The following is a 56,111-nucleotide window of genomic DNA, read 5'->3' on the forward strand; positions in this document are numbered from 1 at the left end:
CTCAAGAAAACCGACAAATTGCTCGCGCAGGCGATCGAGGAAGAAATGTTCATCTTCGAAAACCTCCGCGACCTCGACAAGAAGAGCCTCGGCACCGTGCTGCGTTCGGTCGACGCCGCCGAACTCGCGATCGCACTCAAGGGCACCGACGAGGAAATGGTCGACCTGTGCCTCGCCACCATGTCGAAGCGCGCATCGGAAACGATCCGCGACGAAATGGCCGAAATGACGATGGTCAAGCGCACCGACGTCGACGAAGCGCAGAAGGCGGTCATGCTCGTCGTGCGCCAGATGGCCGCGTCGGGCGAGATCATGATCGCAGGCGCAGGCGACGATTATGTCTGATCGCACCACCGAAACCGGCTTTGCGCCCGTCGCGCTTGCCGCCGCCATGGCGCGCGGCAGCGGCTTTCGCCCGCTGTCCTTCGCGCCGGCGGTGCGCGATGCCGATGTCGCGATTGCCGACGCACCCGTCGACGCCGAACTCGCCGATGACCCGTTCGCACGCGGCCTCGCCGAAGGCCAGCGCCTTGCCGAAAGCGCCTACACCGCCGAACGCCACCAGCTTCTCGCACTGATCGCCGGCGCCGAAGCGCTACAGGACGAACCCAGCGAGGAACTGGCACAGCTCATCGCCGAGACCGTCGAACGCCTCGTCCGCCAGATCGTCCTCGACGCGCCGATCGACGCCGCATGGCTGAAGGATCAGGCCGAAGCCGCCGCGGCGCTGGTCGCCGAAGCCGACAAGGCCCGCACGCTGTGGGTCCACCCGCTCGACGCCGCGCTGCTCGTCGACGCCGAGCTTCGCCTGCCGGTCGAGGCCGACGCCGCGATGGTCCGCGGCACCGTCCGCGTCGAAAGCTCCGCCGGCTGGATCGAGCATGGCCGCGCCGTCTACCTCAATGAACTCAGCGCCGCGCTCGGCCGCGCGGGGGAAGCCGCATGACGCGCCGCCTCGCCATCACCGCGCAGCAATTGCTCGCGCCCGTCGATCTCGCCAAGGCGAGCCCGCGCCGCATCGGCACGCTCGTCGCGCACGAAGGCATCATGCTCGAAGTGTCGGGCTTCCCGCAGCCGCTCGGCAGCAATGTCCGCATCAAGTCGGCCGACAACGACTATGTCTATGGCGAGGTCGTCGGCTTTCGCGGTCACCGCAGCCTTGTCCTGCCGTTCGACATGAACAAGCCGCTGGTCACCGGCGCGCCGGTCGAACCGCATGGCGCATCGTCGATGGTTCCCGTCGGCAAGGCGCTGCTCGGCCGCATCATGGACGCGCAGGGCAACCCGCTCGACGGCCGCCCGCCGATCAAGTCGCAATTCCAGTGGCCGCTCGCCGGCCGCAAGGTCAATCCGCTGCGCCGCGGCCGCGTCACCAAGCCGCTGGGCATGGGCGTGCGCGCGATCAACGGCCTGCTCACCGTCGGCGAAGGCCAACGCGTCGCGATCATCGCGGGCTCGGGCGTCGGCAAGTCGGTGCTGATGGGCCAGATGATCGCCGGTACCGAATGCGACGTCATCGTCGTCGGGCTGATCGGCGAACGCAGCCGCGAGGTCAGCGACTTCGTCGAGACCAAGCTGCCGCCCGAGGTTCGCAAGAAATCGGTCGTCGTCGCAGTCCCCGCCGACCACCCGCCGCTGCTCCGCCTGCGCGCCGCGATGCGCGCGACCGCGATCGCCGAAGCCTTTCGCGACGAAGGCAAGAAGGTGCTGCTGCTGATCGACAGCCTGACCCGCGTTGCGCATGCGCAGCGCGAAATCGGGCTGACGCTGGGCGAACCGCCGACGATGAAGGGCTATCCGCCCTCGGTCTTCGCACTCATTCCCTCGCTGTGCGAACGCGCCGGCATCGACAAGGCGACCGGCGGATCGGTCACCGCGCTTTACACCGTGCTCGCCGACGGCGGCGATATCGAAGACCCCGTCGTCGACAGCGCCCGCGCGATCGTCGACGGCCATATCATCCTGTCGCGCCAGCTCGCCGAACAGGGCGTCTACCCCGCGATCGACGTCGCCCGCTCGCTGTCGCGCACCATGGCCGATTCGGTCGACCCGGTGCACGCCGCCGCCGCCGCGCGCTTTCGCAAGCTGTGGTCGGCCTATGAAGAGAATCGCGACCTGATGCTGATGGGCGCTTACGTCGCCGGCAACGATCCGGTGCTCGACGAAGCCATTGCCGCGCGCGCCGACCAGCTTGCTTTCGTTTCCCAGCCTGCCGCCGCGCAGGTCGACTTTCCCACCTCGCGCCAGACGCTTATCGAAGGATTTTCTGCATGAATGCTCGCATCGCACGCCGCAAACGGATCATTCGCGTGCGCACCGTCGAACATCAGATGGCGGAGGCGAACCTTGCCCGCGCCAACGGCGAACTCGCGAGCCTCGTTGAACTGGCGAAGCGGCTCGAAACGCTGCGCACCGACCTTGCGATGGCAAAGGGTGCCGTCGCCGGGCGCGCGCTGAATACGATGGGCGAGCTCGCGATGCGGCTCGACATGGCGAAGGAAAACCTCGCCGCGCCGCTCGCGGGTGCCAGCGCCCGCCGCGACCAGATGGGCGCGCTCGCGCAGAGCGCGTTGATCAAGGAGGAATCGGCGGTGCGCCTTTACGAGCGCAGCCGCAAGTCGGCCGAGCAGGAAGCCGAGCGGCGCAACGACGCCAACCGCCCGCACCGCCGCCGCACGATGAGCCTGCGCCTGATCGAAGGCGGGATTTCATGATGGGCGCGCTGACGCAAAGTCCGGCGTCCGCCGGGATGCCGCCCGCGTTCGCCGCGCTCGCTCCGCTGGGATCGGTCGGCGGCGAAATGCCGGCGTTCGACCAGCTCGTTGCTGCGGCGCCGGTGGCCGCGGTGGGCGAAGCCCCGCTCGCCACGATCTTGCCGCCTGCGGCTGCGATGCCGTTTCAACCGACCGACAGCAAAGCCGTCGCCATATTGCCGGAAGCCAAATCTGAAACCGTGGCGGCGGCCGAAACCCCCGCAGCACCCGATGATGCCGCCGCGAAGGCCGTAACGCTGCTACTCGCCGCGACCGGCCGCATCGCCGCGCCGGTGACGGATCAGGTCGCGGCGCATCCCGCCACCCTGCCCAACACGGTCGTCGCCCCCAAGCCCGCCGCACCTATCCGTATTGACGGCGAAGGCGATAGCGAAACGGAAGCCGTCGAGACCGGCGACGCTGCACCCCCCGCCGCTGTGTGGATGCCGCCCGTTCCCACCAGCATGGCGCCGGCCGCCAAGCCGGAAAAAGCGGCGAACGCCGCGATTGCCGCCGACAAGGGCGATGCCCCCGCGCTTCCCGCCGCTGCCAAGCCGCGCGAAGCGGCCCAGCCCGCAGCGATGCCGGTCGATCCCTCGCTTCCCAAGGCAAAGATCGTCGATTCCGGTCCGGCGATGACCGTCGCCTTCACCCAGCCTGCCGCGTCGGCGGCCGGCGCGATCGCCGAGGCTGCCGCAGCCGCGCCGGTCGCCGAACGCGTGCTCGACCTGACCAGCGACGACGCATGGATCGAACAGCTCGCGCGCGACATCGCGGCGACCAAGTCGCAAAGCGGCGACATCAGTTTTCGCCTGATGCCGCGCCACCTCGGCCGCCTCGACGTTGCGATGCGCCAGGACGAGGGCGGCGTGTCGCTGAAGCTCGACACCCAGCACGAAGCGACCGCGACCGTCGTCCACGCCGCGCAGGGCCGCCTCGTCGAGGATCTCCGCCAGCAGGGCGTCCGCGTTGCCGGTGCCGAAGTGACCTGCACCCCGGGCGAAACCGGCCGCCAGTCGCTGTCCCAGCAAGGACAGGGCCGCGGCGGCGCCCATGATACCGCCCATCTCATCGAAACCGCCCCCGAGCGCGCCGAAGCGCGTGACGAAGAGCGCGCCGCGACACGCGGCGGCCGCTTTGCCTGATCAGGAGCCAAGCCATGTCCAAGGATAAAGTCGAAACCGAAGCCAAGCCGAAGGGCAAGCTCAAGAAGCTGCTTTTCATCGGCGTCGGCGCCCTTGCGCTGATCGGCGCGGGCGCGGGCGCGGGCATCTATTTCGGCGCGCTGTCGGCGCACGAGGCGAAGCCCGAGGATAATTTCCCGAAGCTCGTCCTGCGCAGCAAGGGTGAAGCCGAACCGGCCGCCGAAGGCGAAAGCGGCGAGGCGGCGCCCAAGGTCGGTACCGTGTCGGTGCCCAACGACCGCTACAAGGTCGACCCGCGCAAATATGAAATCACCTATTATCCGATCGGCGACGCGTTCACGACGAATCTCGCCGACGGATCGGGCTTCCTGCAGGTCGGTATCAGCCTTTCGACCTTCTACGACGGCAAGGTTATCAATAATATCAAACGACAGGCGGTGCCGATCCGCTCGGTGGTGCTTATGGTGCTTGCCGAACAGGACCCGGCGTTGCTCTCCACATCACAGGGCAAACAGCGGCTGCAACGTCAGTTGACGGCCGCGATCAACGATGTGCTGCGCGACAAGGAAGGGTTCGGGGGGATCGATAATGTCTATTTCACGAGCCTGGTGATCCAGTGACGCTCCAGGCCAAACCCGTAAAGGCGGCACCGAAAGCCGCAGCCGACGACGCTGCCGACAGCAAGGCGTCGCTGCTGCTGCGCCGCGCCGAGGGCAATTATGCCTTCCCGGCGCTCGACGCCGTTGCGACGCAGTTTGCACGCTCGCTGCGCGAACTCGTCCGCGCGCTCGGCGCGCCCCTGATCCAGGTCGAACGCGCCGGCACCGAACAGGTGGCGTTCGCCGACTGGAGCGCCGGCGCGGCGCCCGCGATCTTCTGGCGCTATCATGCCCAGCCGCTCAAGGGGCCGATGCTGCTCGCCGCACCGCGGCCGCTGATCCTCCAGCTCGTCGACATTTTCTATGGCGGCAAGGGCCAGCTCGCGGCCGAACGCGAAGAACTGACCGATGCCGAAGAGCGCTTCGCCGCGCGCCTCGGCCGCGACATGGGTTTGCAGCTCGCCGCGGCGTGGGGCGACAAGCTGCCGATCGCGCCCGAACTCGACTGCGTCACCACCGACCCCGCCCGCCTCGCCGCGGTGCGCGCCGACGACGAGCTGCTCGTCCAGCGCTTCACGCTGCGCGGCGCACCGTTCGAGGGTCAGACGATCGCCTGCGCCTATCCGCTCGCCGCGCTGCGCGGCATCGCCGGCGCCGAACCTGCCAACGACACGCGCGAGCCCGCCGCCGACCCCGCTTGGGCCGGCGCGCTCAACAAGGCGCTGCGCGACGTGCGCCTGCCCGTCCGCTCGGTGCTCGCGCGGCCCGAGATCAGCCTCGTCAAGCTGCTCGCGCTTGAGGTCGGCGACATCATCCCGCTCGCGATGCCGCGCCATGTGCCGGTGACCGTCGCGGGCCGCAATTTTGCCTATGGCAGCATCGGCGAGGCCAATGGCAACGCCGCCATCATGATCGAACAAATCGAGGAAGGACCGGACCATGACTGATGTGAGCGAAGCGCCCGCGCGCCGCGACCGCCGCGACAACAAGGATATCGCCGCCGCGCCCAATTTCGACCTGCTCGCCGGCGTTTCGTTGCGCGTCTCGGTCGAGGTCGGATCGACCTCGATGACACTCGCCGAACTGCTCGCCTTGTCGGAGGGCAGCGTGATCGAACTCGATCGCGCCGCGACCGACCTGCTCGACATCTATGCCAACGGCACCTTGATCGCGAAGGGCGAGATCGTCAGCGTCGATGGCCGCTATGGTATCCAGGTCGCCGAAGTCGTCGCCCCCGACCGGGGCATCGCGGGCTTCGAGCGGAGGGTCTGATGCTCGAATATATCCTCCGCCTCCTCATCCTGCTGCCGATGATCGGCGGCCTGGCATGGGGCAGCCTGTGGCTGTGGAAGCGCGTCCAGATGGGCGTGCCGCTCACCGGCGGAGCCAAGCAGCCGCGCCCGGTCGAACTCGTCGGCGTGCTGCCGCTCGGTCCCGGATCGAAGCTGGCGGTCGTCGAATTCGCGGGCCAGCAGATCCTCGTCGCGGTGTCGCGCAACGGCATCACCCGGCTGGCGGATAACAGCGAGGGCGACTTCCATGCCGACTGATCGCAAACGCTGGCTGCGCGGCGCCGCACTGATCGGCGGCCTCGCGCTGCTGGTTGCCGCGCCCGCCGCCTATGCGCAGGCGGCCGGCGGTCTCGATCGCGCGGTCGCCGAGATCGGCGGCGACGGCCGGCCGCTGAGCCTGTCGCTGCAGATCCTCGTCCTGATGAGCCTGCTGACGGTGCTGCCGTCGCTGCTGCTCATGATGACCAGCTTCACGCGCATCATCATCGTGCTGTCGATCCTCCGCCACGCGCTCGGCCTCCAGCAAACGCCGCCGAACCAGGTCCTCGTTGGCCTCAGCCTCTTCCTGTCGCTGTTCATCATGCAGCCGGTGATCAGCGAAGTGAACCGCGTCGCGATCGAACCCTATGGCCAGGAGCAAATCGACATCGGCGAAGCGGTTTCGCGCTCAGGCGTCGCGCTCCACGGTTTCATGATGAAGCAGACGCGCAAGACCGACCTGATGATGTTCGCCAAGATCGCCAAGGCGCCGACCTATGCGAGCCCGAAGGACGTTCCCTTCTCCATCCTGCTCCCCGCCTTCGTCACCAGCGAGCTCAAGACCGCGTTCCAGATCGGCTTCCTCATCTTCCTGCCCTTCCTCGTCATCGACCTGATCGTCGCGTCGGCGCTGATGTCGCTGGGTATGATGATGCTGTCGCCGACGATCATCTCGATGCCGTTCAAGCTCTTGCTCTTCGTCCTCGTCGACGGCTGGGCGCTGACGATGGGATCGCTCGCTTCCTCCTTTGTGGGTTAGGGAAATGGAAGCGGATTATTTCGTCGGCGTGGCGCAGCAAGCGCTGTGGATCCTCGCGCTCGCTTCGGCACCGCTGCTGATCCCGGTGCTGGTGATCGGCGTGCTGCTCGGCATGGTGCAGGCGGCGACCTCGATCAACGAACAGACGCTGACCTTCGTGCCGAAGCTGATCGTCGCGGCGATCTGCCTTGCGATCTTCGGCGGCAGCATCCTTGTGCTGCTCGCCGATTTCACGCGCGAAATCTTCGCGCAGATCCCGTCGCTCGTCCGTTAGGACATCGATGAACCCGACCGACGTCCCCAATATCGAGGCGATGCTCCAGCTCTGGATGCTCGGGATGATCCGGCCGGGCGCCGCGTTCATCGCGGCGCCGGTGTTCGGGGCGACGAACGTGCCGGTCCAGCTTCGCCTCGTCATCGCGCTCGCGGTCGGCGTGCCGGCGGTCGCCGCATCGGGCATGGTGCTGCCGCCCGAGGGCATCGTTTCCTTTCCCGGCTTCCTCCTCATCCTCGGCGAAGCGCTGATCGGCCTCTGCATCGGTTTCGTCCTCCAGATGGGCCTCGCCGCGGCGCTGCTCGCGGGCGAGGCGATCAGCAACGCGATGGGCCTCGGCTTCGCATCGATGGTCGACCCGATGAGCGGCGCGGCGAGTTCGGCGATCGGCCAGTTCCTGTCGATGCTGGCGACCGCGCTCTTCCTCGCCGCCGACGGGCATTTGATCCTGATCCAGATCATCGTCGACAGCTATAGCGCGCTGCCGCCGGGCAATGCCTTCCCCTCGTTCGGGGCGATCGGCGGCCTGCTGCGCTTCGGCAGCCTGATGTTCGCCGCCGGGCTGACGATCGCGCTGCCGGTCGGTTTCGTGCTGATCCTCGTCCAGATGATCATGGGCGTCATCGGCCGCTCGGCGCCCGCGCTCAACCTTTTCGCGGTCGGCATCCCCGCGACCCTGCTCGCGGGCGTCGTGCTGCTCGGTGTGGCGACGCCGGTGATGGCCGAAGCGGTCGCGCGCATCCTGTCCGACGCGCTCGACGCCGCGCGCATGCTCGCAGCGGGGGGCTGACGCGGTGGCCGGCGAAACCGAAAAGGACCAGAAGACCGAAGCCCCGACGCCGAAGAAGCGCGCCGATGCCGCGAAAGAGGGCGATGTGCTGATGTCGCGCGAACTGGCGACCGCGCTGATGATGCTCGCCGCCGCCGGCTGGCTGATTGCCGCGGGCGGCTGGTTCGTCCAGTCGGCGGGCGACCTTGTCCGCCGCGGGCTGACGCTGACCGCCGCCGACGTCGCCGATTTCGCGCCGGGCGAAGCGCTGCTCCGCAACGGGGTCGAAATATTGCTGCCGCTCGCCAGCCTGTTCGCGCTCGCGCTCGTCGCCGCGATCGCGGGGCCCGCGCTGCTCGGCTCGTTCGGCTGGCGCGGCAAGGCGCTGGGGTTCAAGGGCAACCGCATCAACCCGATGAACGGGCTGAAGCGCATGTTCGGGCTGCACGGCGCGCTCGAACTCGGCAAGACGATCGCCAAGGTCCTGCTGCTCGGCTCGATCGGTTACTGGCTCGTCGCGGTGAACCTGCCCGCGATCATGACGATGGCGGCAACCGACCTGGGCGCCGCGATCGGGCTCGCCGGGCAGGCGATCGGCCAGGCGATGGTGACGATGGCGGGTGGGCTGGTCGTTATCGCGCTGATCGACGTCCCATCGGTCTGGTTCCAGCGCAACAAGCGGCTGATGATGAGCAAGCAGGAGATCAAGGAAGAGATGCGCCAGTCCGACGGCGCCCCCGAGCTCAAGCAGGCGCAGCGCCAGCGCGCGCACGAGATGCTCAGCGGCTCGGCGCGCAAGGCGGTGTCGGAAGCGACGGTCGTGCTCACCAACCCGACCCATTTTTCGGTCGCGCTGCGTTACCGTCCCGGCATCGACGCCGCACCGGTGGTCGTCGCGCGCGGGCGCGGCGACGTCGCGCTGTCGATCCGCGAACTGGCGCGCGGCGCCAATGTCCCGCTGCTCGAATATCCGCAGCTCACCCGCGCCATCTATTTCACCGCGCGCGCCGGGCGGGTGATCCCCGAGGAGTTGTTCGTCGCCGTCGCAACGATCCTCGCCTTCGTCTTCCAGCTCGAACGCGCGATGGCCGAAGGCCGGGCGCAGCCGGCGGTCGACGTGCCCGAATCGCATCATTTCGATCCCGACGGACGGCGCGCGCAAGGAACGGCTTAAGCTTTCGTTCCGCCGGCCGTTAAGAGGTTCGAAGGATATCGAACATGGTCAGTTCCATCGCCAACAGCCTCGGTTTCGGATCGGGGATCGACACCAAACAATTGGTCACCGACCTTGCCGCGGCGTCGCGCGAACCGAAGATCGAGCGCGTCACCCAGTTGACGCAGCAGAACCAGACCCGGATCAGCGCGCTGGCACAGGCGCGGTCGGACCTCGACGGTTTTGCCGACTCGCTCAGCCAGATGGTGTCCGACGGCACGCTGCGCAGCACCCCGACGGTATCCGACGACAGCGTCCTCTCCGCCACCGCGCGCGCCGGCCTGTCGGCCGACAGCTTTGCCGCGACGGTCGAGGTGACGCAGCTCGCGCGCGCACAGACCGCCTATTCGGGGATCGTCGCCGACAAGGCCGCGGCGATCGGCACCGGGACGATGACGCTGACCGTCGGCGGCGTGAACAAGACGATCACCATCGGTGCCACGAACAACAGCCTCGACGGCCTCGCCAAGGCGATCAACGCCAGCGGTGCCGGCGTCACCGCCTCGATCGTCGCCGACGAGGGCGGCCACCGGATCATCCTGAAAGGACCGACCGGCGAAGCGGGGGCCTTCACCCTTACCGCCGACAGCGGCGCCGACCCCGGCCTTGCGACCTTTTCCTATGGTTCGGGCGGCGCGATGACGCTGGGCCAGAGCGCCGCGAATGCCGAGTTCAAGATCGACGGCGTCGCGTTCAGCCGCGCCTCGAACATCATCGACGACGTCGTTCCCGGCATGTCGCTGACGCTCAAGAAGGCATCGCCGGGCCAGCCGGTCGATATCGGCGCCAGCCGGCCGCTCGACATGATCAAGCAGACCGTCGGCGATTTCGTCGCCGTCTATAACCAGATGAAGAAGAGCCTGTCGTCGGCCGCCAATATGTCAGGTTCGACGACGGCATTGCGCGAGCTCGAACGCGAGCTCGCCAATCTGGTCGGCAAGGTCGTCACCAGTCACGGCAGCATCAACAAGCTGACCGATATCGGCATCTCGTCGACGCGCGACGGGCTGCTGTCGCTCGATTCGGCCAAGCTCGAAAAGGCCCTCGCCGCCGACGCCGGTGCGGTCGAAGCGCTGTTCAACCCGCGGCGCGACGCGACGCATACCGAGGCGACCGATCCGGGCATCGCCTTCGCGCTCGACGCGATCCGCGACAAGGCGGTCGCCACCGACGGCGTGATCGACCGCGTGACCAAGTCGCTCGACGCCCGGAGGGAGGCCCTCGCCGAACAGCTCGAGAAGATCGAGGAACGCGAAGACACCTACCGCGCGCGGCTCGAGAAGCAGTTCGGCGGGCTCGATGCCAAGCTCGCGGCCTTCAAGGCGACGCAGACCTATCTCGAACAGCAGATCGAGATGTGGAACAACCAGAATAACAACTAGAGTCCGACCCGATGACCGCCACCGCCTCGACCGTCCGCGCGACCGGGCTTTATCGCCGGTTGCAGCATGAAAGCCGCGCCGCCGCCGCCGATCCGGTCGAGCTGGTGACGATGCTCTACGACGAACTCGAGGTTGCGATCGGCGTGCTCGCCGCGATGGTGCGGCAGGGCCAGCGCGTGTCGGCGACCGAACCCGCGCACCGCGCCCGCGCGATCCTGATCGGCCTCGATGCCGGACTCGACCGTGAAGCGGGCGGCGACGTCGCCGAGGCGCTCTCGCGCGTTTACCGCAGCATGCGCCGCAAGCTCGACGAGGTCGTCGCGGCGAACGACGAGGCGGGGCTGAGGGATCTGCTCGACGGAATATTGACGGTCAGCAACGCCTGGCGGCAATTGCGCTAGTCGGCTTTGCTGCGCCGGAAAGGATACACCCGGCCGTCCAAGGTGGGGACGGACGGCCGGGTGCTTGACAAGGGCGGACCAGAGCCCCCGTTTTCAGCAATGTCGAAATTCTGTCCGGCGCGGCTCAGGCCGCCTGCTGGACGCCATATTTGCGCATCTTCTCGATCAGCGTCGTGCGCTTGAGCGTGAGCAGGCGCGCCGCTTCGGAAATGATGCCGTCGGCCAGGTCGAGCGCGACGTGGATCTGTTCGAGTTCGATCGTCTCGATCTCGCGCTTGAGATCGATCGGTCGCCCCGGCGCCGGCGTCTTGGCGTGCGGTGCGGCCGCCGTGATGAACTCCTCGCCGCCGGCTTGCACCGGAGCAGGGCTGCTGGGGACAGCCCGCGCCGGCGCAAGTGCTGCGGTGGGGTTCAAAAGCATCGCGACGTCATGGGCGCCGAGCGTCTCGCCGCCATGCAGAACGCTGGCGCGTTCGACGAAATTGCGGAGTTCGCGCACATTGCCCGGCCAGCGGTGCTGCATCAGCAACATCATCGCCTCGTCGTCGAAGCGGCATTTGGCTTCGCCGGGCATCTTGCGCTGGAAGTGGCGGATCAGCGCCGGAATATCCTCGACGCGGCTGGCGAGGCTGGGGACCTGCAACACAACCACGCCGAGCCGGAAGAACAGGTCTTCGCGGAACTTGCCTTCGGCGATCGCGGCATCGAGATCCTGATGCGTTGCCGAAATGACACGGACGTCGACATGGCGGACGTCGCTGCTGCCGACGCGGACGATCGTCCGGTCTTCGAGCACGCGGAGCAGCTTGACCTGCATGTCGAAACGCATGTCGCCGATTTCGTCGAGAAAGACGGTGCCGCCCTCGCTCGCCTCGAAATGACCGAGGCGACGCGCGGTGGCGCCGGTGAAGCTGCCCTTTTCATGGCCGAACAGTTCGGATTCGATAAGTTCGCCGGGAATGGCGCCGCAGTTGATCGCGGCAAAGGGCTTGCCCGAACGGACGCCTTCGTCATGGATCGCGCGGGCAACGAGTTCCTTGCCCGAACCCGACGGGCCGCAGAGCATGACCGATGCGTTCGACCGTGCCACGCGGCGGATCATTTCGCGCAGCCGCTGCGTCGCAGGGCTGGTCCCGATGATCAGCGTTTCCAGCGCGGCCTGGCCGCCTTCATTATGCCCCACGGTCATCATCGTCTCCACCGCGCCCCCCAAATCGGCGCCTTCGATGGATTCAGAGATTGAGGAAAATGGTAAACAAAAGATTATCCATCTTAACCTAACCCCTTCAAAACAAAGGATTATTGCCAAGTTGGCAGCAATGCCCACGCGATTGCGTCGGCAAGGATTCCAGATGCTGCCAGATTGGCACTAATTGTTGGAGGCACCGCCCCAGCCGAGCGTGATCGAGATGCGGCGGTTGCGCGGATCGAATCGGTCGGAGGGCAGATAGGGCTCGCGATCGGCGACCCCTTCGATGCGCGAGAAGCGCTCGGTGCCGATGCCGCGAAACTCGAGGAAGTGGCGCGTCACCTCGGCGCGGTCGACCGACAGGCGCCAGTTGTTCGTACCCGATTTCGCCGACCAGGGCGCCGCGTCGGTGTGGCCGCGGATCATCAGCCGGTTCGGAACCTGCGCGATCGGCTCCGCAATCTCGCGGAACAGCCGCGCGCCGTCGGGGGTGAGCTGGCTGGTGCCCATGACGAACATCGAGAAGTCGGCATCGTCGACCACGTCGATCCGCAGCCCCTCGGTCGTCTCGGTAAAGCGCAGGTTGCGCGCGAGGCGTTTCAGGTCGCCTTTCTTCTGGACGCGATCAACCAGCGACTTTGCGACCTGCTGGAACTTCATCCGCTCGCTTTCGCGGCCCGACGCTTCCTTGGGTCCGCCGACGGCGTCCTTGGGGATGGTGATCGAGCGCGTTCCGGTCTGGCCGGCAGCGTGCGGATAGTCGTCGGCCGAAACGATCGAATCGCCGCCGAACATGCCGTTCGACCCGGCGCTTTCCTGTTTGGTCTTGACGATCGTCGGCGCGAAATAGTCGGCAAGCGCCTTGCGCTGCTTCTCGGTCGTCGCCCCGAGCAGCCACATCAGGAGGAAGAAGGCCATCATCGCGGTAACGAAGTCGGCATAGGCGACCTTCCACGCCCCGCCATGATGCGCGGCGTGGCCGGCCTCGATCACCTTCTTGACGATGATCGGGCGAACCGGAGTGTTCGGACGCGCGGCCATCAGCGGCCCCGCATGCCGTCAAAGACTTCCGCAAAGCTCGGCTGGTTCGAATGATCGACGCCCGAGCGCGCCGCCTCGATCACCAGCGGCTGCGGGTGGCCGTGCAGCGAGGCGATGATGAGCTGCTTCACCGTGTGATAAATGGCGGCGTCGCTTTCGATCACCGTGCGCGCCCGCGTCGCGAACGGACCGACGAGGCCATAGGCGAGCAGCACGCCGAGGAAGGTTCCGACCAGCGCCGAACCGATCATCGCGCCGAGGATTTCGGGCGGCTTGTCGATCGATCCCATCGTTTTCACGACGCCGAGCACCGCCGCGACGATACCGAGCGCGGGGAGCGCGTCGGCGAGGCTCTGCAATCCGTCGGCGGGCTTGATCGCGTGATGGTGGTGGCTCTTCACCGCATTGTCCATCACCTCCTCGACCGCATGCGGGTCGAGCGTTCCCGACGACACGACGACAAGCCGCAGCGTGTCGCAGATCAGGTGGACGAGCGTCTCGTCCTTCAAAAGTTTCGGATATTGCTGGAACAGTGGCGAGTTCGCCGGGTCCTCGATATGCGGTTCGACCGCGACCGGGCCCTCGGTGCGCATCATCTTCATCAGCGTCGAGACGAGCAGGATGCAGTCGAGATAGTCGGCCTTTTGATAGGTCGGCCCCTTGAACACCTTCCCCAGCCCGCCGCCGAGCGCCTTCAGCTCCTTGCCCGAATTGCCGATGATCAGCGATCCGATGGCGGCGCCGCCGATGATCAGCATTTCGTGCGGCAGCGCGTGGAGCACGGGTTCGAGGTTGCCGCCGGTCAGCGCGAAGCCCCCGAACACCAGCAGGATCAAGACGATGATGCCGACAACGGGGAACATGCAAACCTACTCCAGTCGGGGGGCCGGGCCCCCCGCAAAACGGGACGTCTTGATGATTAACGGCAGCAGCGGCGAAACTTTGAGCGCGTCAGCTCAAAATATCGAACAGCGTCTGCCGGTTGATGCGCGCGAAGGCCGCCTGCGCCGCCTCGAGCGTCATATTCTGGGCGTTGAGCTGCGCGATCGCCACCGACAGGTCGGTATCCTCGAGCGACGAGCGCTCGTCGGAGAGCGAGATGCTGCGGCTCGCGAGGCTGTCGCCGATGCGTTCGAGGCGCCCGGCCGCCAGCCCCAGCGTCGCGCGCTGGTCGGCGACATGCGCGATGCCCGCGCCAAGCGTTTCGAGCGAGGCGCCGATCGCGGCGCTGTCGCCGCTGCCGACCGCCGCTGCCGCGTCGCGAAGCGCGGTCGAAATCGGGTTGCCGCCCACGACAAAGGCGCTCGCCGCCGACGGCACCGGGGCAAAGCTGGTGTCCGAATCGAAGCGCATCGTCCGGGCGTCGCCGGCCGCGAACAGCGGCTCGCCATTGACGTCGCGCGTCGCGGCGAGACTGTCGAGTTCTTCGGCGATCGCCGTCAGTTCGGCGGCGACGCTCGCGCGGTCGGCGGGGTTCATCGATGCGCTCGCCGCCGACAGCGTCAGTTCGCGGGCGCGCGACAGGAGGTTGCCGGCCGTCCCCAGCGCAGTGTCGGCCTGCGCGACCTGCGCCTCGGCCGCCTTGACGTTGCGCGCCCAGGTGGTGGTGCTCGCCTGCGCGGTGCCGATCGTCGCGATCCGCCGCGACGCGACGACATCGTCCGACGCCCGGAGCAGCTTTTTCTGGGTGGAGATTTGCGTCTGCGTCCGCTCGATCTGGTCAGCGACGCTGCGCTGGCGCGCGATTTCGCGCGTCATGCGATTGCCCACGGCGTTGATCATGAAACTGACCCTTCCTAGATCGCGCTCAGCAGCGCTTGCATCGTCTCGCGGGCGACCTGGATCGTGCGCGCCGCCGCCGAATAGGCCTGCTGGAAACGCATGAGGTCGGCCGCCTCGCGATCGAGATCGACTTCGCTGACCGTGCCGCGCGCCGCCGCAGCGGCATCGGCGCGCGTCGTCGCGGCGGCATCCTGCGCGCGCGCCGAAGCGGTCGCCTGCGACTGCGACGCCATATGCCCCGCCCATTTCGATTCGGGGTCGTTCGCCCCGCGCATCGCGCCGAACGCCAGCATATTGCCATTGGCACCGCTCGCGTCGGCGGCGGCGACCTGATCGGCGGTCAAGGGCACGGCGGTCAGCGTGGCGGCGCTGCCCGTCCCGGTGAACAGCGCGGCGCCGGGATTGCCATCGGCGTCGGTTCCGGCCTGATGCGCAGCGTTGAGCTGGCCGGCGAAATCGCTCGCCATCGTGTCGAGCGCCGCGCGCTGGTCGGCGACATGGTTCGATGCTTCGGCAAGGCCGGCGAGCGACCCGGTCGCGGTGGTGAAGGGGGCGCCGCCGGCAAGCGAGAAGGAGACGCGGCCGTCGGCGGCAGTGGTTGCAGTGACCGGCGTCACCACGCCCCCGCCGACGAGGATATCGCCGCTCGCCGTCGCGCGCAGCGTCGCCGCGCCGCGATCGTCGAAGCTGGCGGTCACCCCGCCCTGCGCCGAAAGCTGGTCGATCAGCCGGTCGCGCTCGTCGAGCAACGTCGCTTCGCCCGTCGAACCGGGCCGCGCCTTGCGCAGCCCGACATTGATCTGTTCGAGCGCATTCAGGTCGGCGTTGAACTGGTCGACCGCGCTGGTCGCGGCGTCCGAAATCCCGTCCGCCATGTCCGAAAGCTGCCCTGCGGCGGTGCGAAAGCCCGACGCGACATCGTCGACCGCCTGCAGGAACTGGCTGCGCAGCGTCCGGTTCGACGGATCGGCGGTCAGCTCGTCGGCGGTCGTGAAGACCTTCGTCAGCCCCGTCTTGATACCGTTCGTCTCGTCGCTGAGCGCGGTTTCGACGCGGTCCAGCCAGGCAAGCTTGGTCCCGGCGCGCTCGGCATCGCCCGAAGATATCCGGGCGTCGGCATTCAGCCAGGCATCGACCGAGCGGCTGAGTCCCTTGATGGTAACGCCGCCGGGGCTGACATTGGCGCGCACGAACGGCGTATCGCCCGCCCCCAGCGCCTCGCCGAGCTGGAGCGTCCGCCGCGCATAGCCCGGCGTCTGCGCATTGGCGATATTGTCGCCGACCGTCGCAAGCGCGCGCGAATAGGCGCGCAGCCCGCTCGCGCCGATGCCCAGAAGGTCGCTCATTGCACCACTCCGGCCTGGCTCGCGGCGCGGCCGCGGAACTGCGCCTCGACCATGTCGGCGATACCGAACTGGCGCATCGCGGCGATGCTGTCGGCGGTCTTGGCGTCGGCCATCTCGCGGAAATTGTCGGTGGCGCTCGACCCGAAGATATCGTCGCCGAGCTTCGCTTGGCGCATCGACGCGAGGAGCTGGCGCAGGATGACCGCTTCGAAGGCCTCGGCCGCCTTGCGCAGGCCGCCGTCGCCGCCGCCTCCCGCGGCCGCAGGGGCCGGGGTGGCACGAACCGAAGAAATGGGCGTCGTCATATGATCACCAGTTCTGCAGTGAGCGCGCCAGCCTGGCTCAGCGCCTCGAGGATGGCGACAAGGTCGCCGGGTGCGACACCGAGCCGGTTGATCGCATCGACCAGTTCGGCAAGCGACGCCGACGGTTTCATCAGATACACCGGACGGGCTTCTTCATTCACCGTGATGTCGCTCGATTCTTCGACCGCGGTCTGGCCGCGGCTGAACGGCGCCGGCTGGACGACCATCGGCGATTCCTTGATCGACACGGTCATCTTGCCCTGCGTTACCGCAGCGGTGCCGACGCGCACTGCGCCGTTGATCACGACCGTGCCGGTGCGCGCGTTGACGATCACCTTGGCAGGCGGATCGGCGCGCTCGACGCCCAAATTCTCGATCTGCGACATCAGCCGCATGCGGTCGTCGCCGTTGCCGGCGGCGCGGATCGCGATGCTGGCGCCGTCGATCATCGACGCGCTGCCCGGGATCGCCGCGTTGATCGCGTCGGCGACGCGCTTCGCATTGGTGGCGTCGAACTGGTGGAGGTTGAAGGTCAGCCAGTCGCCGGTCGCAAAGCCGGTGTCGACCGCGCGCTCGACCGTCGCGCCATTTGCGATGCGGCCGCTCGACGGGACATTGACCGTCAGCTTCGACCCGTCGGCGGCATCGACGCCGAGCCCGCCGATGACGAGGTTGCCCTGCACCATCGCATAGATCTGGCCGTCGGCGCCATAGAGCGGCGCGAGCACGAGCGTGCCGCCGCGCAGGCTCTTGGCCTTGCCGATCGCCGAGACGGTGACGTCAAGACGCTGGCCGGGCTTGGCGAAGGGCGGCAGTTCGGCGGTGACCATCACCGCCGCGGCATTCTTGAGCGCCGGGTTGAGCCCCGGCGGCAAGGTCAGCCCGAAGCGCGAGATCGCGCCCTTCATGCCGAGCGTCGAATAGTCGAGGCTGTCGTCGCCCGTCCCCGCAAGCCCGACGACGATGCCGTAGCCGGTGAGCTGGTTGGCGCGCAGGCCCTGGAACTGGCCCATATCCTTGATCCGCTGCGCCGACGCCGGTGCGGCGAAGGCAAAGCTGGCGAGGAGCAGCATCAGGAAGGCGATGAGGGCGGGACGCTGGGTCACTTCGATATTCCTTAGAAGGGGCTGATGATCGAGAAGAAGCGCTGCAGCCAGCCCTGCTGGCTGGCGCGGGCGATCTCGCCCTTGCCGACGTAACGGATGTTCGCATTGGCGACGCGGGTCGACAGGATGCGGTTGTCGGGGCTGATGTCGATCGCGCGGACGATGCCGGCAATCTGCACCCGCTCGTCGCCGCGGTTGAGGGTGAGCAATTTCTCGCCCTTCACCAGCATCGTGCCGTTCGGATAGACGGCGGCGACGGTCACGCTGACTTCGCCCGACAGCGCGTTCGACTGCGATGCGTCGCCCTTGCCCTTGAACTGCTGACCGCCGCCCATCGCGACGTCGCTCGGGTTGAACAGCGACAGCGGGCCGGTCGACGGCGGCGTCAGGCCGATATTGCCGTCGCGCTGCGTCCCCGCGGCGTTGCTCTTCGTCGCGGCGGTGCGCTCGACGAGCTGGATGGTGATGATGTCGCCGACCTGCCCCGCGCGTCCGCCCGAGGTGAGCGGTACATAGGCACCCTGAAAGATCGAACCGTTCGCCGGCGGCGCCGGCGGCGGCGCGGGCATGGTGACCGAAAAGGCGTCGGGCGCGACCTTGTCCTTCGCGTGGCCCGTCACCGGCGCCAGCGCGAGCAGGGTCAGCAGGCCCTTAGAGAGTCTGCGTCGCATTTTTCATCATCTCGTCGGTGGCCTGGATCATCTTCGAATTGACCTCATAGGCGCGCTGCGTCTCGATCATGTCGACGAGTTCCTCGACGACATTGACGTTCGATCCCTCGAGCATGCCGCCGCGCAGCGTGCCGCGGCCTTCTTCGCCCGCGGCACCGACCTGCGGCGCCCCCGAAGCGGCGGTCTCGATCAGCATATTGTCGCCGATCGCCTGCAGCCCCGCGGGGTTGGCGAAGCGCGCGATCTCGATCTTGCCGAGTTCGGTCGTTTCGGCATCGCCCTGAAGCTGCGCCGAGACGGTGCCGTCGGCGCCGATCGTGATGCCGGTCGCGCCGTCGGGGATCTGGATCGCCGGCTGGACGGGCTTGCCGTCCGAGGTGACGATCGTCCCTTCGGGCGAGGTGGTGAAATTGCCGGCGCGGGTATAGCCGGTGCGCCCGTCGGGCATCAGCACCTGAAAGAAGCCGGCGCCGTCGATCGCGACGTCGAGCCCGTTGCCGGTGGTCGCAAAGCTGCCCTGCGTGTCGATGCGCGCGGTGCCCGCGAGCGAGACGCCGGTGCCGAGGTTGAGCCCGATCGCATAGCGGTTCTCCGCCGACGACGGCGCGCCCGGCTGGGTCATCATCTGATAGCTCAGGGTTTCGAAATTGGCGCGGTCGCGCTTGAAACCCGTCGTGTTGACGTTGGCGAGGTTGTTCGCGATCACCTGCATCCGAAAGCCCTGGGCATCCAGACCGGTCCGCGCGACGTGCAAGGCACCGAAGCTCATTATCTTTCTCCTTAACGGGGTAGCTGCATCAGATTCGCCGTCGCGCTGTCCATTTCGCGCGCGTCGTCGATCAGCTTGAGTTGCGAATCCCAGGCCTTGCTGGCCTCGATCATGTCGACGAGGGCGACCGTCGCGGTGACGTTCGAGCCTTCGATCGAGCGGGTGATAACCCGCGCCTCGGGATCGTCGGGCAAGATGCCGCCGCCCTTGACGCGGAACAGATTGTCGAGCCCCTTGACGATCTCCGATCCCGTCGGGGTCGCGAGCCGCAGCCGGTCGACCTGCTGCGGATTTTGGGGATCGCCGCCGGCGGGGACGACAAAGACCCGGCCTTCGTCGTCGATCGTCACCGAATCGGCGGGCGGGATGGTGACCGGGCCCTGCGTTCCCTGCACCGGATGGCCGTCGCCGGTCGAGAGCAGCCCGCTCGGCGCGACCATCAGGTCGCCGCGCCGCGTATAGGCCTCTTCGCCATCGGGCGCCTGCACGACGAGCATCGCATCGCCCTGCATCGCGATGTCGAGGTCGCGCCCGGTGGCGGCGATCGTGCCGGCGCGCATGTCGGCGCCGATCACTTCCTCGGACGACATCGCCCGGCCGCCATTGCCGTTCAGCCACAGCGCCTGCGATTCGGCCATGTCGGCGCGAAAGCCCGGCGTCTGCGCGTTGGCGAGATTGTTCGCGGTCGCCGTCTGCCGGGCCATGCTGCCCCGCATCGCGGTGAGGCTGGTATAGATGACGCGGTCCATGATGGTCCTTTCGGCAGGCGGCGGTCAGCGGCGGATCAGCGGAGGCCGATGATCGTCTGGGTCAGCGCGGACGCGCCCTCGATCGCCTTGGCATTCGCCTGGAAATTGCGCTGCGCGGCGATCAGCATCACCAGTTCCTCGGTGATATCGACGTTCGAGCGTTCGAGCGCGCCCGACTGGATCGAGCCCATCGGACCGTTCGTCGCGGCGTCGATCGTCGGCGGGCCGCTGTCGCCGGTCGACTGCCAGTGCGAATCGCCGATCGGGCGCAGCCCTTCCATCGCGGGGAAGGTCGCCATCGCGATCTTGCCGAGCGTCTGGTCCGAACCGTCGGCGAAGGTCGCCGTGGCGAGGCCGTCGAGGCCGATCGAGATGTTGACGAGCGCCGCGTCGGGGTTGCCCGGCGCGTGCTGCGGCACGACGAAATCCTGCGTCGAGGCAAGGTCGCGGCTGGTGACGTTGCCGTCGGCGTCGACCGGCAGCAGTTGCAGCGTCGCGCCGGTCGAATCGACGACCCGGCCGTCCTCGAGCGGCGAGAAGGAGCCGTTGCGGGTATAGGTGACTTGGTTGCGCGGCGCTTCGCCCTTCACGACGAACATGCCATCGCCGATGACCGCCATGTCGAACGTCTTTTCGCTCGATTCATACGACCCTTGCGTGAACTGCTGGGTGATGCCGCTGAGGCGCGTGCCCTGCCCGGCCACCGTCTTCGTCGACTGGTTCGGCGAAGCGGCGAAGATGTCGCCGAACTCGGCCTTGCTACGCTTGAAGCCGATCGAGCCGGCGTTGGCGATATTGTTCGAGACGACCGACATTTCGGTCTGGGCGCCCTTGAGGCCCGAAAGCGAGGTGTAGAACGACATGAGCTTTTCCTTACTGCGTGCTGTTGGTGTCGGCGGTGGTGTCGGTCGCGGGCGCCGGGGTGGCGGCCTTGATGTCCTGCAGCAGCGCGGTCTGCGCCTTGAGCTGGTCGGAGATCTGCTGGAGCGTCGTGTTCGTCTCGGTAATCCCGGCGAGGCTCGAAAATTGCGCCATCTGCGCGACCATCGCCTGGTTATCGACCGGGTTGAACGGGTCCTGCTGGCTGAGCTGCGCGGTCATCAGGCGCAGGAAATCGCTCTGCCCCATCTGCTGCCCGCTGCCCTTCGGCTGGAGCACGACATTGCTGTTGTTGGTGACGCTGTTCACGGCCATCTTACTGTCCCATCCTCAAGGTTTCGTTGATCAGGCCCTTCGCGGTTTCGAGGACCTGGACATTGTTCTGATACTGGCGAGCGGTCTCGACCATCTCGACCAGCTCGGCGGCGCTATCGACCGCGGCTTCCCAGACGTTGCCGTCCTTGTCGGCCAAGGGGTTGCTGGGGTCGTGCCGTTTCGACGGCGCCATCTTGCCGACGGTGACCTGGTCGACCTGCACCGTTGCGCGGCCATGATCGTCCATCACGGTGCGGAACACCGGCTTCATCGAACGAAAGGCGCCCGCCTCGCTCCCCGCGACGGTCCCCGCATTGGCGAGGTTCGAGGCGGTCGTGTTGAGGCGGACGAGCTGCGCCGACATCGCGCGGCCGCTGATGTCGAAGACCGAGAAATTGTTCATCGTCATTCGCCCTTGATCGCGCGGGTCAGCGTGTTGACGCGGCCCGAGAGGAAAGCGAGGCTCGACCGGTAGGCGAGCGCATTTTCGGCAAACGCCGTCTGCTCGGTCGCCATCTCGACGGTGTTGCCGTCGAGCGAGGACTGGACCGGGACGCGATAGGCAATCGCACCCTGCATCGCGTCGGCGGCCGAACCGCCCTGCTGCGCAAGGTCGAGCGCTTTCGAGAAATCAAGGTCGCGCGCCTTGTAATTGGGCGTCGCGGCATTGGCGATGTTCGACGCGAGCAGCATCATGCGCTGGCTGCGGAGCTGGAGCGCCGTCGCGTGCAGGCCAAAAAGCTTTTCGGATGCCATCGTACCATTCCTTCTTTTGCCGCGGAGCCCTTGGTCGGCGGTCGCCGGCGCGGGTGCGCGGAAAAACGGAAGGAACGATGCAATCACCGTGCCAAAAGATATTTTTCCATATTTTTCATATATTTGAATGAGAGCCACGGCACTCCGGCGACGGCCATTCCGGCGTCAGTCAAAAGTTTGACGGCGCCCGCCGCGGCGCCACGCAAAGCCGCAGCAAAGCACGACTGGCACGTTTCCTGCTTTCATATCCGCGACCATTTTGGACCTGAAGGAGATGGATCATGGTTCGCAAGACAAGCACCTGGCGCGTTGCCGGCATCGCCGCCTGCATGGCCGCCGCACCCGTCGCCCATGCCCAGCAAGCCAGCGAGGACTGGCAGACGATCGACGTACTCACCGCGATGGTGGCGAATGCGATGGGCCGCTCGGCGACCCCGATCGACCGCCGCATCAAGCTGGCGCGCTGCCCCGAACAGGCATCGGTCACCGCGATCGACGCCCAGACGCTCGCGGTCCGCTGCCCTTCGCTCGGCTGGCGCCTCCGCGTCCCGATGACCGGTCCCGCCGGCGTCACCCCGACGCAGGCGAGCTACGCCCGCCCGGCGGCCGCCGCACCGGTGATCCGCCGCGGCGACAATGTCCGCGTGACGATCGACACCGAAAGCTTTTCGATCAGCTACGCCGCAACCGCGTCCGAAGACGGCCGCGTCGGCGAAACGATCGCCCTCAGGGGCGGCGACGCCAAGAGCACACTCAGCGCCACCGTCACCGGCCCCGGCCGGGCCCGCCTCGCCGACTAGAATTTCACCCCCTGCTGGTCGCATCGGCCCGGCGGCTGTCGATTTTCCGACGCCGCCGGGTTTTCGTCGTTGGCATTGGGAATTTGTGGCCGGTGGCGGCCTTGGGGTGGTGAGGGGACGCTGCTTAAGCCACCTTCGTCATCCCGGACTTGATCCGGGATCCATTGCGGCGCTGAAGTCATGGACCCCGGATCAAGTCCGGGGTGACGAAGGATTGAAAGTCGCGTTTCGGCCGTAATGCGCCGATAATCGCGTCCGTGTCATTTTTCCGGCACCACCCCTTAATCCTCCCCGTCACCGTCCGTTAAAGCCTTCGATACGGCGCCGTCACTTTTCTGACGGACGGCCAAGGAGGCGAAGATGTCGGGTGACAGCAAGATCGGGGTGCAAGCCGTCGGCGGCCTTGTCCGCACCGGCGCCACGCGCAGGATCGCAAGCGAAAGCGTTGCCGCGGCACGGCCGCCGGTCCGCGTGGCGGCGCAGGACGCCCTGCCCGTCGCCCGGCTGATCACGATGGCCGGCGAACTCGCCGCACAGGGACCGTCGGTCGACGTGTCGCGCGTCGCGGCGCTCCGCACCGCCATCGCCGGCGGCAGCTATGCCCCCGATGCGGCCGCCACCGCCAAAGCGATGCTGGCGTTCCAGAAAGGCAGCGGCGCCTGATGCTGGCCGAGATGGACGAGGTGCAGGCGCGGCTCGACGCGCTGGTCGGTGCGCTGGACGGGCAGGACGCGGGCGCCATCATCGCCGCGACCGAGGCGCTCGCCACGTCGGTGATCCTGTTTCGCGGCGCGCGCGTCGCCGAAGGCAGCGAAGGCCGCGCGCGGGCGCTGATCGAGGCGGTGCTAGGCCAGCTTGAAGCCGCCGCGATCCGGGTCAACATCCTGAAGAACTGGACGCGTCAGAGGATTGACAACACCCATCAGCTACGCGGCGGCGCGACCCGGGGACCTGCCCTAACCTACTGATAAAACTTGCTTCCGAGGCCATTTTCCCGAAATGGCACGATGATTGCTTTTGGTCTGCCGAACCAGCGGAACCAAAGCCATGAATGCGATCAATACCCCTCAAAGCCCGCGCATCGCCGCACCCGTCATCGACGCGGTGCAGAACGCATCGGCGCGGACGGGGATCGACTTCGACTATCTGTTCGACGTCGCGCGCGTCGAAAGCGGCTTCAATCCGACCGCCAAGGCCCCGACCTCGTCGGCGCGCGGGCTGTACCAGTTCACCAAACAGACCTGGCTCGCCACCCTGCAGCGCCATGGCGCCGAGCACGGCCTCGGCTGGGCGGCGAACGCGATCGGACGCGACGCGTCGGGGCGCTTGTCGGTGACCGACCCCGCGCTGCGCCAGCAGATCTTCGACCTACGCGACGATCCCGCCGCGGCGTCGAGCATGGCCGCCGAGCTGACCTCGGACAACCGCGACTATCTGGAAAGCCGCATCGGCCGCGACGCCGAACCGGTCGACCTCTATCTCGCTCACTTTCTCGGTAGCGGCGGCGCCGCCAAATTCCTCGCGGCTTGGGAGTCCAACCCTGACCTGCCGGGCGCCACGATGATGCCCGACGCGGCCGCCGCCAACCGCTCGATCTTCTACGCCTCCGACGGCAGCATGCGCAGCCTCGGCGAAATTCGCGAACGCTTCCGCCTCAAGCTCGAAGACGGCAGCGCGCCGGCGATGCTGCCCGGCGGCGGTTCCGGCCTCGCACCCGGATGGCGCATGCAGATGGCAAGCAGCAGCGGCGCCCCCGCCGGGCGGCCGCCGCTCCCGATGATGGATATCCAGCCGATGCCCAAGAAACTCTCGATGGGCTTCGCCGCCCAGGCCTATCAGCGGCTCGCGTCGCTCGGAGGCACGGCATGACGCCGGGCCTGAACCTGCGCAACGCCGGCCGCTTCGCCGGCGCCGCCGCGCTGCCGGCGGGGATGCTGATCCTCGTCGCGCTGATGGTGATCCCGGTTTCGCCGCTGATCCTCGACATCAGCTTCGTTGCCAACATCATGATCAGCCTGCTGATCCTGATGGTCGCGCTGCAGGCGTCGAAACCGCTCGATTTCTCGGCCTTCCCGACCGTCCTGCTGCTCGCGACCCTGTTCCGCCTCGCGCTCAACGTCGCCTCGACGCGCGTCGTGCTCGTCCACGGGCACGAAGGCACCGCATCGGCGGGCCATGTCATCGAGGCGTTCGGCCAGGTGCTGATCGGCGGCGACTATGTCGTCGGCCTGTTCGTCTTCGTCGTGTTGATGATCATCAACCTCGTCGTCATCACCAAGGGCGCCGGACGCGTCTCCGAAGTGTCGGCGCGCTTCACCCTCGACGCCTTGCCCGGCAAGCAGATGGCGATCGACGCCGATTTGAACGCCGGCCTGCTCACCCCCGACGAAGCGAAAGCGCGGCGTCAGGAAGTCGCGACCGAAGCCGATTTCTATGGCTCGATGGACGGTGCCTCGAAATTCGTGAAGGGCGACGCGGTCGCCGGCCTGCTGATCCTGTTCGTCAACATCGTCGGCGGCCTGATCCTCGGCATCTTCAGCCATGGCCTCAGCTTCTCCGAAGCCGGCAGCACCTATGTCACGCTGGCGATCGGCGACGCGCTCGTCGCGCAGATCCCGGCGCTGCTGCTCTCGATCGCCGCCGCCGCGATCGTCACCCGCGTCAATTCGCCGCTCGACCTTTCGGGCCAGATCGGCAGCCAGTTCGCGTCGCCGACGATCTGGATGGCGGTCAGCGGCATATTGTTCATCCTCGGCATGGTCCCGGCGATGCCGCAGATGCTGATCCTGCCCGCCAGCGCGATCGCCGGCGTCATCGGCTGGCAATTGCGGCGTGCCGCCGCCGATCAGGCCGCGGCGCCCGAACCCGCGGCGCCCGCTGCCGACCCGCATCATATCGACTGGGCCGACGTCAGCGACGCCAGCGCCTGCCAGCTCGAAATCGGCTATGCGCTCGTCGCGCTGGTCGACGACCGCAAGGGCGCGCCGCTGATGACGCGGGCCACCGGCATCCGCCGCCAGCTGTCGAAGGAACTCGGTTTCGTCGTCCCGCCGGTCAAGGTCAGCGACGACCTGTCGCTGCCCGGCAACGTCTATCGCATCTCGGTCGCCGGGGTGATCGTCGGCGAGGACGAGGTTTTCCCGAACGAGATGCTCGCCCTCGATTCGGGCGATCTGGTCGCCAAGGTGACCGGCCGCCCGTGCAAGGACCCGACTTTCGGGCTCGACGCGCTGTGGATCCCGAAGGCGGCACAGAATGACGCGATCGCGGCGGGCTATACCGTCGTCGATCCCGCCACGGTGGTCGCGACGCACCTCAACAACAGCATCATCGCCTCGGCGGCCGAACTGTTCGGCATCGACGACGCGCAGGCGCTGATCGACAATCTGAAGCTCCACTATCCGCAGCTCGCGCAGAATCTGAGCCCGCAGGGCTATGCGCTGCCGCGCGTCGCGGCGCTGTGCAAGGCGCTGCTGATCGAGCGCGTGCCCTTGCGCGATTTCCGCAAGATCGCCGAGGCGATGGTCGCACTGGCGGCACAGCAGCTCGGCGACGGCGACCTGATCGAGGCGGTGCGTCAGCGCATCGGCGCGCTGATCGTCCAGACGATCGTGCCGAGCCGCATGCCGCTCCCCGTCGTCACCTTCAGCCCCGAGATCGAGGTGCTGCTCAATCAGGCGGTGCGCGCCAATCCCGGCGCCGAATGGCCGTTCGAGCATGGCATGGCGATGAAGATCGTCGAGCAGATCGGGCAGGCGGTCGAACCGCTGCTGCTGTCGACGCGCAGCTTCGCGCTGGTCGCCTCGCCGATCTGCCGCCCGGCGCTGTCGCGGCTGGTCCGCGCGACCTTCCCCGACGTCGCCGTCATTTCCTACCTCGAGATCCCGGCGAACAAGCAGACCGAAATCGTCGCCACCATCGGCGCGGAAGTTCCGCGCCTCGGCGCCGCCGAAGACGCCCAGACCAAGGACGAATATCATGAGAATTGAGCCCGCGGGGCAGTTCGCCGGCGCCACCGGCCCGAGGGAATATGCCGCCGCCGCCGGCGGGACGCTGCGCCCGCGCGGCTATCCCGACAGCGTCGAACGGCTGGTCGACGAATATGCGCCGCTGGTGCGCAAGATCGCCTGGCAGGTGTTCTCGCGGGTGTCGCGGACGAGCGAACTCGACGACCTCATCCAGACGGGACTGATCGCGCTCATCGAGGCGAGTCGCCACTATGAGGAACGCGGCTTCGCCTTTGCCACCTATGCCTCGACCCGCATTCGCGGCGCGATGATCGACCAGCTCCGCCGCGAAGCCGACGTCGGCCGCTCGGCGATGGTGGCGAACAAGCGGTTGAAGACGGTCCGCGCGACGCTCGAACAGCATCTGATGCGCGCGCCGACGGCCGCCGAGATGGCCGAGGCGTTCGACATGTCGGCCGAAGAATATTTCGCGCTCGAACGCAGCGCGATGCAAGGCCGCTCGACCTCGCTCGACGAGCTGACCGAAAGCGGCAGCTTCCTGATCGCCGACGACCGGCCGGGCGCCGAAACATTATATGAGGAAGAGGATGTGCTGGATGCGCTGCGCCAGTGCATCGACCGGCTGTCGGAGCGCGAGCAAATGGTGCTCCAGCTCTATTTCTTCGAGGAACTGAATTTGCAGGAGATCGGCCTGACCCTCGACGTCAGCGCTGCCCGCATCTGCCAGATCAAGCGCGACGCAATGGCGAAGGTTAATGCGATGATGGTGGAAATGACCGAATAGGTAGCCGGGCGGCCCCACGCCGTCCCACATCAAGGCCGTCAGGCAGCAATCTGGCGGCTCTCCCAGGCGCTGCCGATCTTTTCGAAATAGCTTTCCATCCGCTCGCTGCCCTTTTCGGTCAGTTCGACGAGCGAACGGCGACGGTCGTGCTGGTCGATGAAACGCCGGACCAGCCCCTGCGCCTCGAGCGAGGCGATCATACGCAGGCCCGACGACAGTGGCACCCCCGCCCCCGCCGCAAGATCGCTCGCGCTCAGTTCGCGTCCGTTGGTATCGGCCAGCATCAGGTCGAGCATCATGTCCCACACCGGACCCGACAGCTGGGCGCCACCGAAATGGCTTTTGCGCAGCCGCCGCATCTGAATGTTGAACGCCACCTGGTCGACCAGCACCGCTTTCGGCGCCTCGCTTCGCGTCAGCGAAACGGGGATCGCCATGACCGCCTGCTCATCGCCCCCCCGGGTCGTCAGCAGGTCGTGGATTTGATCGATACGCGACTTGAGTTCGGCAATTTCTTCGTTCGAAAATTGCTGCATGTAACGGGACCCCCCGGGGCGTTCCATAAGTTACGCCCCAACTTCACCCCTCCGTCTGACCGAACCCGACGCGTAAAGAATTACGAAGAGGATCGGGTAGGAAATATACATCGAAAGCAGCGCATAGGGCCCTGCCAATATCTCCGAAAACATCATTTTCTGGATATGCCCGAAAATCGCGATCAACTGCCATCCGGTGATCCAGTATGGCCAGAAACGCTTTGTTTTCAGGGAAATAGACCAGAAACTCGCCAGTACTGCGATGTCTACGACGAAGATATTGATTTCAATGTCGGTCCATTCCGGATTGGGTGCCAATACCGTTGTGGAGACCGAGGCGATCAGGGCGGTGTACGCTGCCCACCGTTCCGGCGGCCCGCCGCGCAGCAGCGCGACGGTCACCGTGATGAGCAACACGCCATAATATAACGCCACGGTCCACAACATGTGGCTCGTCGACCTTTCCTGTCGGCTTACGACGCCTTGGCGAGCGACTGAGCGGCAGCCTGGGCTGCGAGCTGATCGTTGCTGCCTTGGTCGAGCGATGCGGCGGGCGGCTTGACGCCGGCACCGAACATCCGCGTGCCGAGCCCGACTTCCTTTTGCGTCACGGTCAGCGCCAGATGCGCGTCGGTGAGGAGCTGGCGAACTTCGCCGGCGGCGGCCAGAGCGTGCGCGACTTTCGACATCGCCTCCTGGCCGACGATCGCCGACATGTTGGTTTCGCGGCGCGCGGTCGGCAATGTCGCCGCAAGCTGGGCGATGCGGATCATCGCCTCGTCAATGGCGTCTTCGGCCTGGTGCAGCTCGCTAGCGATCTTTTTCGCTGCGGAAACGCGTTCGTTCAGCATATGGTGGTCCCTTGAATAGGAGAATGCCACCGGTCCCCCCCGCAGCATTCCGTTCGAACATCAGGTCATGACACGACCTAGTCCGACAAGGATCGAATAGAGGGCGGAAAAGGCCAAAATGGTCGCGAAGGCGATCAGGATCGGCCAGATTATCCTTTCCATCAACCCGTGCCGGTTGGACGGCTGGGACGCGGTAGGAAATGGCGAACCTATATCAAGAACCCGCCTCGTCGCACTACGCCCCGCATCGCCATCGTCGGCAGGCGGAGAGGCGCCTAGGTCGATCAGTTGATATGTCAAAGGCTGATAAGGAGTAACATGGTCGAAGACACCGTTACGGGCGAGGATACGCGCTGCCTCTATCCTGTTGGAAACATTAAGCTTTCTTAACGATCTTCGCACCCGTTCGTCGACCGTATGCGGCGACACCCCCATCAATCGCGCGATTTCCTTGGAATTTTTGTGCTCAAAAACATGCCGCAACGTCTCGATTTGCGCGGCCGAAAGGAGACTGATGTAATTGTCCGGGTCACCTTGCACGCGCCCCCGCATAGAGCATCAGGAGTCGAAATCAAGTTGGGCGGCCAGGTGATTCACCTATTCGTTACCCCCCTCGTTACGTTACATCGGCACGGAAAAGCGCCGCATTTCGAATTATGTGCGATCGTTCGCAGGGGTCATCCCGAAAATTTTTCGTCCGGGTCCGGCGCGCGCGGCGCGCCGGCCTCCAGCAAGGTGCGGTAGCGCGCGATCGATTTTTCGATGTGCCGCCGTGCGGCACGCCGCGCCGCGGCGGCATCGCCCGCCTCGATCGCGGCATGGATCGCGCGATGGTCGCGGTTGATCGTCCGGGCATAGCGTTGATGCTGCGCGGTGTCGCTGCCCTGAAGATATAATTGGCGCGACGGAACCAGCCGTACGCCGAGAAACTGGGTGAAGCGGATGAAATAGGGATTGCCGGTGGCGCGCGCGATCGCCGCATGAAACGCCGTGTCGGCGGCAACCGATCCGTCGACGTCGATGCTTTCGTCCATCGCCCGGAGCGCGGCGCCGATTTCGGCAAGGTTCGCGGCGGTTCGCCGCCGCGCCGCGAGCTCGGCCATTTCCGCCTCGAACCCCATGCGCATTTCCAGGAGCTGCAACACATCCTCGATCTTGCCGGTTTCGTCGGGCGTCACCTGAAAAGCGCGGTAATGCGCGCCATCGGCGACATAGGCGCCCGATCCGCGCCGCGACACGAGCAGGCCGCGCGCCGCGAGGCGCGAATAGGCCTCGCGCACGACGGTGCGGCTGACCCCGAATGCCTCGGTGATCGCCTTTTCGGTAGGAAAGCGCGATCCCGGCGGCATATCGCCCGTTTCGATCTGTTCCTCGAAGCGCTGGACGAGATCGTCCGCCAGCGACGCCGCCTTGGTTACCGCCATGCCGCAAGCCCTATCATCGCCCCCCGGCGCTGGCTAGGGCCCTGCACCGGGCGGCCGGAAGTCGGGGGGCGGGCGGAAGTCGGGGCGCTGGCGGTCGACATAGGCCTGCCACCACCCGTGCGTGGCGAAATCGCCGCCGCGATCCCACGCCGCGCCGGCATAATAGACGAACGGTCGCCCCGGCCGGACCCGGACGAGGATCAAAATATTGTCGGCATCCTCGGCAAAGCCCGCGAAGGCCGCGGGATCGACGATGACCGCCGCCGCCATCCGCCCCTTGTCGCCATCGGCAGGGCCCCACCAGCTCAGCCGCGAGGCGGCGGCATCCCTGGTCACCTCACCCGGCTGCCCGCCGCCTGTCGGCCGTTTCGAAATGCCGATGCCGACGACCAGCTCGGCATCATCATCCGAACCGATCGTCGAGACCATGCGGGTGAAACTGGTCCCCGCCGGCAAGGTGAAGCGCCGCGTCTCGCGCACCGTTCGCACCGTGTCGACCGGCCACGGGTCGTAATCGACCTTGAAGTCGGCAACCTCGGGCCCGGCGCTCAGGATCTCTGGCCGCACATAGTTGCGCGAGGTCCACAGCTTGTTGTCGTACCAGATGCCGAGCCCGCCGACCCCGCGCCCGGTGCCGACATTGTAGAAATCAAGCCCTTCGCCATGGTCGGCATGCTGGTCGCCGGTCCGTAGCTGGCGGTCCATATAGGGCCAGCGCACCCGCTTGCCCCACGCGTCGATCCCGGACGACGACGGCGGTTCTGCCGCCTCCAGCGCGCGGCCGTAAATGCGGTACGCGATGCGGTCGTTTTCCCACAAAAGATCGTCGTAGCGATAATCGGCGATAGTCACGGCAGCACGCGCGGCCCGTTCCTCCGCCGTCGCGGGGCGAAGCGGCTTGTGATCCTGCGCCGCCGCGGCGGCCGCGAACAGCGTCAGGGCAAGCAGCGGCGCGCGCATCACCAGCTCCACATCGTGCCGTCCTCGAGCCGGTTCACCGGCAGATAGGCGCGGGCATAGGGAAAGCTGTCGGCCAGCTCCTCGTCGATATCGACCCCCAGCCCCGGCGCATCGCCGGGGTGAAGCATGCCGTCGGCAAAGCGATACGCGTGCGGAAACACCGCGTCGGTCTCCGCCGTGTGGCGCATATATTCCTGGATACCGAAATTGGGAATCGCCAGCCCGAGGTGCAGCGCCGCCGCCATCGTCACCGGCGACAGGTCGGTCGCGCCGTGACAGCCGGTGCGGATCTGGTACAGATCGGCGAGCGAGGCGATCTGGCGCATATGCGTAATGCCCCCGGCATGGAGCACGGTAGCGCGGATATAGTCGATCAGCCGGTTCTCGATCAGCGTCTTGCAATCCCACACCGACGAAAAGATCTCGCCGACCGCCAGCGGCGTGGTGGTATGCTGGCGGATCAGCCGGAACGCCTCCTGATCCTCGGCGGGGGTCGCATCCTCGATCCAGAAGGGACGATATGGCTCGAGGTCCTTGCCGAGCCGCGCCGCCTCGATCGGCGTCAGCCGGTGGTGGACGTCGTGGAGCAGATGCACGTCCCACCCCAACGCCTCGCGCGCCGCGGCGAAGAGTTCGGGAACGACGCGGAGATATTTCGCGGTCGACCAGATATTCTCGGTCGGCAAATCATTGTCGGCAGGCTCGTAGAAATAGCGGTCCTTGCTGACGCCATAGGTCGAAGCCATGCCCGGCACGCCGCATTGCAGGCGGATCGCCTTATAGCCCTGCCGCCGGTAATCGAGCGCCGCCTCGATCGTCTCGGCGATCGTCGTGCCATTGGCATGGCCATAGACCATGCAACCGTCGCGCGATGCGCCGCCGAGCAGCTGATAGAGGGGCAGCCCCGCGACCTTGCCCTTGATGTCCCACAGCGCCATGTCGACCGCGGCGATCGCCGCCATCGTCACCGGGCCGCGCCGCCAATAGGCGCCCTTGTAGAGATATTGCCAGATATCCTCGATCCGGTGCGCGTCGCGCCCGATCAGGCACGGGACGACATGGTCGGCCAGATAGCTGGCCACCGCGAGCTCGCGGCCGTTCAGCGTCGCGTCGCCGACCCCGGTGGTGCCGTCGTCGCATGCAATCTTCAACGTCACGAAATTGCGCCCCGGGCTCGTCACGATGACGCGCGCTGACACGATCTTCGGCATGTTCTTCCTCTCGTCGATTCTCAAAGTTGTCTGACAACCTTATTGACAGGGCGCGGCGGAAAGGGAAAGAGATATGTCGACGCCATCGGCCGTCCCGGCCCCGCAAAGGATATGCCATGTCGCTGAGCCTGCTTGCCCCGCTCGTGATGATCAGCGCCCCCGCGGCGGCGGCCCCGGCCGAGCCCGTCATGCCCGAACCCGCCGAGATCCTCGCCGCGACGCGCCGCGTCGCCGACTGGCAGCTCGCGCACCGCGCGGCGTGGGACAGGATGCCCGCGGCGCGGCCGAGCGTGCGCAATCTGCGCGACTGGCAACAGGCGACCTTCTGGGTTGCGCTCACCGAGCTCGCCGAACGCGATGCCCGGTACCGCGATCCGGTCGTCGAACTGGGCCGCGCCGAACATTGGCAGCTTGGCCGGCTCGCCTTCCACGCCGACGACCAGTTGATCGCGCAGGCGTGGGAATGGGCGGCGCGGAACGGCGGCGGCGCCGAAGCGCTTGCCCCCGCGCGCGCCTATTTCGACAATGTGCTGACGAACCGCCGCACCAACGATCTCGCCTTCGTGCCCACCGAACCCGGCGGCGGCTATTCGCTGTGCACCGAACGCTGGTGCTGGTGCGACGCGCTGTTCATGGCGCCGCCGACGATGCTGCGCATCGGCCGCGCGACGGCGGACCCGCGCTACGCCGGCTTCGTCCATGCCGAATGGAAGGCGACGACCGACTATCTCTTCGACCCGGCCGAAGACCTCTATTTCCGCGACAGCCGTTTCTTCGACCAGCGGGACGCCAAGGGGCGCAAGCTGTTCTGGAGCCGCGGCAACGGCTGGGTGATGGGCGGGCTTGTCCGCGTGTTGCAAATGCTCGACGACAACGATCCACAGCGCCCCTATTATGAGGGCCTGTTCCGGAAAATGGCGGCAAAGCTGGTGACGCTGCAAAAGGCCGACGGCTATTGGCCCGCGTCGCTGCTCGACAGCGATCCCGGCACCCCGCCCGAATCGAGCGGCACCGCCTTTTTCACCTATGCCTTTGCCTGGGGCGTCGACAACGGGCTGCTCGACCGGCAGGTCTATGAGCCCGCGGCGATCCGCGGCTGGCACGCGCTTGGGCGCGCGATCCAGCCCGACGGCATGCTCGGCTGGGTCCAGCAGGTCGGCGACCGTCCCGACAGCGTTTCGGCAGAGGAAACGCAATTCTACGGCACCGGCGCGTTCATTCTGGCGGGCACCGCGCTCTACGATCTGGCGCAAGCGCGAGCGGAACGCTGAGCCCCCATTTCCGGCGCTCCCCGCCGGTCGCCGCCGGTCACGGAAGGGCCGCCGACCCACGCCGCCACCGACAGGCCGATTGACGACAAGGGCAAAGTTGTACTACATCTGAAATTGACACCGGTATCAATTTCCATGCATGCGAATGACACCGGTAGCATTTTGCCGCGTCGGCGCGTAGACCGGCGACACTGGGAGAGAGACAATGACATCACGATCGGTCCTGATCGCCCGCACCTCGCTGCTCGCATCGGCGACGCTGCTCGCCGCCGCCCCCGTCTGGGGCCAGGACGGCGCCGCCGCGCCGGCAGACGCTGCCGATACGGCGGCCGGCGACGAGATCATCGTCACCGGCGCGCGCGCGACGCAGCGCTCGTCGATCGAATATAAGCGCGCCGCCGACGTCGTCGTCGACGGCCTCGTCAGCGACGAGATCGGCGCGACCCCCGACAATTCGATCGGCGATACGCTCGAACGGATCGTCGGCGTCTCGGCCGACCGCTTCAAGGGCAACGCCAACGAGCTGTCGGTCCGCGGTCTCGGACCGACACTCAGCTTTTCGACCTTCAACGGGCGCGAGGTGTCGACCGCCGGGCCCGACCGGTCGGTCGCCTTCCAGCAATTCCCCTCCGAACTCGTCAATGGCGTCCTCGTCTACAAGACGCAGCGCGCCGACTTTCTCGAAGGCGGCGTCGGCGGGGTGATCGAACTCCGCTCGATGAAGCCGCTCGACTATGGCAAGCGCCGCATCCAGTTCGAACTGCGCGGCGACTTCCAGCCGCAGGACGACGATGTCTATCAGCACGACGGCCTCGGCTATCGCGGCAACATTTCCTATGTCGACCAGTTCTCGACCGGCATCGGCGATATCGGCATCTCGATCGGCTACCAGCGGCAGGACACCACCGCGCCGGAGGATTATTACAACGGCAATTCGACCTTCCAGCTCTGCAACACCGCGGCAACGAACGGCGCGACGAACAGCCTCAATTGCACCTTCGCCGAAGAGCCGCGCAACGCCAACGAGACGATCGTCGATCCCTATTTCGCCAATTCGTCGCGCAGCTTCCGCACCCAGAAGACGTCCGAAGTGCGCGACGCGATCATCGGCGCCATCCAGTGGCGCCCCGCCCCCGATTTCGAGATCGCCATCGACGGCCAATATTCGAAGCGCAATAGCCGCGAGGATCGCAACGTGCTCGGCATCACCGAGGGGCTGCGCGGCGTCGAACCGCTCGTCGTCGGCACCGGCAGCAACGGTTATTCTCCGCATTCGCTGATCAGCTATCGCGGCAATTCGAACCTCGAAAACCAGCTCGAAACGCGCCAGCGCAACGAGGAATATCTGGGCGGCGGGGTCAGCCTGATCTGGTCGCCCGAACGCTGGAATATCGCGCTCGACGCCTCCTATTCGAATAGCCACCGCACCGAGACGCAGAAACAGACGCGCATGCGTTCGAACCGCCGCGTCGGTTATACGCTGAGCTATGAGGGCGACAATGTCGTGCCGGTCGTCGAATTCGACGATTTCGACATCACCGACCCCGACCTGTTCGTCACCACCGCGCCCAATTCGGTCTATGCCCGCCGCCGCTTCGTCACCGATCGCGAAGACACGATCTGGGCCGCGAAGCTCGACATCGAACGCGAACTCGACGGCTTCCTGACCAGCGTGAAGTTCGGCGGCCGCTTTTCCGACCATCACCGCACCAACGACAATGCGCGCAACAACGACCTCAATACGTTGGTGCCGGTCGACGGCGTCAGCCCGGCCGAGCTCATCGCGCAGGCCAACCGGCAATGCCGCGCGCCCTACACCACCACCTCCTATATGCAGGGCATGGGGACCAACGTCACGCGCTGGGCGACCTTCGACAACGACTGCCTGTTCCGCACCTTCACCGGCAGCGACGATGCGCTGCCCACCCCGGCGGACGGCCGCGACCCCAGCGATATCGATGTCCGCGAACGCATCTATGCCGCCTATCCGATGGCCAATTTCGAAACCGAGATGGGCAGCGTGCCGGTCAGCGGCAATATCGGGCTGCGCTGGGTCAAGACCGACATCACCTCGAAAGGCTTTCGCCAGCCCTATATCCTGACCATCGAAAGCGCGGGCGACACCTACAGCGTCGACGTCGACCCGGACGGCGAACTCGTCTCGAATACCGCCAAGGGCAGCTATAATTATTTCCTGCCGAGCGCGAATATCGCCTTCGACCTGTCGCAGCAGGTCAAGCTGCGCCTCGCCGCCTATCGCGCGATCGCGCGTTCGGGGATCGAAAGCTTCGGCGCGGGGATCAGCCTCAACCCGTCGGAGGGGACCGGCACGGGCAATATCATCTTCGACGCGACGACGGGCAACCCGAACCTCAAGCCGCTGCGCGCGTGGAATGTCGACGCCAGCCTCGAACTTTACGCGTCGGAGGATACGCTGGTCTCGCTCGCCGGCTATTATAAATGGGCGAAGGGCACGGTGATCAGCGCCGAGGAATCGATCCCCACCGACATCACCGTGACGACGATCCGCGACAATGGCGCGCCGGTGACCGAAACGATCACCATCAACCCCGTCGCCCCCGCTAACGACGGCGAAACGCGCCACCTCTACGGGCTCGAAGCGACCGCCAGCCACGCCTTCACCTGGCTGCCCGATCCGCTCGACGGGCTCGGCATCCAGGGCTCGGTCAACCGTGCCTTCGCCAATTTCGAATATCCCGACACCTCGCCGATCGCCGACTATATCGACCCCGCGAACCTGATCGGGCTATCGAAATGGACCGCGAGCGGATCGGTGTGGTTCGAGAAATGGGGTCTCTCGCTGCGCGCCAACCTTCGCTACCGCTCGGGCTATTACAAGCCCAACGGCGGCACCAACCGCGAGATTCGCGGCGGCACCTATCTCAACCTCTCGGCGCAATATGATCTGACGAAGAATATCCAGCTCAAGCTGCAGGCGCTCAATGTCACCGGCACCAACGACATCATGGTCAAGGGCGGCTATGACAGCATCGCCGAGGTGTCGCGCAGCGGGCCGCAATATTTCTTCGGCGTCCGCGTCCGCCTGTGACGCCGCGCCGGTGATCGCGCGCCGCACCCTGCTCCTCGCCGCGCTCGCCGCGGGCCCGGCGGCGTTCGCGCGCGCCGGGGGCGATCAGGGTCCACCCGACATCCGGGCGATCGAGCGCCGCCGGCTGTTGCCGCGGGCGGCCGCCCTGCTCGGCGCCGCGCCGCGCACCATCGCCGCGATTCCTGCTGCGCGCAGCCCGGCGGGACCGCATGACTATTATTCGGAGGGCGATTATTGGTGGCCCGACCCGGCGAACCCGGGCGGGCCCTATGTGCGCCGCGACGGCCAGTCGAACCCCGGCAAGTTCGACGGCCACCGCGACGCGCTGATCGCCTTCGGGCGCGACGTCCCGACGCTCGCCGCGGCGTGGGAGCTGACCGGCGACCGCCGCTTTGCCGCGGCGGCGATGCGCCATCTCGCCGCCTGGTTCGTCGATCCGGCGACGCGGATGACCCCCGCGCTCGACCATGCGCAGGCGATCATCGGGGTGAACCAGGGCCGCGCGATCGGGGTGATCGACACGCTGCAGATCGTCGAAGTCGCGCGCGCGGCCGAGCTGTTCGCGCGCCAGGAGGCACCGGGCTATGCAGAGATCCGGAGCGGCGTCGAGCGCTGGTTCGCCGATTATCTCGACTGGCTCACCGCATCGCCCTTCGGCATCGAGGAGCGCGAGCAGCCGAACAACCATGGCAGTTGCTGGCTGTTGCAGGCGGCCGCCTTCGCGGCGCTGCTCGGCCGGGAAGAAACCCTCGCGGCCGCGCGCACGCGGCTCAAGACCGTGCTCATCCCGACCCAGATTGCGCCCGACGGCCGCCAGCCGCTCGAACTCGCGCGGACCAAGCCCTATGCCTATTCGCTGTTCAACCTCGATGTTCTCGCCGCGACGTCATGGCTGCTCGTGGGCGGCACCGGCGACCTCATCGCATGGCGGACGCCCGACGGCCGCTCGATCGGCGGCGCGATCGGCTGGATGGCGCCGTTCATCGCCGACAAGAGCGCGTGGCCGCTGGCGCCTGACATCGAATATCCGAACGGCTTTCCCATACGTCAGCCGAGCCTCCTGTTCGGCGGGCTGGCGCTGGACCGCGCCGACTGGCTCGCGCTCTGGCAGCGGCTCGATCCCGATCCCGTAATCGGCGAGGTCGTGCGTAACTTCCCGGTCCGCCAGCCCTTGCTGTGGCTGCGCGCTTGATCGCGCCGCTCAGCCTTCGAGGCGGCGGATGCTCTCAAGATCGGTGCGTTCGAGCGGTTCGGTGAGCCACAGCCCGCCGCGGCCGCCGCGCGACCAGCGGACGACCGCCTGACGGCGGATGCCGCCTTCGAGCGTCAGTTTGAGCACCATCCCCGCTTCGAAGCGGCCGTCATGGACAAAGCCGGCGCCCGACTGCGACAGGTCGACCAGCTCGATCGGCAGCGTCCAGTCGTCGGTCGCGGCCGTCGCCTTGACCCGCACCGGCAGGCGCGGCGCGCGATAGCCGCCCTCGCGCTGTTCGGCGGCAAGCTGCTTCAGCAGGCCGACGCCGTCGACCTCTTCGTCGAAGGCGACGCCGCAGCGGCCCTTTTCGGCCCAGACGACGCGCCCGGTCAGGATGATGTTTTCGGAGAGCGCGATCTCCAGCCGTTCGCCCTTTTCGACCGGGACGTCGGCCGACAGCATCATGCCGCGGTCGGAAATATTGCGCACCCGCCACAGGCCGGCGTCATCCTGACGTTCGATCTTGGCGATGCGGCAGACAGTGCAGAAGCGATCGGCGGCGCGGCGATCGGTTTCGGTTTCGATATCCTGTGTCGGATCTTCCATGGGGCTGGGAAAACTTCCCATATCCTTCATCCTCGCTTGCAGCACCCGAGGTCAGCGGGCGAGTGATTCCTTTGACGGCACGCGGCCCATTGTTATGAAGGATGTCCCCACAGCATCCGCTCGATTGCTGCGCATTATCCCTTAGCAATGGTTAGGGTTTCCCTAACGTCAATCAGGGGGCGCCCGATCGGCCGAGGAGATCGCCGCTTGAGTATCGCCAGCATCGCCCTGCCCCGCATCCTGCGCATCGGCGGCGGCGCGTCGCGTCAGTTGCCCGAGGTGCTGGCGACGCTCGGCCTGTCGCGGCCGCTGATCGTCACCGATAGCTGGCTGGAGGGCAGCGGCCGCGTGGCCGAGCTAGCCGACGCGCTGGCGGCGGCCGGGATCGCGGCGCGCGTCTTCGCCGATACTGTCCCCGACCCGACGGTCGCGTCGATCGACGCGGGCGTGGCGTTTCTCAAGGACGGCGACCACGACTGCGTCGTCGGCTTCGGCGGCGGCAGCCCGCTCGACAGCGCGAAGGCGATCGCGCTGCTCGGCCTGCACGGCGGCGCGATGGCCGATTACAAGGCGCCGCATGTGCAGGACATCCCCGGCCTGCCGGTGATCGCGATCCCGACCACCGCGGGCACGGGATCGGAAGCGACCCGCTTCACGATCGTCACCGACGAGGCGACCGACGAGAAGATGCTCTGCCCCGGGCTCGCCTATCTGCCGGTCGCGGCGCTCGTCGATTACGAGCTGACCTTCACCAAGCCCAGACGGCTGACCGCCGACACCGGGATCGATTCGCTGACCCACGCGATCGAGGCCTATGTGTCGAAGCGCGCCAACCCGTTCAGCGACGGCATGGCCTTGCTGGCGATGCGCGCGATCGCGCCGAACCTGCGCCGCGTATGCACCGACCCCTCAGATGCTGCGGCGCGCGAAGCGATGATGCTCGGCGCGACGCAGGCCGGTATCGCCTTCTCGAACAGCTCGGTCGCGCTCGTCCACGGCATGAGCCGGCCGATCGGCGCGCATTTCCACGTCCCGCACGGGCTGTCGAACGCGATGCTGCTGCCCGCGGTGACCGCCTGGTCGGCGCCCGCCGCGCTCCAGCGCTATGCGACATGCGCCCGCGCGATGGGTGTCGCCGACGACAGCGAGGGCGACCAGTCGGCGGTCGCGCGGCTGCTCGACGAACTGGCGGCGCTGAACCGCGAGCTCGAAGTACCGGGACCCGCGGCGTGGGGCATCGACGCGGCGCGCTGGGACACTTTGGTCCCGACGATGTGCGCGCAGGCGGCGGCGTCGGGATCGCCCGCGAACAATCCGCGCGTGCCCGATGCCGACGAGATGGCGATGCTCTATGCGCAGGTCTGGGCGGGATAGCCGGCGCCGTTCATCATCCCGCAACCAATATCCTGCTTAAGCGCGCTCGCCCCGTCTCCCTCTCTCCTACGTCTCATCGAGGAGGCGGGGCATCCCCATCATCATGATCCCGCCTTTTCCGGCAGCGCGCGACACATGCGAAGGGGCCGGAACGAGGGTTGTCGTTCCGGCCCCACTGCAGGATTCGCCCCTGATAGGGTCGCTTCTGGTCAGAAAGCGATTCGAGCAGTAACGCGCACCCCGTGGCTGTTGCGGTCCGACGCCAGCGTGCCGGTGTAGGCGGCGCCGATGTTGAACGCCCCGGCGCTGTAGTCGAAGCCGGCCTCGACCTCGGCCGAATTCTTCGGGATCGGCGTACCGATGATCCCGAACGGCGTGCCGCCGGCGGCGAAGCGCGAGATCATGATCGCGCCGCGGTCGTCGAACGCCCGGTTCCACGCCGCCGAAACATAGGGCTGGAAGCCCGCTTCGCCGGCATTGAAGCGCGCCCGCGCGCCGAGGCTGAGGAAGGTCGTTTTCTGGTCGACATCGGCGACCACCAGCGCCGCGTTGCCGCCCGCTTCGGTGAAGCCTTCGCTGTCGGTCTTGACGTGCGCGAGGCGGGCGAACGGCGTGATCGCCGCCTTGCCCATCGTCATGTCGTAACCGACCTCGCCGAAGATCTGCAGCGTGCTGGCATCATATTTCGACGTCAGCGTCTGCGCGAGCGGCGCGACGGTCACCGCCCGGCTGTTGTCGAGGTCATGCCACGCATAAGCGATACCGATCGTACCGCGGAAGCCGCCCTCGGGCGCGCCATAGGTGGCGTGCGCCGCCAGATATTTGCTTTCGACGTCAGCGCTGTCGCCCCGCCCCTTCGCCTTGAAGTCCGAGCCGCCGATTCCGGCCGAGAGCGCCGCCGCAAAGCCGTTGCCGCCATAGCCGATGCCGGCCACCAGACCCTTGTGGTCGGTGCTCATGCCGAGCCCGCCGGGCTGCGCGTCGAACTTGCCCCAGCCGCCGAAGGCCGAGCCCCAGACGAAGGCCCCGCTTTCCACCGGCGCGCGCATGCCGAACAAGGCGTTGCGGAGGTGGCGGCTGTCGTCGGTGAGGCCGCTCACCGCATTGGCGTGGATCTCGCCCGACAGGTCGCCGAAGCTCGCCTGTGCGGTCGCGGCATTCTGGACGAGCACCGCCTCGAACAGCGGATTGTCGATGCCGAGCGACTGGATCGCGGTCGCAACGCTCGCCTGGTTGAAGCCGATCGCGACATCGGCAAAGTCGATGTCGTTGCGATAGAGCGACAGGGTGACGCTGTTCGCGCCGTAACGGAGCAGCGGGTCGAGGAAGGCGAGATCGGTGGTCACCGATCCGAAGGTCCCGGTGACGCCGCCCGCGCCGGTCAGGATCACATAGTCGGTGCGCGGGTTGTAATCGCCCTCTTCGGCGAGCACCGCGACGCTCGCGGTGCTGGCGATCGTCACAGCACCCGTCGCGTCGAGCCGGTCGCCCTGCCCCGCCGCATTAACCTCGACCTCATAGACCGAGCCCGCCGCGAAGGCGAGGTCGCCGTTCACCGTGAGTCGGCCGATCGAGTTGCCCGGCGCGATCGTGCCGCCCGCCGCAACCGTCGTCGAACCGACGGTACCGTTACCGCCCAGCGTGCCGCCGTTGTTGACGGTAACGTCGGAAACGATCGAGCCGTTGACCGCCAGCTTGCCGCCATTGACCGCGGTCGGACCGGTATAGTCGCTGTCGCCGGTCAGGTTGAGCGTGCCGTCGCCTTCCTTGGTGAACGACCCGCTGCCCGAGATGGTGCCACCGAACTGGCTGTTGGCGTCCTGCGCGACGGTCAGGTTGTTTTCGCCCATCTGGACGTTCGAGCCTTGCTCGCCCGCCAGGCCGCCGATCGTCTGGTCCTTGCCGCTGATGTCGAGGCTGCCGCCCGCGCCGAGGTTGAAGTCGGTCGTCGGGTCGATCGTGCCGCCGATGCGGACCGAGCCGCCGAGGATATTGGTCACACCCTCGAAGCTGTAATCGCCCATGAAGGTCAGGATGCTGTCGCCCATCTTGTCGAGCGTCCCGTTGCCCGAGAAGGCACCGAGGAAGTCATAATCGTCCGAGCGGTTGAAGACGAAGCGGCCGTTGTTGACGATATCGCCCGAAAAATCGCCTTCGGTCCCGCCGGTGCCGAGCTGGAAGAAGCCGTCGCCTTCGGTCGTCACGTCGCCGAGCAGCGTGCCGGTCAGGATCAGCCCGCCGTTCGCGACGGTGGTGCCGCCGGTGTGCGCAAAGGACGCCGTATCGAGCGTGAAGACCCCCTCGCCGATCAGCTTGACGGCGCCGGTGCCGCTGACCGAGAGCTGGCCGAGACCCGACACGACGTCGTCATGATCGAAATTCGCGACGAGCAGGCCGTTATTGGCGATCGTCGGGGTGAAGATCGGGGTCGAGAACAGCCCCTCGTCATATTCGATTTCGTTGACCTGCAGCGCGCCGCCCTCGGCGATCGTCACCGCATTGAACTCGCCGACATAGCCCGTGGTAGACCAGTAACCCGCCGCAACGGTCAGCTCCTCGAAGTCGATGGCGGCGCCGACCTGCTGCGCTTCGGTCAGTTCGAGCACATCGCCGTCGAGGATCAGGCTGTCATGGCCCTCGCCCGCCAGCATCGCGCCGTTGACGACGCTGCCGGTGTGGAGGGTCACTGTGTCGTCGAAACGGTCGAGCGCGATCGCGGCGCCGCTGCCGCCGGCGAGCGTTCCCGCATTGACGACATTCGCCTGGACATGCGCGATGATCGCGACGCCGTCCGCGCTGGCAATCGTGCCGCTGTTGGTGAAATTGCCGACCTGGCCGGGCGTGTTGGCAAGGTCGCTCTGGATGAGCACGCCGGCGGCATTGCCGCTGATCGACCCCGCGTTGACGACATCGCCGCCACCCGAAACGATGACGCCGAAGCGATCGCCGGTGATCGCGCCGCCTTCGGCGTTCACGACGCTCGCGGCGAAGCTCGCGCTGTCCTGCCCTTCATAGGCATAGATCGAGATACCGTCGGCGAGCTGGCTGCCCGTGCCGCTGATCGTGCCGCTGTTGGCGACGGTCCCGCCGCCGATCAGCCGCACACCGTCGTTCGATTCGCCGGCGATCGTGCCGCTGTTCTCGATCTCGGTGCCGATCGCGAGGCCGACGAGCGTCTGGCTTTCCTCGTCATATTGATAGGCGGTGGTGATGCCCGCCCCGGCGCCCGAGATGGTGCCGCTGTTCGTCACCGCCGACGCCGCGGTGGTGATCGTGATGCCGGCGTCGGGCGCGGCGTCGAAGCCGTCATAGCTGCCTTCGCCGCGGATCGTGCCGGCATTGTTCACGACGAGCGAGCCGGTGGCGAAGGAATAGATGCCCGACGTTGCGCCGGTGATCGTGCCGCCTTCGGCATTGGTGATTGCCACGTCGGCGCGCGAGCCCTGCGACACGCCCGCGCCGAAATCGCTGACGATCGTGCCGCTGTTGTCGAGGCTGGCGCTCGACATGTCGCTGCCGAAACCGACGCCGAAGCCGTCGCCGCCGCTGCCGCCGAGGTTGCCGGTGCCGCGGATCGTTCCCGAATTGACGACGCTCGCGGTCAGGCCGCTGCGGTCCTCGCCGGCGTCGGTGTTGGTCGCCGTGCCCTGGATATAGACGCCGCCGTTGAAGCCGGTGATTTCGCCGGCATTGGCGACGTCGCCGCCCGCCGAAAGGATGATGCCGAAGCGCTGGCCGGCGATCGAACCGCCTTCCTCGTTGGTGACGCTGGCGCTGTAATCCTCGTTCGCCTGATCGGTGTGCGGATACATCGAAATGCCGTCGGCGAAGGGCGTACCGCGGCCTTCGATCGTACCGCTGTTGGTGACGCTGCCGCCGCCGATCAGCCGGACGCCGTCGTCGTTGTTGCCGATGATCGTGCCGCTGTTGGTGACGCTGGTATTGACCGCGCGGCCCTCGAAGACGCCCGGCGCGACCTGGAACGGGTTGGTGGTGATGCCGAACTGCCCGCCCTCGATCGTGCCGCTGTTGTTGATTACCGCGTCGGCGGTCAGGATGTTGATGCCATTCTGGCTCTGGCCGCGGATCGTGCCGGCATTTTCGACCGTCAGCGTGCTGGTGTTCGCCGCAATGCCGTTGCCACCGGCGATGATTTCCGCGCCCTCGGCGTTGGTGACGATCAGGTCGCCCGTCGACTGGCCGAGAATCGCTCCGGCCTGACCGACGATGATACCCGCGTTGTTGATCGTCGTCGTTTCGAGCGAGCCGCCGGCGAGCACGCCGAAAAAGCCCTGGATGACGCCATGGTCGTTGTTGAGCGTCGCGCTCCGCCCCTGCTGTTCCTCGCTCGCGCCCATGACGATCCCGAACGGCACAGCGCCCGGATTATTGGGATCGAACTGGCCGGTGCTGCGGATATGGCCGCCATTATTGTCGATCGTGCCGCCGCCCTGCAGGACGATGCCGAAGCGCTGGCCTTCGATCACGCCGTCTTCGTCGTTGACGATCGATCCGACCCCCGTCGCGTCGGGGTCGACCGCGCCCGCAAACTCGCTGATCGCGACGCCGATTCCCGGCGCACTGCCGTTGGCGCTCGTGAATCCCTGGATCAGGCCGTTGTTGGTCACCGAGCCGCCGCCCGCGAGCGAAACGCCCGCGCCGCCATTGCCGACGATCGTCCCGCTGTTGACGATGGTCGTGTTCGCGGCGATGGGCTCGGTCACGCCCGGGCTGACCTGCGCGAGGTTGGTGACGATACCCGATTGCGCGCCCTCGATCGTGCCGCTGTTCTCGATCACCGCATCGGCGGTCAGGATGTTGATCGCATTCTGATTCGCGCCGCGAATCGTCCCCGCATTGTTGACCGTCAGCGTGCTGGTGTTCGCGATGATCGCGGTGCCGCCCGAGGCGATTTCGGCGCCGTCGGCATTGTTGACGACGAGGTTGCCCGTCGACTGGCCCATGATGCCGGCGAACTGCCCGTTGATGATCCCGCCGTTATCGATCGTCGCATCGACCGGTCCGCCGGCGAGGACGCCGATGAAACCGAGAACGACGCCATCGTTATCGAGCGTCGCGACCCGGCCTTCCTGTTCCGGGGTCGCGCCCAGGACGATGCCGATCGGGGTAACGCCCGTCGCGGGGTTGAACGCGCCGGTGCTGCGGATCAGGCCGTCATTCTCGATCGTGCCGCCGCCCGAGAGGACGATGCCGAAGGTCTGCCCTTCGATCGTGCCGTCCTCGTCGTTGACGATCGAGCCGATGCCGGTCGCGTCGGGGTCGATCGCGCCGGGGAATTCGGTGATTGCGACGCCGATGCCGTTCGCGTTGGCGCCGCCGTTGACATTGTTATGGCCCTGGATCGTGCCGCTGTTGGTGAGGCTGCCGCCGCCGACCAGCCCGACGCCCGAGCCGCCTTCGCCGACGATCGTGCCGCTGTTGACGACCACCGTGTCGGCGACCAGCGCCTGCGGCGGCAGGTTTTCGCCATTCTCGTCCTCGCTGAAGAATTGCGAGGTCGCGATGCCATGCGCGCCGCCCGAAATCGTGCCGCTATTGGTGACCGACGATCCCGGCTGCGCGATCACGATACCGCCGCTCGGCCGGCTGTCGACACTACCGGTAAAGGTGCCGTTGCCGCGAATGTCGCCCAGATTGTCGACGATCACCGCGCCGTTGTCGGCATAGATGCCGATATCCTCGCCCACGACCTCATCGTCCTCGGCCACCGTGATTTCCAGCGGCTCGGGCTGGTCGTTGTGGATGCCGAAGCTGTCCTGCGCCTGCGCGAGCGGCGCGAATTGCAGGATCGACAGGCCGGCGACCGCGCTGGTCGCAAGCAGGCGCGATTTCGAAATCTTGGACATTGGCTGGAAACTCCCCATAAAACTGCAGGCGCAGGCAGGGGATCGCCGGACAGCCCAAAGGCCATCCGGCTGGTTTCCCCCACACACGAATTTGGCGTCCCGTCAAACTGTTCGGATGCCCCCCAGCATCTTCAGCTTTGTAACGACAGGAATAATTGCCGACGCGGCGCACCGTCTACCCAATGTTTTTTAGGGTAACGTGTGATTTACCATATTTGGGACAGTCAGCGGCTTGCGGGGCGCGACATCGACGATTGACGCCGGCGCCCGGCTCGGCAAAGAAATCTGCGGGGCGGGCAATATGCGATATTGGGTTGCATTTCTGACATTTGTCGTCGCGGCGATCCTGTCGCCCGCAAAGGCGGCGCCGACCGAGTTACCGGCGTTCGAGCTGCACGCCGGTATCGACCCCGCATCGGTCGCGCCCTTTATCCGCTATACCAAGAACGTCCCCGATTTCGAGGAGCTGCGCCCGGACGACATGCTCGCCAAGCCGCTCGAACGCATCGAGGGATCGTCGATCCATTTCGGTCCGCCGGGGGTCAAAACCGCGCTGCTGCTGAAGGTCCGCAATGCGGGGTCCGCGCAGGGTAGCTGGATCCTCACCACGGGGCGCGGATCGCTGAAATTTTTTCGGCTCTACGAAGCCACCGGCGACCGGTTCGAGCTGCTCGTCGACGGCACCGACCCCGAGGATGCGCGGCGCAATCTCGGCACCTATCAGGCCTTCAGCTCCGAACTGGTGCTCGACCCGGGGCAGGAGAAGCTGGTGCTGATCGAGTTCCTGTCCGAAAATTCGACCTATATGCCGCTCCGCATCAACACCTATGGCACCTTCTTCAAGGAGCGGCGGGCGAATATCTCAATGGTGTCGGGCGTCGTCATCGGCGCCTTCATCCTGCTCCTTTTGAACTTCCTCTTCTTCTCGATCACCGGGCATCGCGAATTTCTGTGGCTTGCCGTCGCCGAGGCCTTCTTCGCGCTGAACACCGTCCATTCGGAAGGCTATATCACCATCTTCTTCCTCTACGACAAACCGCTGACCGGCGTTGCGGTGGAGGATTTCTTCAAATGCGGCTTTGCAGGAGCGATGGCGCAGTTCTGCCGCATCTTCGTCAATACGCCAGTCAATTTCCCGAAACGCGACGTGGCGCTGAGGGCGCTCATTCTCGCCTCGCTCGCGGTAATGCTGCTCCAGCCGGGTCTGTCGCTCTATCCGCCCGGGCTGCGCTTTGCGCTGCACGCCGCCGCCTGGCTGGTCGCGATCGCCGTCGCGCTGTTCCTGCCCTTCGTCGGTTTCGCCGCGATGAAACAGCTCGGCAACCAGCTCTGGCCGCTGTTCGTCGGCTGGGCCAGCCTGGCGCTGTTCATCGTCTATGCGGCGATCGCCTCGATGGGCTTTTTCACCTGGCTGCCGATCAACTGGCATCTTTCGGGGCCGGTCGGGCTGTTCGAGGCGGTGATGGTGACTCTCGCGCTCGGCCTCAACCTCAAGAAGATTCAGCGCGACAAGCTCGCCGCCGACTTCAACTATGCCCGGTCGCTGTCGGAGCGGCTGGAGATCAGCGAGCGCGCGACGCGGCTAGCCGAGGAAAAGGCGTTCGCGCTCGCCACCGTCAACAGCCAGAATGCGTTGCTCCACGCATCGGGCCACGACAGCAAGCAGGTCATCCTCGCGCTCAACAGCGCCGTCGACGTGCTGCGGCGGAGCGAAACCCCGGCGGGCAATGGCGAGCTGATCGACATGCTGCAAAGCTCCGCCACCTATTTGAACGAGATTGTTTCGACGACGATGTCGGGTGCGAACATCGTCGGCAGCGACGCGGGTTTCGTCGCGCTGAGCAGCTTCAGGGGGCAGGCGCTCGTCGAGCCGCTGATGATGATGTTCCGGACCCCGTTCGCGCGCAAGAAGCTGTCGCTGGAAGCCGATGGCGACGACGATATCGTCATCGTTTCGGACAAGCCGCTGCTGATGCGCGCGCTCGCGAACCTGCTCAGCAACAGCTATCAATATAGCGACGCGGGCGGTGCCCGGATTTCGCTGGCGCGCGATGGCGAGACGGCAACGATCACGATCACCGATACCGGCCGCGGCATGTCCGATGCCGTCCGCAAGGCACTGAACGCGAGCGAAACGACCCGGCTGCGCGCCGACGAGGCGAAGGAAGGCACGGGATCGGGATTCCATTCGGCGCGGCGGCTGGTCGAAAGCCTCGCGGGCCGGCTGGAAATCCTGTCGTCAACCTCGGCGGGCACCACGGTCCGCGTTACCCTTCCCTGCGCATTCGCCGCGACCAACCCGTGCCCGCCCGAAACGCTGCAGGCAGCGCTACCCGGTTGGCTGATCGTCGATTTCGACCAGCGCGACGCCTTCGAGGCGGCGCTCGCCGCCGCGACGCTGCCCGCCAACCAAATCGTTGCGCTGACCTATGACGACACCACCGTCACGCGCGGACGGCTGAGCGAGATGGTCGGGATGATGATGATCAAGCCGCCGTGCAGCGAGCTGATCGCCCATCCGTTACTGCGCCGGGGATCAGAGCAGGTTTAATTCCTGCGCCCGTTCGACGATCTTGCGGTTGTGGGTGACATCGAGCTTGCGCCGCAACTCGGCGATGTGGAACGATACCGTCGGCTGCGCGATCGACAGGCGATAGGAGATTTCCTTGTTGCTCTCCCCCTGCGCCAGATAGTGCAGGATCGCCATCTGGCGCGACGACAGCGCGACCGGCGGCTGCTGATATTTGCCGAGCGCCTCGGCGATATGGGGCGAGATGTGAATATCGCCCGCCAACGCCGCATCGCACGCCGCGATGATCTGGTCCGACGGGTCGGCCTTGCTGACCACCGCGCGCGCGCCGAGCTTCAGCGCATAGTCGATCTCGCCGAGGTTCGTCTCGCCGGTCAGGATGATCACCGTCATGTCGCGCGACCCGACGATCTCGGCGAGGATATTGATCCCGCGCACGTCGGGCATGTTGAGATCGAGGATGACGAGGTCGACCGGCTGCGACTGGACGAAGGCCCCCACCGTCGCACCGCGATCGAGCGCCCCGACGACGGTGAAACGCTGGTACGAAGCGAACAGCAGCCGAAGGCCGTTCTGCGTGATCGGATGATCGTCGACGATCAGGATATTGTGCGTCAGGCTCATGTCGGCGTTCGCTGGCCCCCGTTTGCGACCCGGCGGCAATGGATCAGCGACGGCACGCTTTTACAACCCGAATAAATCTGGGGTTGGCGGATGAAAAAGGCAGGGAATCCGGCGCATAGCCAGATATTCTCAGCCCCGCCGGACGATCTGCGCCAGCGGGTTCGGCTCCGCCTCGGCGATCTTGGCCAGATGGTTGCGATCGCGGTGAAGGAAAGGTTCGGCCCGCCCGTGCACCATCAGCACCGTGTCCGAAACATAACTCCACGTCCCGTCGTCGTGGAAATCGACCGTGATCGTATAGCTGTCGGTGCGAAAGGCCTGTTCGAGGAAGGTCGTCGAACAGATGCCATATTCGCTGCTCCCCCGCTCGGCCTTCAGCACCAGTTGCTTCGCGTCGGCGGTGGCATGTCCGGCGGCGATCGCCACCTGCCCGCGCGGGATGGAAAGCGTCTGCAGCACCAGCCCGGTCGCCGGTTCCCACAGCCAGTATCCGACCTGGTCGTGGAAGGCGATATCCTCGTCGGGGGTATTGATATGGACATGGTAGCGCAGGCCGTAGAAAAGCTGCGGCCCGTTCGCCTGCGGATCGATCGGCTGCATCTCGATCCGCTCGTAATAGTCGCGCTGCTCGGGGCCGTCGGCCTTGGGATTGATATCGACGCCGCGATGGCCTTCCCAGATGCCGGCGAGCCGGCGCAGCGGCCCGAGATTCTCGAGCGTATCGGGCGCGACGTCGTCGGGCTCGGTGAAGATATCGTCCGGAATGTCCATGGTGCCCCCCGTCCTTACAATGCCGCCCGCCGCGCCGCGGCGCAAGAAGCGCTTGTGATTTTTCGGGAATTCGGATGAGAATGCGGCAAGGTCAAGCGGCAATCGGGGAGATGCACGATGGACATGAAACGACGGTTGGCGCTTGGCGCCGCGCTTTGGCTTTCGACGTCGGGCATGGCGCTCGCGGCCGAAGGCAGTCATGACGTCGTGATCCGCGGCGGCACCATCTATGACGGGTCGGGGGCGCCGGGCGTCGTCGGCGACGTCGCGATCGACGGCGACCGCGTCGTCGCCGTCGGCAAGGTCGCGGGCAAGGGCCGCACCGAAATATCCGCCGCCGGCATGGCGGTCGCGCCCGGCTTCATCAACATGCTGAGCTGGGCGACCGAATCGCTGATCGCCGATCCGAAAAGCCAGAGCGACATAAGGCAGGGCGTCACGCTGGAAGTGATGGGCGAAGGCTGGTCGATGGGGCCGCTCAATGCAAAGATGAAGACCCTCGAAACCGAGCGTCAGGGCGATATCAGATATCCGATCGAATGGACCAGCCTCGGCGATTATCTTTCCTGGCTCGAAAAACGCGGCATCGCGCCGAATGTCGCGAGCTTCGTCGGCGCAGCGACGGTGCGTGTCCATGAACTCGGCGAAGACGATGTCGACCCGACGCCCGAACAGCTCGACCGCATGCGCGCGCTCGTCCGGCAGGCGATGGACGAAGGCGCGCTCGGCGTCGGCAGTTCGCTCATCTATGCGCCCGGCTCCTATGCCGAAACCGACGAGCTCGTCGCACTGACCGGCGAGGCGGCGAAATGCGGCGGCATGTACATCAGCCACATGCGGTCCGAAGGCGACCGGCTCGAGGAAGCGGTCGACGAGCTGATCGAGATATCGAAGCGGTCGGGCGCCCCGGCCGAAATCTATCACCTCAAAATGGCGGGCCGCGAAAACTGGGGCAAGCTCGCCCCCGTCGTCGCCAAGGTCGAGGCAGCGCGCGCTGCGGGACAGCGGATCACCGCCGACATGTACACCTATACCGCCGGCGCCACCGGGCTCGACGCGGCGATGCCGACCTGGGTACAGGCCGGCGGGCTCGAAAAATGGATCGAGCGGCTGAAAGATCCCGCGATCCGCGCGCGCGTCGCCGCCGAGATGCAGAAACCGGGCAACGACTGGGAAAATCTCTACTTCGGCGCCGGTGCCGACAAGATGATCCTGTCGGGTTTCAAGAACGACGCGCTCAAGCCGCTAACCGGCAAGACGCTCGCCGAGGTTGCGCAGATGCGCGGCAAGTCGCCCGAGGAGACGGCGATGGACCTCGTCGTCGAGGATGGCTCGCGCGTCGGCACCGTCTATTTCCTGATGTCGGAGGACAATGTGCGCGCGCAGATCAAGCTGCCGTGGATGAGCTTCGGGTCCGATGCGGCATCGCAGGCGACCGAGGGCGTCTTCCTGAAATCGGGCGCCCATCCGCGCACCTATGGCAATGTCGCGCGCCTGCTCGGCCGCTATGTCCGCGACGAGAAGCTGATCCCGCTCGAACAGGCGGTGCACCGGCTGACCACCCTGCCCGCGACCAACCTCGGGATCAAGGAACGCGGCGCGCTGAAGCCCGGCTATTTCGCCGACGTCGTAATCTTCGACCCGGCGGCGGTCACCGACCGCTCGACCTTCGAGGCGCCGCACCAATATTCGCTCGGCGTCCGCGATGTCTTCGTCAACGGCGCGGCGGTGCTGAAGGACGGCGAGCCGACCGGCGCGACGCCGGGACGCGCGGTGCGCGGCGCCGGCTGGGGCAAATGCCGCTGAGCGAAAAGGCGTAATATTTCTGGGCCTTTGCCCCAGACATATCCGCGTTGCAACTTTCCCCGTACCGACCATTCTGGTCGCTCAGAACAGACATGGGGATGGAAATGATCAAGAAGTCGCTCGCCGCGCTGACGCTGGTGCTGACCCTTTCGCCGCTGGTCGGCGCGCATGCCCAGCGCACGGTAACACCCGTCGTGCAGCCGGGCGGCGACATCCCCAAAAGCTATTCGCCCGAAAGCGAAGGCACCGACTATGAACGGCGCGTCGTCATGGTGCCGATGCGCGACGGCGTGAAGCTGCAGACGATCATCATCGTGCCCAAGGGCGCGAAGAACGCGCCGATCCTGATGGACCGTACGCCCTATAATGCGACGGCGCGTTCGACGCGGTCGACGAGCGCGCGCATGGTCAACGCGCTGCCGTTCGAGAATGAGCAGTTCGTCAGAAACGGCTATATCATCGTCTGGCAGGACACCCGCGGCAAGTTCGGGTCCGAGGGCGATTATACGATGATCATGCCGGTCGCGGGGCCGCTCAACAAGACCGGGGTCGACCATTCGACCGACGCCTATGACACGATCGACTGGCTGGTGAACAAGGCGAACCTGCCCGAAAGCAACGGCCGCGTCGGGATGATCGGCTCATCCTACGAAGGCTATACGACCGCGATGGCGTTGCTCAATCCGCACCCGGCACTGCGGGCGGCGGCGCCCGAAAGCCCGATCATCGATGGCTGGATGGGTGACGACTGGTTCCATTACGGCGCCTTCCGCCAGCTGATGCTCGGCTTCATCGCGATGCAGTCGGGCGAAAAGGGCTTCGCGAGCGCCCCCTCGCACGGCGGCGGCGACGATTATGACGTGTTCCGCGAAGCGGGGTCGGCCGGCGACTGGGCGCGCGCCCGCGGCTTCGACCAGCTTCCGGCGTTCAAGCGGGTGGTCGCCAATCCCGAATATAACGAGACATGGTCGGGGCAGGCGGTCGACAAGCTGCTCGCCGCCAATCCGTCCAACGTGCCGACGCTGTGGGTCCAGCCGATCTGGGATCAGGAGGACGGCTATGGCGCGATCCACTCGTTCGAGGCGCTGCGCGCCGCGGGCAAGACCGGCAACAACCATCTGATCCTCGGCCCGTGGTTCCACAGCCAGGTCAACCGCGCCGCCGGCGGCCGCAGCGTCGGGCCGCTCAACTGGGACGGCGACACCGTCGAACATTATTGGAAGCGCATGGTGCTGCCCTTCTTCAACGAGCATCTGAAGGACGGCCCGCCGTCGAACATGCCTGTCGCGACGGTCTACAACACCGGCGAGGACCGCTGGGAGAGACTGACGACCTGGCCGCTCGCTTGCGAAAAAGGCTGCCCCTCACCGCTGACCCCGCTCTATCTCGCCGCCGACGGCGGGCTCAGCTTCAAGGCGGGTGGCACGGGCGGCGACAACTATGTCTCCGATCCCGCCAAGCCGGTGCCCTTCCTGCAACGCCCGTTCAGCATGCAGCGTTCGGTCTACACCCCCGAATGGCCGACCTGGCTGGTCAGCGACCAGCGCCACGTCGACGGGCGGCCCGACGTCATGACCTATCGCAGCGAGGTGCTGACCGCACCGGTGCGTGTGTCGGGCGCACCGATCGCCGACATCATCGCGCGCACGACCGGCACCGACGGCGATTTCGTCGTCAAGGTGATCGACGTCTTCCCGCAGGAAAATGCGAATAATCCCAATATGGGCGGCTATCAGCTCGCGATCGCGCTCGACATTTTCCGCGGCCGGTACCGGGACAGTTTCTCCGACCCCTCGCCAATTCCGGCTGGCAAGGCGCAGCGCTACAAGTTCCGCCTGCCGACCGTGAACCATGTGTTCCAGCCGGGGCACCGCATCATGATCCAGGTCCAGTCGAGCCTGTTCCCGCTCTACGACCGCAATCCGCAGACCTATGTCCCCAATATCTTCAACGCGAAGAAGGCGGACTATAAGGCGGCGACGATCACGCTCGAACGCGGCGCGAACGGCAGTCGCGTCTGGCTTCCGGTGGTGCCGGTCGACCAGTCGGCGGCGGCGGCACAATAAAAGCGGAGGGACAGTTGGCCGATCGACGTCACCGGCGGCTCGCTGCTGCCCGCTTCCTGTTCGCCGCGCCGCTTTGCCTTTTTGCGGCGGCGCCGGCCCAGGGCGAATGGACCAGCCAATATCCGCACGTCGAAAATGCCGCGAAGAATGTCGGCCACCAGCTTTATCTGGAGGCCTATAATCTGCCGACCTTCGCGGCGAGCCCGACCGATCCGGCGCCGTCGCCCGACGGCCGCTCGGTCGCCTTTGCCGCGCGCGGGTGGCTGTGGACGATGGATGTCGCGACGCGGCAGGCGCGGCGCCTGACGCGCGGGCCCCGCATCGATTCGCGCCCGGCCTGGTCGCCCGACGGCCGCCAGATCGCCTTCGTCCGCGACAGCGGGCGCGACACCGACATCATGCTGGTCGACGTCGCGACGGGCAAGGAACGTGCGCTGGTCGCGAGCCCGGCGCTCGACCTCGACCCCGCCTTTGCGCCCGACGGCCAGTCGCTGTTCTACAGCTCTGCCGAAGCGGGCGATTTCGACCTGTGGCGGGTCGAGCTTGCCACCGGAACGAAAACCCGCCTGACCACCGACACCGGTCAGGAACTGAACCCGCAGCCGATCGGCGGCGGCACCGGCCTCGCCTATGTCAACCGTGCCAAATATTTCAGCGACGCGGTTGCGACCCTCTCGCTCGCCGACGGCGAGCGCCGGACGCTGCTGTCGACGGGCATGGCACCGCAGCTCCGCGTCGCCGCATCGCCCGACGGGCGCTCCGTCGCCGTCACCGAACCCGATGGCGACCGGTTGAAGTTGATCACCCTCGACGCCGGTGGCGGCGACACGATCCGCGTTGCCCCCGACGCGACCTATCCGCTCGCGCCGAGCTGGTCGCGCGGCGGCGCGCTGTGGTTCGTCCAGCCGAACCGCGACAAGCAATTCACCCTTTACCGTACCCCGGCCGACGGCGGCGCCAGCGAGGACATGTCGCCGCTCGACTGGGATTTCGGCGAGCGCACCGCCCGCGTCACCATCCGCACCCGGCAGGCCGGCAAGCTGACGCCCGCCCGGCTGGCGATCGTCGACGGCAGCGGCCATCCTGCGGTTCCCGCAACCGGCCTCGCCTATTTCGACTTCCAGCAAGGCCGCGTCTTCACCCATTCGCCCGGCGTGGTAACGGTCGAGGTGCCCGCGGGCGCGATCCGGCTGACCGCGACGCACGGCTTCGACGGCGTGGCCGAAGCAACGCGGCAGGTGCGCGCCGGCGACACGGTGACGATCGACCTCGACCTGCCCTCGACCGGCTTCGACGCCGCGGCGCGCGGCTGGTATTCGGGCGACCTCCACAACCATCTCAATTACGGCGGCCCCTATCAGCTCGAACCCGATGATCTGGTGACGATGATGCGCGCCGAGGCACTCGACGTCGCGACGCCGCAGCTCGCCAACCTCCAGACGCGGCAGGTCGACGCCAAATGGTGGGGCTGGCAACGCACCGAACTGCCGCTGATCCGCGTCTCGCAGGAGGTGCGCGCGCATTTCCTCGGCCATATCGGCGTGATCGGCACCGACGCACCGTTCGACCCGTGGTTCTTCGGCCCGAGCTACCCGGTCCGCGCGCAGAGCGAGCTGACCAACGCCGACGTGCTCCACTTCACCCGCGCGCACGGCGGACTCAATATCTATGTCCATCCGGTGATCGGCAACGATCCCTTTCCGGCAACCGGCAACCCCGGCGGCTTTCCGCTCGCGCTGGTGCCCGACGCGGTGCTCGGCGACGTCGATGCGATCGAGATCGCGTGCCTGTGGAGCGACGAGCTCGGCACCAGTGAGCTCTGGTATCGCCTCCTCAACCTCGGCCTGCCGGTTGCCCCGACCGCGGGCAGCGACACGATGCAGAATATCCACCGCATGATGGCGATCGGCTCGACCCGCGTCTACGCCAAGCCGGAGGGGCCGGTCGGCATGACGAGCTTCCTCGACGCGCTGCGCAAGGGCCGCAGCTTCGTCACCACCGGACCGATGATCGATTTCACCGCCGCCGGCGCGGGTCCGGGCGAAGTCGTCGCGGGCGGCAGCACATCGATCCCCTGGTCGCTCGACCTGTTTTCGCCGACCGCGGTCGAGACCGTCGAAATCCTCGTCAACGGGCGCGTCGTGTGGAGCGGCAAGGGGCTGCCCGCTGCGGGCAAGCGCAATTACAGCGGCACGATCGAGGTACCCGCGGGCGGCTGGATCGCCGCGCGCGTCCATGGCGGCGCCGCGGTCTGGCCGGTGCAGGACGGCGCGCCCTTCGCGCATAGCGCGCCGGTCTGGATCGGCCGGGTGGGCAGCACCGACCCCGCCGCGGCGCGCGGCGCCGCCGCCGACCTGCTGCGCTGGATGCCGGTCGGCGAAGCGCGACTCGCGACCGGCTATCCGGGCGAAAGCGGCGCGCGCCTCAAGGCCCGCTTTGCCGAAGCGCGCCAGCGGCTCGAAGCGTGGGCGAAATGATATCGGCATAAGAGTGCCAAAAAGGGATCGAATCCGTCCCGCCCCGATACGGCTTTTTTTTCGTCGTCCTTTCCGCTCGACCGGCCGTCGATTGTCGTTTTGATCCAATGATTGCGCGCACCCGGCGCGCATCCCGTCGCCACGGCCAGCGCAGGGACGCTTAGGC

54 protein-coding genes (1 of these 54 running past the window's edge) are annotated in these 56,111 nt (G+C 66.6%); 29 read left to right on the forward strand and 25 right to left on the reverse strand.

Annotation, left to right across the window (positions count from 1 at the left end; genetic code table 11):
* The 15 genes in view from fliG to LH19_RS22890 are tightly spaced (at most 44 nt apart) and all read left to right on the forward strand, a layout consistent with a single transcriptional unit that may run on beyond the window.
* Positions 1-345: the end of a flagellar motor switch protein FliG gene (fliG, locus tag LH19_RS22820; RefSeq protein WP_054731994.1), read on the forward strand. It extends 693 nt beyond the left edge of the window; the window shows 345 of its 1,038 coding nt (coding positions 694-1,038); its start codon lies off the left edge, out of view; it ends in the stop codon at positions 343-345.
* On the forward strand, positions 338-946 hold the full coding sequence (locus LH19_RS22825) for a FliH/SctL family protein (protein ID WP_054731995.1): 609 nt from the start codon (positions 338-340) through the stop codon (positions 944-946). The genes fliG and LH19_RS22825 overlap by 8 nt, the downstream gene beginning before the upstream one ends.
* Complete coding sequence (locus LH19_RS22830) at positions 943-2,274, forward strand: FliI/YscN family ATPase (RefSeq protein ID WP_054731996.1); 1,332 nt, start codon at positions 943-945, stop codon at positions 2,272-2,274. The genes LH19_RS22825 and LH19_RS22830 overlap by 4 nt, the downstream gene beginning before the upstream one ends.
* Complete coding sequence (locus LH19_RS22835; protein WP_054589501.1) at positions 2,271-2,714, forward strand: hypothetical protein; 444 nt, start codon at positions 2,271-2,273, stop codon at positions 2,712-2,714. The genes LH19_RS22830 and LH19_RS22835 overlap by 4 nt, the downstream gene beginning before the upstream one ends.
* Positions 2,711-3,898 (forward strand): flagellar hook-length control protein FliK, encoded by a 1,188-nt coding sequence (locus tag LH19_RS22840; RefSeq protein ID WP_082396064.1) that lies wholly within the window; start codon positions 2,711-2,713, stop codon positions 3,896-3,898. Before LH19_RS22835 ends, LH19_RS22840 begins: the two co-directional genes overlap by 4 nt.
* Positions 3,899-3,912: 14 nt before the next feature.
* Positions 3,913-4,518: a flagellar basal body-associated FliL family protein gene (locus LH19_RS22845; RefSeq protein ID WP_054731998.1), complete on the forward strand. Its 606-nt coding sequence runs from the start codon at positions 3,913-3,915 to the stop codon at positions 4,516-4,518.
* Positions 4,515-5,444, forward strand: a complete 930-nt coding sequence (locus tag LH19_RS22850) for a flagellar motor switch protein FliM (RefSeq protein ID WP_054731999.1) — start codon at positions 4,515-4,517, stop codon at positions 5,442-5,444. Before LH19_RS22845 ends, LH19_RS22850 begins: the two co-directional genes overlap by 4 nt.
* Entirely contained in the window at positions 5,437-5,769 is a 333-nt protein-coding gene (gene fliN / locus LH19_RS22855) for a flagellar motor switch protein FliN (protein WP_054589505.1), read from the forward strand. The genes LH19_RS22850 and fliN overlap by 8 nt, the downstream gene beginning before the upstream one ends.
* The gene (locus LH19_RS22860; RefSeq protein ID WP_054589506.1) at positions 5,769-6,047 is read left to right on the forward strand and encodes a FliO/MopB family protein; all 279 of its coding nucleotides are present in this window, start codon (positions 5,769-5,771) and stop codon (positions 6,045-6,047) included. Before fliN ends, LH19_RS22860 begins: the two co-directional genes overlap by 1 nt.
* Complete coding sequence (gene fliP / locus LH19_RS22865) at positions 6,037-6,807, forward strand: flagellar type III secretion system pore protein FliP (protein WP_054732000.1); 771 nt, start codon at positions 6,037-6,039, stop codon at positions 6,805-6,807. Before LH19_RS22860 ends, fliP begins: the two co-directional genes overlap by 11 nt.
* Positions 6,808-6,811: 4 nt before the next feature.
* On the forward strand, positions 6,812-7,081 hold the full coding sequence (locus LH19_RS22870) for a flagellar biosynthetic protein FliQ (RefSeq protein ID WP_054732001.1): 270 nt from the start codon (positions 6,812-6,814) through the stop codon (positions 7,079-7,081).
* A 7-nt stretch (positions 7,082-7,088) separates the two neighbouring features.
* On the forward strand, positions 7,089-7,871 hold the full coding sequence (gene fliR, locus LH19_RS22875; protein ID WP_054732002.1) for a flagellar biosynthetic protein FliR: 783 nt from the start codon (positions 7,089-7,091) through the stop codon (positions 7,869-7,871).
* A 4-nt stretch (positions 7,872-7,875) separates the two neighbouring features.
* Entirely contained in the window at positions 7,876-9,024 is a 1,149-nt protein-coding gene (gene flhB / locus LH19_RS22880; RefSeq protein WP_054732003.1) for a flagellar type III secretion system protein FlhB, read from the forward strand.
* Positions 9,025-9,068: 44 nt separating this feature from the next.
* Positions 9,069-10,445, forward strand: coding sequence for a flagellar filament capping protein FliD (gene fliD, locus LH19_RS22885; RefSeq protein ID WP_054732004.1), 1,377 nt, complete (start codon positions 9,069-9,071; stop codon positions 10,443-10,445).
* An 11-nt stretch (positions 10,446-10,456) separates the two neighbouring features.
* Positions 10,457-10,846 (forward strand): flagellar export chaperone FliS, encoded by a 390-nt coding sequence (locus LH19_RS22890; protein ID WP_054732005.1) that lies wholly within the window; start codon positions 10,457-10,459, stop codon positions 10,844-10,846.
* A 124-nt stretch (positions 10,847-10,970) separates the two neighbouring features.
* On the opposite strand, the gene LH19_RS22895 is transcribed toward LH19_RS22890, so the two are convergent.
* The 14 genes from LH19_RS22895 to flgB form a co-directional block, all read right to left on the reverse strand.
* The gene (locus LH19_RS22895) at positions 10,971-12,059 is read right to left on the reverse strand and encodes a sigma-54 interaction domain-containing protein (protein ID WP_234716007.1); all 1,089 of its coding nucleotides are present in this window, start codon (positions 12,057-12,059) and stop codon (positions 10,971-10,973) included.
* 156 nt (positions 12,060-12,215) lie between these two features.
* Positions 12,216-13,076: a flagellar motor protein MotB gene (locus tag LH19_RS22900; RefSeq protein WP_054732006.1), complete on the reverse strand. Its 861-nt coding sequence runs from the start codon at positions 13,074-13,076 to the stop codon at positions 12,216-12,218.
* Positions 13,076-13,939 (reverse strand): flagellar motor stator protein MotA, encoded by an 864-nt coding sequence (gene motA / locus LH19_RS22905; protein WP_054589514.1) that lies wholly within the window; start codon positions 13,937-13,939, stop codon positions 13,076-13,078. Before motA ends, LH19_RS22900 begins: the two co-directional genes overlap by 1 nt.
* 88 nt (positions 13,940-14,027) lie before the next feature.
* A complete protein-coding gene (locus LH19_RS22910) occupies positions 14,028-14,858 on the reverse strand; it encodes a flagellin N-terminal helical domain-containing protein (RefSeq protein ID WP_054732007.1) in 831 nt (276 codons plus the stop codon).
* A gap of 14 nt (positions 14,859-14,872) precedes the next feature.
* Positions 14,873-16,204, reverse strand: a complete 1,332-nt coding sequence (gene flgK / locus LH19_RS22915; protein ID WP_054732008.1) for a flagellar hook-associated protein FlgK — start codon at positions 16,202-16,204, stop codon at positions 14,873-14,875.
* Positions 16,201-16,509 (reverse strand): rod-binding protein, encoded by a 309-nt coding sequence (locus LH19_RS22920; RefSeq protein WP_082396066.1) that lies wholly within the window; start codon positions 16,507-16,509, stop codon positions 16,201-16,203. Before LH19_RS22920 ends, flgK begins: the two co-directional genes overlap by 4 nt.
* Entirely contained in the window at positions 16,506-17,582 is a 1,077-nt protein-coding gene (locus tag LH19_RS22925; protein ID WP_054734167.1) for a flagellar basal body P-ring protein FlgI, read from the reverse strand. The genes LH19_RS22920 and LH19_RS22925 overlap by 4 nt, the downstream gene beginning before the upstream one ends.
* A gap of 44 nt (positions 17,583-17,626) precedes the next feature.
* The gene (locus LH19_RS22930; protein WP_054732009.1) at positions 17,627-18,286 is read right to left on the reverse strand and encodes a flagellar basal body L-ring protein FlgH; all 660 of its coding nucleotides are present in this window, start codon (positions 18,284-18,286) and stop codon (positions 17,627-17,629) included.
* Positions 18,267-19,055 (reverse strand): flagellar basal-body rod protein FlgG, encoded by a 789-nt coding sequence (flgG, locus tag LH19_RS22935; protein ID WP_054589518.1) that lies wholly within the window; start codon positions 19,053-19,055, stop codon positions 18,267-18,269. Before flgG ends, LH19_RS22930 begins: the two co-directional genes overlap by 20 nt.
* A gap of 11 nt (positions 19,056-19,066) precedes the next feature.
* Positions 19,067-19,804 (reverse strand): flagellar basal body rod protein FlgF, encoded by a 738-nt coding sequence (locus tag LH19_RS22940; protein WP_054732010.1) that lies wholly within the window; start codon positions 19,802-19,804, stop codon positions 19,067-19,069.
* 35 nt (positions 19,805-19,839) lie between these two features.
* Positions 19,840-20,667, reverse strand: coding sequence for a flagellar hook-basal body complex protein (locus tag LH19_RS22945; RefSeq protein WP_054732011.1), 828 nt, complete (start codon positions 20,665-20,667; stop codon positions 19,840-19,842).
* Between the two features lie 10 nt (positions 20,668-20,677).
* Complete coding sequence (locus LH19_RS22950; protein ID WP_054732012.1) at positions 20,678-20,998, reverse strand: flagellar hook assembly protein FlgD; 321 nt, start codon at positions 20,996-20,998, stop codon at positions 20,678-20,680.
* A gap of 1 nt (position 20,999) precedes the next feature.
* Positions 21,000-21,407, reverse strand: a complete 408-nt coding sequence (gene flgC, locus LH19_RS22955; RefSeq protein ID WP_054589522.1) for a flagellar basal body rod protein FlgC — start codon at positions 21,405-21,407, stop codon at positions 21,000-21,002.
* The gene (flgB, locus tag LH19_RS22960; RefSeq protein ID WP_054589523.1) at positions 21,404-21,754 is read right to left on the reverse strand and encodes a flagellar basal body rod protein FlgB; all 351 of its coding nucleotides are present in this window, start codon (positions 21,752-21,754) and stop codon (positions 21,404-21,406) included. Before flgB ends, flgC begins: the two co-directional genes overlap by 4 nt.
* A gap of 281 nt (positions 21,755-22,035) precedes the next feature.
* Here flgB and LH19_RS22965 point away from each other — a divergent pair, with 281 nt between their 5' ends.
* The 6 genes from LH19_RS22965 (at position 22,036) to LH19_RS22990 (ending at position 27,306) form a co-directional block, all read left to right on the forward strand.
* Positions 22,036-22,554, forward strand: a complete 519-nt coding sequence (locus LH19_RS22965; protein ID WP_054732013.1) for a flagella basal body P-ring formation protein FlgA — start codon at positions 22,036-22,038, stop codon at positions 22,552-22,554.
* 360 nt (positions 22,555-22,914) lie between these two features.
* Positions 22,915-23,217 (forward strand): flagellar biosynthesis anti-sigma factor FlgM, encoded by a 303-nt coding sequence (gene flgM / locus LH19_RS22970; protein ID WP_054732014.1) that lies wholly within the window; start codon positions 22,915-22,917, stop codon positions 23,215-23,217.
* A complete protein-coding gene (locus LH19_RS22975; protein WP_054589526.1) occupies positions 23,217-23,522 on the forward strand; it encodes a hypothetical protein in 306 nt (101 codons plus the stop codon). The genes flgM and LH19_RS22975 overlap by 1 nt, the downstream gene beginning before the upstream one ends.
* A gap of 79 nt (positions 23,523-23,601) precedes the next feature.
* Positions 23,602-24,423 (forward strand): transglycosylase SLT domain-containing protein, encoded by an 822-nt coding sequence (locus LH19_RS22980; protein ID WP_054732015.1) that lies wholly within the window; start codon positions 23,602-23,604, stop codon positions 24,421-24,423.
* Positions 24,420-26,543 carry a flagellar biosynthesis protein FlhA gene (gene flhA, locus LH19_RS22985; RefSeq protein WP_054732016.1) on the forward strand — a complete coding sequence of 708 codons (2,124 nt, stop codon included), beginning with the start codon at positions 24,420-24,422 and terminating at the stop codon, positions 26,541-26,543. The genes LH19_RS22980 and flhA overlap by 4 nt, the downstream gene beginning before the upstream one ends.
* Positions 26,533-27,306: a sigma-70 family RNA polymerase sigma factor gene (locus tag LH19_RS22990; protein ID WP_054732017.1), complete on the forward strand. Its 774-nt coding sequence runs from the start codon at positions 26,533-26,535 to the stop codon at positions 27,304-27,306. Before flhA ends, LH19_RS22990 begins: the two co-directional genes overlap by 11 nt.
* A gap of 38 nt (positions 27,307-27,344) precedes the next feature.
* Here the strand turns inward: LH19_RS22990 and LH19_RS22995 are convergent, their stop codons facing one another.
* The 7 genes from LH19_RS22995 to manD all read right to left on the reverse strand — a co-directional run bounded on the left by LH19_RS22995 (position 27,345) and on the right by manD (position 32,288).
* Entirely contained in the window at positions 27,345-27,869 is a 525-nt protein-coding gene (locus LH19_RS22995) for a MarR family winged helix-turn-helix transcriptional regulator (RefSeq protein ID WP_234716008.1), read from the reverse strand.
* A 3-nt stretch (positions 27,870-27,872) separates the two neighbouring features.
* Entirely contained in the window at positions 27,873-28,289 is a 417-nt protein-coding gene (locus LH19_RS23000) for a hypothetical protein (protein WP_234716009.1), read from the reverse strand.
* A 26-nt stretch (positions 28,290-28,315) separates the two neighbouring features.
* On the reverse strand, positions 28,316-28,693 hold the full coding sequence (locus tag LH19_RS23005) for a hypothetical protein (RefSeq protein WP_054732019.1): 378 nt from the start codon (positions 28,691-28,693) through the stop codon (positions 28,316-28,318).
* A gap of 60 nt (positions 28,694-28,753) precedes the next feature.
* The gene (locus LH19_RS23010; RefSeq protein WP_234716010.1) at positions 28,754-29,233 is read right to left on the reverse strand and encodes a response regulator transcription factor; all 480 of its coding nucleotides are present in this window, start codon (positions 29,231-29,233) and stop codon (positions 28,754-28,756) included.
* Positions 29,234-29,370: 137 nt separating this feature from the next.
* Positions 29,371-30,117 (reverse strand): FadR/GntR family transcriptional regulator, encoded by a 747-nt coding sequence (locus LH19_RS23015; RefSeq protein WP_054732021.1) that lies wholly within the window; start codon positions 30,115-30,117, stop codon positions 29,371-29,373.
* Positions 30,118-30,150: 33 nt separating this feature from the next.
* Positions 30,151-31,077, reverse strand: a complete 927-nt coding sequence (locus tag LH19_RS23020) for a DUF4861 family protein (protein WP_082396366.1) — start codon at positions 31,075-31,077, stop codon at positions 30,151-30,153.
* Positions 31,077-32,288, reverse strand: coding sequence for a D-mannonate dehydratase ManD (manD, locus tag LH19_RS23025; protein ID WP_054732022.1), 1,212 nt, complete (start codon positions 32,286-32,288; stop codon positions 31,077-31,079). The genes LH19_RS23020 and manD overlap by 1 nt, the downstream gene beginning before the upstream one ends.
* 116 nt (positions 32,289-32,404) lie before the next feature.
* Between manD and LH19_RS23030 the strand changes: the two genes are divergently transcribed.
* The 3 genes from LH19_RS23030 to LH19_RS23040 all read left to right on the forward strand — a co-directional run bounded on the left by LH19_RS23030 (position 32,405) and on the right by LH19_RS23040 (position 37,821).
* A complete protein-coding gene (locus LH19_RS23030) occupies positions 32,405-33,559 on the forward strand; it encodes a glycoside hydrolase family 88/105 protein (RefSeq protein ID WP_054732023.1) in 1,155 nt (384 codons plus the stop codon).
* Between the two features lie 205 nt (positions 33,560-33,764).
* Entirely contained in the window at positions 33,765-36,629 is a 2,865-nt protein-coding gene (locus tag LH19_RS23035) for a TonB-dependent receptor (protein WP_054732024.1), read from the forward strand.
* Positions 36,630-36,639: 10 nt separating this feature from the next.
* Positions 36,640-37,821, forward strand: a complete 1,182-nt coding sequence (locus tag LH19_RS23040) for an alginate lyase family protein (protein WP_054732025.1) — start codon at positions 36,640-36,642, stop codon at positions 37,819-37,821.
* 9 nt (positions 37,822-37,830) lie between these two features.
* Here the strand turns inward: LH19_RS23040 and LH19_RS23045 are convergent, their stop codons facing one another.
* Positions 37,831-38,451: a PilZ domain-containing protein gene (locus LH19_RS23045; protein ID WP_054734178.1), complete on the reverse strand. Its 621-nt coding sequence runs from the start codon at positions 38,449-38,451 to the stop codon at positions 37,831-37,833.
* 186 nt (positions 38,452-38,637) lie between these two features.
* Here LH19_RS23045 and LH19_RS23050 point away from each other — a divergent pair, with 186 nt between their 5' ends.
* Complete coding sequence (locus tag LH19_RS23050; RefSeq protein WP_082396072.1) at positions 38,638-39,804, forward strand: iron-containing alcohol dehydrogenase; 1,167 nt, start codon at positions 38,638-38,640, stop codon at positions 39,802-39,804.
* 209 nt (positions 39,805-40,013) lie between these two features.
* On the opposite strand, the gene LH19_RS23055 is transcribed toward LH19_RS23050, so the two are convergent.
* Entirely contained in the window at positions 40,014-45,671 is a 5,658-nt protein-coding gene (locus LH19_RS23055) for an autotransporter domain-containing protein (protein ID WP_054732026.1), read from the reverse strand.
* A 301-nt stretch (positions 45,672-45,972) separates the two neighbouring features.
* Here LH19_RS23055 and LH19_RS23060 point away from each other — a divergent pair, with 301 nt between their 5' ends.
* The gene (locus LH19_RS23060; protein WP_145923577.1) at positions 45,973-48,222 is read left to right on the forward strand and encodes a sensor histidine kinase; all 2,250 of its coding nucleotides are present in this window, start codon (positions 45,973-45,975) and stop codon (positions 48,220-48,222) included.
* Here LH19_RS23060 and LH19_RS23065 read toward each other — a convergent pair.
* On the reverse strand, positions 48,208-48,825 hold the full coding sequence (locus tag LH19_RS23065) for a response regulator (RefSeq protein WP_062913012.1): 618 nt from the start codon (positions 48,823-48,825) through the stop codon (positions 48,208-48,210). The genes LH19_RS23060 and LH19_RS23065 overlap by 15 nt on opposite strands.
* A 129-nt stretch (positions 48,826-48,954) precedes the next feature.
* Positions 48,955-49,596: an FABP family protein gene (locus tag LH19_RS23070; protein WP_054732029.1), complete on the reverse strand. Its 642-nt coding sequence runs from the start codon at positions 49,594-49,596 to the stop codon at positions 48,955-48,957.
* A 117-nt stretch (positions 49,597-49,713) separates the two neighbouring features.
* Between LH19_RS23070 and LH19_RS23075 the strand changes: the two genes are divergently transcribed.
* From LH19_RS23075 to LH19_RS23085, 3 genes are all read left to right on the forward strand, one after another.
* Complete coding sequence (locus LH19_RS23075) at positions 49,714-51,402, forward strand: N-acyl-D-amino-acid deacylase family protein (RefSeq protein ID WP_234716011.1); 1,689 nt, start codon at positions 49,714-49,716, stop codon at positions 51,400-51,402.
* A 104-nt stretch (positions 51,403-51,506) separates the two neighbouring features.
* Entirely contained in the window at positions 51,507-53,468 is a 1,962-nt protein-coding gene (locus LH19_RS23080) for a CocE/NonD family hydrolase (protein WP_201258394.1), read from the forward strand.
* A gap of 14 nt (positions 53,469-53,482) precedes the next feature.
* On the forward strand, positions 53,483-55,945 hold the full coding sequence (locus tag LH19_RS23085) for an LpqB family beta-propeller domain-containing protein (RefSeq protein WP_054732030.1): 2,463 nt from the start codon (positions 53,483-53,485) through the stop codon (positions 55,943-55,945).
* The last annotated feature ends 166 nt before the right edge of the window (positions 55,946-56,111 follow it).

The sequence above is a fragment of the Sphingopyxis macrogoltabida genome, from assembly GCF_001314325.1.
Lineage (GTDB): Bacteria > Pseudomonadota > Alphaproteobacteria > Sphingomonadales > Sphingomonadaceae > Sphingopyxis > Sphingopyxis macrogoltabida.

Bases quoted from the DNA above. Each gene is read 5' to 3' on its own strand.
- LH19_RS22995 (WP_234716008.1), bottom strand. From the start codon at position 27,869: ATGGAACGCCCCGGGGGGTCCCGTTACATGCAGCAATTTTCGAACGAA.
- fliD (WP_054732004.1), top strand. From the start codon at position 9,069: ATGGTCAGTTCCATCGCCAACAGCCTCGGTTTCGGATCGGGGATCGAC.
- LH19_RS22940 (WP_054732010.1), bottom strand. From the start codon at position 19,804: ATGGACCGCGTCATCTATACCAGCCTCACCGCGATGCGGGGCAGCATG.
- LH19_RS23055 (WP_054732026.1), bottom strand. From the start codon at position 45,671: ATGTCCAAGATTTCGAAATCGCGCCTGCTTGCGACCAGCGCGGTCGCC.
- flgG (WP_054589518.1), bottom strand. From the start codon at position 19,055: ATGAGCTTCGGTGCCTTGCACGTCGCGCGGACCGGTCTGGATGCCCAG.
- flgM (WP_054732014.1), top strand. From the start codon at position 22,915: ATGTCGGGTGACAGCAAGATCGGGGTGCAAGCCGTCGGCGGCCTTGTC.
- LH19_RS22830 (WP_054731996.1), top strand. From the start codon at position 943: ATGACGCGCCGCCTCGCCATCACCGCGCAGCAATTGCTCGCGCCCGTC.
- manD (WP_054732022.1), bottom strand. From the start codon at position 32,288: ATGCCGAAGATCGTGTCAGCGCGCGTCATCGTGACGAGCCCGGGGCGC.
- LH19_RS23075 (WP_234716011.1), top strand. From the start codon at position 49,714: ATGGACATGAAACGACGGTTGGCGCTTGGCGCCGCGCTTTGGCTTTCG.
- LH19_RS22840 (WP_082396064.1), top strand. From the start codon at position 2,711: ATGATGGGCGCGCTGACGCAAAGTCCGGCGTCCGCCGGGATGCCGCCC.
- LH19_RS23080 (WP_201258394.1), top strand. From the start codon at position 51,507: ATGATCAAGAAGTCGCTCGCCGCGCTGACGCTGGTGCTGACCCTTTCG.
- LH19_RS22845 (WP_054731998.1), top strand. From the start codon at position 3,913: ATGTCCAAGGATAAAGTCGAAACCGAAGCCAAGCCGAAGGGCAAGCTC.
- motA (WP_054589514.1), bottom strand. From the start codon at position 13,939: ATGTTCCCCGTTGTCGGCATCATCGTCTTGATCCTGCTGGTGTTCGGG.
- flgC (WP_054589522.1), bottom strand. From the start codon at position 21,407: ATGACGATGAACAATTTCTCGGTCTTCGACATCAGCGGCCGCGCGATG.
- LH19_RS22920 (WP_082396066.1), bottom strand. From the start codon at position 16,509: ATGACGACGCCCATTTCTTCGGTTCGTGCCACCCCGGCCCCTGCGGCC.
- LH19_RS23060 (WP_145923577.1), top strand. From the start codon at position 45,973: ATGCGATATTGGGTTGCATTTCTGACATTTGTCGTCGCGGCGATCCTG.
- LH19_RS23005 (WP_054732019.1), bottom strand. From the start codon at position 28,693: ATGCTGAACGAACGCGTTTCCGCAGCGAAAAAGATCGCTAGCGAGCTG.
- LH19_RS23000 (WP_234716009.1), bottom strand. From the start codon at position 28,289: ATGTTGTGGACCGTGGCGTTATATTATGGCGTGTTGCTCATCACGGTG.
- LH19_RS22975 (WP_054589526.1), top strand. From the start codon at position 23,217: ATGCTGGCCGAGATGGACGAGGTGCAGGCGCGGCTCGACGCGCTGGTC.
- LH19_RS22965 (WP_054732013.1), top strand. From the start codon at position 22,036: ATGGTTCGCAAGACAAGCACCTGGCGCGTTGCCGGCATCGCCGCCTGC.
- flhA (WP_054732016.1), top strand. From the start codon at position 24,420: ATGACGCCGGGCCTGAACCTGCGCAACGCCGGCCGCTTCGCCGGCGCC.
- LH19_RS22945 (WP_054732011.1), bottom strand. From the start codon at position 20,667: ATGTCGTTCTACACCTCGCTTTCGGGCCTCAAGGGCGCCCAGACCGAA.
- LH19_RS22910 (WP_054732007.1), bottom strand. From the start codon at position 14,858: ATGATCAACGCCGTGGGCAATCGCATGACGCGCGAAATCGCGCGCCAG.
- LH19_RS22900 (WP_054732006.1), bottom strand. From the start codon at position 13,076: ATGGCCGCGCGTCCGAACACTCCGGTTCGCCCGATCATCGTCAAGAAG.
- fliP (WP_054732000.1), top strand. From the start codon at position 6,037: ATGCCGACTGATCGCAAACGCTGGCTGCGCGGCGCCGCACTGATCGGC.
- LH19_RS22890 (WP_054732005.1), top strand. From the start codon at position 10,457: ATGACCGCCACCGCCTCGACCGTCCGCGCGACCGGGCTTTATCGCCGG.
- LH19_RS23045 (WP_054734178.1), bottom strand. From the start codon at position 38,451: ATGGGAAGTTTTCCCAGCCCCATGGAAGATCCGACACAGGATATCGAA.
- flgB (WP_054589523.1), bottom strand. From the start codon at position 21,754: ATGGCATCCGAAAAGCTTTTTGGCCTGCACGCGACGGCGCTCCAGCTC.
- fliR (WP_054732002.1), top strand. From the start codon at position 7,089: ATGAACCCGACCGACGTCCCCAATATCGAGGCGATGCTCCAGCTCTGG.
- LH19_RS22980 (WP_054732015.1), top strand. From the start codon at position 23,602: ATGAATGCGATCAATACCCCTCAAAGCCCGCGCATCGCCGCACCCGTC.
- LH19_RS23070 (WP_054732029.1), bottom strand. From the start codon at position 49,596: ATGGACATTCCGGACGATATCTTCACCGAGCCCGACGACGTCGCGCCC.
- LH19_RS22925 (WP_054734167.1), bottom strand. From the start codon at position 17,582: ATGCTGCTCCTCGCCAGCTTTGCCTTCGCCGCACCGGCGTCGGCGCAG.
- LH19_RS22835 (WP_054589501.1), top strand. From the start codon at position 2,271: ATGAATGCTCGCATCGCACGCCGCAAACGGATCATTCGCGTGCGCACC.
- LH19_RS22870 (WP_054732001.1), top strand. From the start codon at position 6,812: ATGGAAGCGGATTATTTCGTCGGCGTGGCGCAGCAAGCGCTGTGGATC.
- LH19_RS22860 (WP_054589506.1), top strand. From the start codon at position 5,769: ATGCTCGAATATATCCTCCGCCTCCTCATCCTGCTGCCGATGATCGGC.
- LH19_RS23030 (WP_054732023.1), top strand. From the start codon at position 32,405: ATGTCGCTGAGCCTGCTTGCCCCGCTCGTGATGATCAGCGCCCCCGCG.
- LH19_RS22930 (WP_054732009.1), bottom strand. From the start codon at position 18,286: ATGCGACGCAGACTCTCTAAGGGCCTGCTGACCCTGCTCGCGCTGGCG.
- LH19_RS22950 (WP_054732012.1), bottom strand. From the start codon at position 20,998: ATGGCCGTGAACAGCGTCACCAACAACAGCAATGTCGTGCTCCAGCCG.
- flgK (WP_054732008.1), bottom strand. From the start codon at position 16,204: ATGAGCGACCTTCTGGGCATCGGCGCGAGCGGGCTGCGCGCCTATTCG.
- LH19_RS23015 (WP_054732021.1), bottom strand. From the start codon at position 30,117: ATGGCGGTAACCAAGGCGGCGTCGCTGGCGGACGATCTCGTCCAGCGC.
- LH19_RS23065 (WP_062913012.1), bottom strand. From the start codon at position 48,825: ATGAGCCTGACGCACAATATCCTGATCGTCGACGATCATCCGATCACG.
- LH19_RS23035 (WP_054732024.1), top strand. From the start codon at position 33,765: ATGACATCACGATCGGTCCTGATCGCCCGCACCTCGCTGCTCGCATCG.
- LH19_RS22990 (WP_054732017.1), top strand. From the start codon at position 26,533: ATGAGAATTGAGCCCGCGGGGCAGTTCGCCGGCGCCACCGGCCCGAGG.
- fliN (WP_054589505.1), top strand. From the start codon at position 5,437: ATGACTGATGTGAGCGAAGCGCCCGCGCGCCGCGACCGCCGCGACAAC.
- LH19_RS23020 (WP_082396366.1), bottom strand. From the start codon at position 31,077: ATGCGCGCGCCGCTGCTTGCCCTGACGCTGTTCGCGGCCGCCGCGGCG.
- LH19_RS22825 (WP_054731995.1), top strand. From the start codon at position 338: ATGTCTGATCGCACCACCGAAACCGGCTTTGCGCCCGTCGCGCTTGCC.